Below are 57,671 nucleotides of genomic sequence, written 5' to 3' on the forward strand. Positions count from 1 at the left end.
GTTCCGTGGTCATGGTGAGAAGCGTCGTTTCACCGTTCGCAAGATCTCTGGCGAAGTAGGTGTAGAACGTATCTTCCCTTACGATAGCCCCTTCATCGAAAACATCACAGTAGAAAAGCATGGTAAGGTGCGTCGTGCTAAGTTGTACTACCTCCGTGATCGTATGGGTCGCGCAGCACGTATCAAAGAACGCCGCAAACTTTCTGCCAGCGTTAAGTAAAGACTCTCTCCCCCAGCTAAGGGAAAGAAGACTTTTCGGAGCCGCCTAAGGAGCAATCCTTGGGCGGTTTCTTTTTATCCGAAGGGGATGTCGGGATAGAGAAAGCCCCCTGCGCTCACAAGGTCGGAGGGCAGAGGGCTTATTCGTTTAGCTCAAGGAGCCGTCTTAGGGTAGTAGGATGAGTTGGCTATTCTTGCCAACACTCAGGAGGTAAACGCCGCTGGGTAGCTGTGCCGTATCTATTGGGTTGCTACCTGCTTGTAGAGATCCTTGCAGAAGCATTTCCCCATCTGTAGAGAAGATCGAGAATGAAGAGCTTTGTGATGTGTGGAGCTGCAAGGTGCGTCCTTCGAGGCTAATTTGGAAGAAATCCGAGGCAGGAGATGAGAGAGCCGTAGAGGCTTTGATGTCGAAGTGCTTCCAAGGCTCAGCCGCTTTGTAGGCTTCTACTGAGCTCTCGGGAACGAATAGTTCGCAGCGAGAGTAGTCCATGGTTTTACCAAAAACATCTTCTCCAAGTTTTATGTCAGAGGGATTTACAACATCTAGGGTCAGCTGATAAAGCGATGTATTCTCAAATGCCATGAGTTTAATCTCACGGATGGAAGCCGGAAGATGTGCCTTAGATACGCCTTTGCAGTCGGCAAAAGCAGCTCCATTGATGGTCTCTATGCCATTGGGAATTACCACTTCGCCCCTGAAAGTATTGGGTACGTAGTAGATCGTTTTCCCATCTTTGCTGAGGAGCATCTCGTCCTTTACTTCAAAGAGAGAGCCCTCGGGAAGGGTGAATTTAATAGCTGTGCTACGGAAGACCCCATTGGCAATCTTCTTAACCTTTTGGGGTATTGTAAGAGTCTTTAGTGCCGTACATCCTTGGAACGAAAAAGCCCCGATCGTCTCCAGATTATTGGGTAGTGTCACGCTCTTGAGGGCATAGTCTCCGAGGAATGTCCCATAGTCTACTTCGGAGATTCCATTGCCGAGGGTGGCCGTCTGGAGGGCCGTGCAACCTTGGAACGCAAACATGCCAAGGGTCTCTACGGCATCGGGGAGCTCAATTTGCGTTAGTGCAGAGCAGTTCTCAAAGGCACTCATGCCGATAGAGGTAACGCTATCGGGGATGGTTATAGAGGAGAGCGATTTACAATCTTTGAATAGCGAGTCTCCAAGTTCTTCTATCTCACTGGGAAGTGTAATGGTAGCGAGAGAACTGCAGCCTTCGAAGGTAGAAGCTCCAAGATCTGTGATGCCACCATGTAGGGTAAGGGTCTGAAGGGACGTGCAGTTCTTAAAGTTACTGCCGTTAAACTCGGTAAGAGCTTCTGGGAGTACTACTTGACTTAGACGAGCACAACCTTCGAAGCAATTAGCACCTAGAGAGCTAATCTCTCCCGTTGCTTTGAAGGAGGATAGTGTAACATTCCCCTTGAAGCTTTCGGCAGGTATTTCGTTTTCGGGATATTTTTTGACTCCTGCGATAGGACCGCCATCCCCTCGATAGGCTTCGATCTTTACCTCTTCGAGAGTCAGTTTGTTGAGTTTGGAGAGCTGGCGGAGGGCGGCAAAGTCACGAGCATCGAGAGATCCTTTTAGTGTGAGTTTGCTCACCGATTGCTTATGTTCTTCGGAGAGTTGCGAGGCGAGTGTGCCTGCTGTTGTTACATTCAAGGTGAGAGCCGTGGGGTCAATTGGCTGTGCCTCGGTAAGTTGGATAGGGGTATTTAGGATACAACGAACGGAGTAGCCCATAAACTTATCTTCGAAGAAGAAGTTTGCCACCTTCTGATCCCAGAATAGTCTGAAGAACTCGCCCTTGGTGGCTTCATAGTCACTCTGTGTACAACTCCAGAGGTAGGCCTGAAGCCCCTTGCCCGAATAGCCGTTGAAATACTTACTCGTAGAGGTGCTACCGAAGGGCTTAATGTCGAGTTGAGATAGGTTGTTCCCCACCAAGACATCCTCTGGTTTGCCTGTGGGAGAGTGGGTCCAGCCCTCCTTGCTCTTGAGCATCTCTCCGGCGGTTAGAGAGAGGATTGAGGGATTGTCGTACTCATCGGGCATAAATCCGTTGGGATCAAGGTATTTGACAACAGCCCTCCAATCATCGGCGGAGGGGACCTGCCAGCTCTTAGGCGCGAGTGGCGTTGTAGTCTCAGTTACGGCATACCAGTTATAGAGTGCGCCCATTGCTGCGCGGTTAGAGGCGTCGCCATCGTAGTAAGTTACGGCAGGAGCCTTTGTGGCTTCCCAGTCTTTTTTGTCAAGGCCGGTCTTGATGGGAGTACCATCTTGGAATAGGGCGGTGCGTAGGTTTTCGCGCATCCATATTTTATTCCCGAGCTTTACCACAGCATAGGTCTCCGTCTCTTCTCCACGTTTATCCTCTAGTATATAGGGGAGTAGAGTTGCATCTTTTGCATCGGGTATGGGAGTATAACCGCATTGACCATCTTTGGAAATAAAGAACCCGTCTCGCCCCGTTTGATCAAAAAGGACGGCGGTGACAGTTCCATCTTCCAAAAATTTAATTATCCCAACTTCGCCTAGTACAATATAGGCTTGAGAGAAGTCTATTGTACGATCTGCTTTGGGGAGGTAAACGAGTTGCATAATCTCTGCTTTCCCATTGAGTACAACACACTCTCTAGAGAGTAGGGCAACCTCTTTGTTGCCGTCAAGCACGAGTTGAAGATTGCTCTGTGCGAAGGCGTTTTCGTCCAAGGGCGTGAGTTTGATCTGTGCCAAGGAGTGTTGGCTACTACAGAGAACTGTAATAAAACTCACGAGGAGTAAAAGGATTTTTTTGTTACTCATAATAAGGGGGATATGGGTTGATTATTTCTTAGATGTTGGGTCGTCTAGATGGGGTTTTAGCGCGGGGATACTCCAGTGGAAGTGCGCTGCAAGGATTCGCAAGATCATTACGGTGAGGGCTGTTGCCGCTTGGGCAACAGGGGCAGACCAACCCAAGTATAGTATGCCAAGGTAGACAAAAGAGCCTATCACGCAAGCCATGGCGTAGAAGTCGTTACGGAAGATCAGGGGGACTTCGTTGATAAGAATGTCTCGTAATATCCCGCCAAAAGAGCCTGTTACGGTACCCATTACAGGGGCAATCCACCAAGGTAGTCCGGCATGCAAACTCTTGGCAACGCCTACGGCCGTGAAGAGCCCCAAGCCGATAGCATCGAAGATAAATACGGTGTTATTGATCCGCACGAGCCAATGGCGGAGCACTATGGTAACAAACAGCGCTAGGGTGGCAATGAGTATATAAGAGGGCTCTATCATCCAAAAGACGGGGAGGTCGAGCATAACATCGCGGATAGTACCTCCACCAACGGCCGTTACAAGTCCGATAACAAACGCGCCAAACCAATCGAATCTGTGGGCGGCAGCCAGACGGGTTCCACTGATGGCAAAGGCAAAGGTGCCGAGGTAATCTGCCCAGCGGACAAATTCTGTAATACTATGCTCGGAGATGGAAATGCTCATAACCAAAAGCGAATTTAGGGTGTATTAGATAGTTCTTCTTGGGGCAAATGGACCTCTTTCCCAAGTAAAGTTGCACTTGTGGCATCGTGTATTTCTACGACTACGAATTGCCCAATACGAGCCTGCTCTTTGGGGAATACTACCACTTTATTCTGTGATGTACGCCCGAAAAGCTCTTCTCGAGATCGCTTACTCGTGCCCTCCACGAGTACCTCAAATTGCTTCCCAATATCACGTTTGTTGGAGGCGAGACTGAGTTCGTTTTGTAATGCAATCATCTCATTGAGACGACGTATCTTGGTCTCCTCGGGCACGTCGTCTTGGAGGTGTTTGGCTGCGAATGTGCCGGGGCGTTCGCTATACTTAAACATGAAAGCACTATCGAAAGCAACCTCCCGCATCAGTCGTAACGTCTCTTGGAAGTCCTCTTCGCTCTCGCCACAAAATCCGCAAAACATGTCGGTGCCGATGCTGCACTCGGGCATGGCCTCTCGGATAGCTCGCACGCGGTCGAGGTACCACTCTCGGGTATAGCCGCGTTTCATCTGCTTGAGGATATGGTTGCTCCCGCTCTGTACGGGCAGGTGTATTTGCTTGCAGATATTGGGATAGCGAGCCATCACAGCAATGGTTTTGTCGCTCATGTCTTTGGGGTGGGGGCTCGTAAATCGGATGCGCATCTTGGGGGCTCGCTCTGCTACGGCTTGCAGCAAATCGGCAAAGTCGAAAGGGGGAGCATCGGGTGTTGCAGCCTCTCTTCGGTATGAATTCACGTTCTGCCCAAGGAGGGTTACTTCCCGGTAGCCCAGCTCTACCATGTGATCAATCTCTCGCAAAATGCTCTCTACCTCACGGCTTCGCTCGTGTCCGCGAGTGTAGGGAACGATGCAATAGGTGCAGTAATTGTCGCATCCACGCATGATGGACACAAAGCCGGTAATATGTAGCCCTGCGAGCTTGAGCGGAATTACATCTCGGTAAGTCTCTGTGCGAGATAGATCTATGTTTATTGCTTTCTCCCCTGTTTCTACGGCAGCGAAGAGGTTGGGGAGATCGTTGTACGCATCGGGACCTGCCACAATGTCGGCTCCGTGCTTCTCTATCAGTTCTTGCCGTACACGCTCTGCCATACAGCCCAGCACTCCTATTATAGAGGGTTTGCCATGTTTACGACGGAGTTGATTGTAATGCTCAAGTCGGTTGAGAACTTTTTTTTCGGCATTCTCTCTTACGCTACAAGTATTAATGAGAATCGCATCTGCATCATCGGGAGAGTCGCTCATTTCATAACCCGCAGTTTCCATGATTGCGGCAACGACTTCGGAGTCTGCCACGTTCATTTGGCAACCATAGGTCTCTATATGGATCTTCTTTGTAGTCTGGAGAGATTCGTCTTTTTGCATTTTGAAAGACAGCTTATGGATAGTGTTATTATTATTTTATGAAAGGATTCTTTTTCAGAGAAAATCCGTTGCTGGTTTATAGAAAGTTATTACCTTTGCAGTGGAAAAGTAAGATTTTTCATAGTTAAGGTTTTGGTTATGTCGAAAGGGTGAGCTGGGAAGTTCGCCCTTTTGATCGCTATACGAAAGAACCTTTGGATGTCTTTTCGAGATAGAAAACCCCACGAAAATAAATCAAAATGCCACATTTTACCCCTTTGATAGGGCTCAAAGAGAAAATAATTGGCCTTGGATAGAGAGCCTTTGCTGAATACTATGTATCTTTGAATGCTCATACTCGGCTACAAAAGTACGAAAGAGAGCGCATAGAAATAGAATATTGCTACTAAGAGAGTGGCTAAAGAAAAAGTCTTCCCACAGGGAGGCATATAGGAAAGTATCAGACTATGGAGAAAAAAAAGATGACTGCCCAAGAAGCGGCAGCATTCGTTCAAGATGGTTTTAATGTGGGCTTTGGCGGTTTTACCCCTGCCGGATGCCCCAAGGTAGTGCCCACAGCAATTGCAGAACGTGCTGAGGCAGAGCATAAAGCGGGTCGCCCCTTTTCGATCGGAGTATTTACGGGAGCTTCTACAGGAGATCGCCTAGATGGGATGCTTGCACGTGCCAAGGCGGTGCGTTTTCGTGCCCCGTATCAATCAAATAAAGACCTTAGGACTCTAATCAATTCTGGAGAAACAGATTATACAGACTTGCATTTGTCTTCCCTTGCGCAAGACCTGCGTTATGGGTTTTATGGGGATATAGACGTGGCCATTATAGAGGCTGCTGAGGTTACACCTGAGGGGGAAATTGTCCCTACTTCCGGTGTGGGTATTTTGCCTACTATATGCCGCTTGGCAAAGAAAATTATCGTAGAGCTCAACGATCGTCATCCGGCGGAAATTCGTGGTATGCATGATATTGCAGAGCCTCTTGATCCCCCCTATCGCAAAGAATTGCCCATCTACAAACCTAGTGATCGGGTAGGGCAACCTTTTATTAAGGTAGATCCCGATAAAATAGTGGCTATTGTGGAGACGAGAGAACCCAATGACGAAGGGAGCTTCACCCCTCTCGATGATGTAACCAAGGCCATTGGCGAAAATGTTGCTCGCTTTTTGCATGACGAATTAGTAGCCGGGCGCATTCCCAAAGAGTTCCTCCCAATCCAAAGTGGTGTGGGCAATGTGGCAAATGCCGTGCTTGGCTCTTTGGGCGATAATGAGGGTATTCCTACTTTTGATGTTTACACAGAAGTGATACAAGACTCGGTAATCGAGTTGATGAAAAAGGGGCGCGTTCGCTTTGCCAGTGGTTGCTCTCTATCGGTAAGTCGCTCTGTAATCCAAGAAATATACAGCAATCTCGACTTCTTCAAAGACAAGTTGTTGCTTCGCCCTGTAGAGTATTCTAATAATCCCGAGATCGTGCGCCGTCTTGGTGTTATCACGATCAATACCGCCCTCGAAGCCGACATCTTTGGGAATATTAACTCTACCCACGTAAATGGAACCCGTATGATGAACGGGATTGGTGGCTCGGGTGACTTTACGCGCAATGCCTACCTTTCCATCTTCACAACGCCCTCCACGGCAAAAGATGGTAGGATCAGTGCCTTCGTGCCCATGGTGTCGCATCTCGACCACAGTGAGCACTCTGTGAAGGTAATCATAACAGAATATGGGATTGCCGACTTACGAGGTTTGTCTCCTCGCAAGCGTGCTCGTTGTATCATAGATAACTGTGTACATCCCGATTATCGACCCTTACTTAACGAATATCTAGAGCGTACGAAAAACGGACAGACCCCACACGACCTCAAGGCTTGCTTCGCCTTCCACCATGCTATTGCCGAAAAGGGCGATATGCATTTGGCTGACTTCGACAAATAAAACAATTCTCAATTTATAAAAATCAGATTATGAGTAAAATAGATCTTAGCAAGTACAATATCCTCGATCCCGTAGAAGTATTGTATAATCCCTCCTATGACACGCTTTTTGCCGAGGAGATGAAACCCGAGCTTACGGGCTATGAAAAGGGACAACTTACCGAGTTAGGAGCTGTTAATGTGATGACCGGTGTCTACACAGGGCGCTCTCCCAAGGACAAATTCTTTGTGCTGGATGATACAACTCGCGATACTATTTGGTGGACGAGTGATGAGTACAAGAATGATAATAAGCCTATCTCTCCCGAGACCTGGACGGAACTCAAAAAGATTGCTACCAAAGAGCTTTCTAATAAACGGCTCTTTGTTGTAGATGCTTTCTGCGGTGCTAATGAGAATACACGCCTCAAACTCCGTTTCATTATGGAGGTAGCTTGGCAAGCTCACTTTGTGACGAATATGTTCATTCGCCCCACAGCTGAGGAGCTAGCCAACTTTGGCGAACCCGACTTTGTGATCTTGACTGCCTCCAAAGCTAAGGTGGATAATTACAAGGAGCTTGGCTTGAATAGCGAAACGGCTGTAGTGTTTAACCTCACCGAAAAGATGCAGATCATTCTCAATACTTGGTATGGGGGGGAAATGAAGAAGGGTATGTTCAGCTACATGAATTACCTCAATCCGCTAAGTGGACGTGCTTCTATGCACTGCTCTGCCAATACGAGCCAAGATGGCAAAGAGACGGCTATCTTTTTTGGTCTCTCGGGCACGGGTAAGACAACGCTCTCTACAGATCCCAAGCGCAAGCTCATTGGCGACGACGAACACGGCTGGGATGATGATGGCGTTTTCAACTACGAAGGTGGTTGCTATGCCAAGGTAATTAACCTGAGCAAGGAGAGCGAACCCGATATTTACAATGCGATTCGTCGTGATGCTTTGCTCGAGAATGTAACCGTAGATGCCAACGGAAAGATCGACTTTAGCGATAAGAGCGTAACAGAGAATACTCGCGTTTCTTACCCGATCTACCATATTGAGAATATCGTTAAGCCTGTTTCAAAGGCAGGGCACGCGACCAAGGTAATTTTCCTCTCGGCAGATGCATTTGGGGTATTGCCTCCGGTTTCGATCCTTACTCCCGAGCAGACGCAATACTATTTCCTCTCCGGATTTACGGCAAAGCTCGCAGGTACAGAGCGTGGAGTAACGGAGCCTACGCCTACTTTCTCCGCCTGCTTCGGAGCTGCTTTCCTCTCCCTCCATCCTACAAAGTACGGGCAGGAGCTTGTAAAGCGTATGAACGCTGTTGGGGCTAAAGCGTATCTTGTAAATACGGGCTGGAACGGAACAGGCAAGCGTATCTCTATCAAGGATACGCGTGGTATCATAGATGCGATTCTCGATGGCTCTATAGATAAGGCTCCCACCAAGGAGATCCCCTACTTCCGTTTTGCCGTTCCCACAGAGCTTCCCGGGGTAGATTCTAAAATCCTCGACCCCCGCGATACATATGCGGATGCCTCTGAGTGGGATGCTAAGGCACGCGACTTGAGCGAACGTTTCATCAAGAACTTTACCAAGTTTACCGGTAATGAAGCCGGTAAGGCGCTTGTAGAAGCCGGTCCAAAGCTGGACTAAAGGTTTCTCTTATATCCTCTTAGGATTCTCCCCAATTACCCTTTTTGCTAAGGATGATTGGGGATTTCTATTTTCTTTATCGGGGCTTTAGTAGGCTCAAAAAGAGGAGGTTTCTCGTCTTTTCTGCTCTGTAGAGGGGGTACTCCACTTTCTTTTTTTTATCTTTGCAGCAGTTTTACTGATAAGAACAAGAATAAAATGATGAAGAAATTATCTGTTTTAGGAGTAAGCGCAGTGGCTTTGTTGCTCTCTGCTTGCAATGCAATCTCTAGTATTGTAGGTGTCCCCACGGATACAAAAGAGACATGGGAAAAAGTGCAAGGAATCATCGAAGAAAAGGTGGATGCTAGCAAATTTAAGCTTGTTAGTCTAGATCTCGGTAGAGATTCTCGTCCGGGCAAGGAGTTGGACAACGATCTTCACTCTTGTGCGGTAGTGATGGTGGATAAGGATGGCGCTGCATGGCATCAAGTTTTCTTTGTAGATGGATCTGCAAGCAACCTTTCTGCATATACAACATATGCAGAGGAACCCAATTTTTCTGAGATCTCCGCACTTGATGTAAAGGGCATCTCTCCGGAAGCGTATGCAAAGCAGATCGAGGATGCCAAAAAAATAATTGAAGCAGAAGGCCTCAAGTTCCACTGTGTAGACTCTTATTCGATTGATAATATAACGGAAAAGGGTAGATGTCGCTTCGTTTTGCATGTTACTGAGAAAGAAGCGAAGACCGTAAGTAATGCCGGACGCACATCCATTGAATATTACGAAATTCCTTTCCTCGTTTCGGAACAGGGAGAGGTTTCAATTGATGAGGATAGGGTATTGATCTAAATTCTAGATTAAGAATTAGATTTTCTTTTCCCCCTCCTCGTCCTATAACGAGAGGGGATAAGGGGAGTCTTTCCGGAGACGTGCAAAGTGGCTCTTGTGGAGCTACGACTTTGCCGACGGAGAGACTCCCTTTTTTTATCCCTAGGAGAGGGAGGATACATAGTTTGGGGGCGAATAGATACGGGGGATCCTCATTGTGAGTCGCTGGCTGGAGGGAAATTTTTTCTTGCCCAAAAAGTCGTTCCCTTTTTGCCTAAGAATAAAAAAGATTTAGCCTGAGAAATCTGAGGATTTCAGCCTAAAATGCCCCAACATTTAGGGCAGTAATTTTTTTATTTCTACCCAATGGAAAAAGTGCCCTTGGGGATGAAGAGCTCCTTCTCAGACGGTTTTTTACCCTTTTTCTCCCTCTTCTCTCGGAGAAAACATCTGAGAAACGAAGAGGATTGAATGGAATAAGCTAACTTTGTCCCATAAGAACGAGATTCGTATGGAAGATATAGAGCTTTACGGAAGGGTATTTGCACCTTATATTACTTATCGCGAGATTGATGCTGCCATCCAACGTATGGCAGAAGAGATACGGGTAGATATGGAAGGCAAAGATCCTCTCTATGTAGTGATCATGAATGGTGCCTTTATGTTTGCCTCTGAGTTGCTGAGTTACATCGGCACAGAGCACGAGGTCGCGTTTGCTCGCTATTCGTCATATCAAGGGACGCAGTCTACCTTCAGCCTTAAGGAGGTAATGCCCGTTAGTGCTCCCCTCAAGGGACGTCATGTTGTGATCTTGGAGGATCTTATCGACTCCGGTTACACGATGCAAAATGTAAAGGCTCTATACCTTGATGAGGGAGCCGTAGAGGTGCGTATTGCTGCCATGCTCACAAAGCCCAAGGCGCTAATGTGCGATATAAAAGCGGACTATGTAGGGCTTGAGATCGACAACGATTTTATTGTAGGGCACGGCTTAGACTACGATGACAGAGGGCGTATGCTCCGAGATATTTACAAACTCAAAGAGTGATGATAAACCTAATCTTATTTGGAGCCCCGGGGTCGGGCAAGGGTACTCAGAGTGCCAATTTGGTACAGCGTTATCAGTTAATGCATGTATCGACCGGAGATATTCTCCGTGCAGAGATTAAGGCAGAGACAGAACTGGGTCTGAAAGCTAAGACTTTGATAGAGGCCGGTCACTTAGTCCCCGACGAAGTTATCATTGGAATGATGGAAGACCTTGTAGCTTCGCATCCCGACGTAAAAGGTTTTGTCTTCGATGGCTTCCCTCGTACGGTGGCTCAAGCCCAAGCCCTCGATCTTTTGCTACAGCGTCACCAGACCAAGGTGAGTGCCATGCTAGAGCTTTCTGTGCCCGATGAGATGGTGATAGAGCGTTTGCTCCTTCGCAAAGAGAAGGAAGGACGTAGCGACGACAATATAGAAACCATTAACCATAGGCTTAAGGTTTATCGTACGCAGACGGCTCCTGTCTCCGAGTATTATGCTCAGCAAGGCAATCTCCATTTGGTAGATGGTACAGGTAGAGTAGAGGAGATCTCCGAGCGTCTCTACCAGATTATTGATAAGCTCGCTTAGGAGACTGCTGAGGGTAGATGGCAGAGAGCAATTTTGTAGACTATGTGAAGATCTACTGCCGCTCGGGTAAGGGCGGTAGAGGTTCGGCACACTTCCGCCGCGAAAAATATATCCCCAAAGGAGGTCCCGATGGGGGAGATGGAGGTAATGGCGGGAGTATTTACATTCGTGCCAATCGCAACTATTGGACGCTTCTTCACTTGCGTTTCAATCGGCATATATATGCTCCGAGTGGCGAGAGTGGTGCCGGTGCTCTTAAAACCGGCTCTTCGGGTAGCGATGTGATAATAGAGGTACCCCTCGGCACCTCCGTATATGATGCCACAACGGGGGAGTTTATCCTCGATGTTACGCGCCACGAAGAGCAGAAGCTCCTCCTCAAAGGGGGGCGTGGAGGGAAGGGAAATTCCTTCTTCAAAAATGCTACCAATCAGGCTCCCCGCTTTGCACAACCCGGCGAACCGGCACAGGAGCGTGAGATCATCTTGCAGCTCAAGACCCTCGCCGATGTAGGGTTGGTTGGCTTGCCCAATGCCGGTAAGTCTACGCTATTGAGTGCCATAACAGCGGCTAAACCCAAGATTGCCGATTATCCTTTTACCACCCTTGTTCCTAACCTCGGTATTGTTAGTTATAGAGACAATCGCTCCTTTGTAATGGCAGACATCCCCGGTATCATCGAGGGTGCTGCAGAGGGAAAAGGGTTAGGACTCCGCTTCCTTCGCCATATCGAACGCAATTCTATACTCCTCTTTATGATCCCTATTGATACGGAGCATATCTATCGGGAGTATGAAGTCTTGCTTGCCGAGTTGCTCAAGTACAATCCGGGGTTGGGTTCTAAGCGTCGTCTCCTGGCGATTACCAAATGCGACTTGGCCGACGACGAATTGATCGAGATGGTTCGTGAAGAAATTCCTCAAGAGCTACCTCATGTTTTCATCTCGGCAGTGGCACAACGTGGGCTTACAGAGCTAAAAGACCTGCTCTGGCAAGAGCTCAATCGTGAGATGCCTTACGACAATACTGAACTGGTACGCGAGGCCATGCAGCTTGAGACCCTCCATGACGATGATGCTCTCTACAATAAAGAGGGAGCTATTGAGTGGCTAGAAGACGACGAGGACGACGAAGACGAATTGCTTGATATTGAGTGGGATGATGAGGTGAAAGATGAGCTAGGGCTCAACGATTAACCCTCTCTCCACAAGTCTAATCGTTACGCAAAGTAGCACATATCCATAGCTGCAACCCTATTTTGGGTTGGCTACGACTTTTACCTAAACTTTTATGAGACACCATGTATCTATAGCTCCTGATTTTGCTCGGCTTTGTCCCCATTTTTCCATGGCAATAATTGAGGCAAAGGTCTCTAATATGCCTACAGACCTCCTGCTCAAAATGGAGATGGATAGGCTCATGGCACAAGTGGTTCTCACCACACAACTGGATAAGATAAAGGAGATGCCTGCCATCCATCATACGAGAGCAGCTTATAAACTCTGTGGCAAAGATCCCAATCGCTACCGACCGGCTGCCGAGCAGTTGCGCCGCCGTATTGTCAAAGACTTGGGGTTGTATTGGGTCAATCAGCTTGTCGATTTGGGCAATATCGTCTCCATAGCTACGGGGTATTCACTTGGTGTCTTCGATGCCGATACCCTACAAGGGGATATAACATTGCGTATTGGCTCTGCCGATGACCACTTTGAGGGGATTGGTCGTGGCGTGCTTAACGTGGAGGGATTGCCCATTTACGAAGATGCTCTAGGTACTTTTGCAACCCCTACAAGCGACTCAGAGCGCAGCAAAGTAGAACTATCTACTCGCAACGCTCTGATCTTTATCAATAATTATGTTCCCCAAGAGGAGGGAGGAGACGCCCTTCTGCAAGAGGCAAAAGAGCAGACTATCGAGCTACTCCGGCGGTTTGTACAAGCAACGGATATCGACTCTACAACTGTTGCTAGCCGCTCGGTGTAGAGAAATAAATTGCCGGACTAGAGACGGTAGGCAATCCTTATCGATAGTTCCGGAATAGATGCAGGGCTTAGTAGAGTGTAGTAGGTTATTCCCCAGTCTCCTCCTAAGGCTGGACGATCTCCTCCGTCACCAAAGGGAATGGCTAGCTTGATCCCGCAATCGGCACCTAGGTACCAACGTCCGGTTTTCCCCATAGGAAGTAAAAATCCGAATCCTACTCCCCCGCCTGCGTAATAGGGCGCATCGAATACTGTAGCACCGAAGAAGTAACCCGCCACAGCCTTTACTCGAGCGTAAATCCCCGTGCCTACAGTACCCGTGAAATAGTATTTTGCCATGGGAGAGATGGCTATGTTAGGCATTTCTAAAAGCCATAGGTGCGTTGTGAGATCGGCACCGAGAGAAAATTTGGGAGTGAGGGAGCGTTCGATCCCAAGGTCAATTCCAAAAAGAAGGTGCTGAGGTGCGGTACTTACAAGGGTCTCGGGGACGCCGCTTTTTGTGTCACTTTTTTCTTGTGCAAGGCTAGGTGCGATAGAGGCCAAAAGGGCGGCTCCGCAAAGGATTGCGTGGTAGAGCCAATGGCATTTTCTATTCATTATTACTTTGATAATTAGTATATTGTTGGTGTTTTTTTATTGTAGAGCTAAGACTAGGCAAGGGTGTAGTATAGCAACGAATATCAGCTATGCAATGGCAGCTTATCGCTCGGTATCTAGAACTAAATTGCTGGACTAGAGACGGCAGGCAATCCTAATAGATAGTTCCGGAATGGATGCTGGGCTTAGTAGAGTATAGTAGGGCAACCCCCATTGTGGTCTTACGGCTGGCCGGTTTTTATCGACCCCAAAGGGAATGGCTAGTTTGACCCCTCCATCAACGCCAAAGTGCCAACGTCCGGTTTTCCCTACGGGGAGTAAAAATCCGAAGCCTACTCCCAGGCCTGCATAATAGGGAGCGTCTAATGCTGTAGTGCCAAAGAAGTAGCCCGTCACAGCCTTTGCCCGAGCGTAAATCCCCGAGCCTACAGTGCCCGTGAAGTAGTATTTAGCCATGGGAGAGATCGCTATGTTGGGCATTTCCAAAAGCCATAGGTGCGTCGTGAGATCGGCAGCGAGGGAAAGTTTGGGAGAGAGGGAGCGTTCGATCCCTAGGTCAATCCCAAAAAGAAGGTGCTGAGGTGCCGTACTTACAAGGACTAGAGGTCCATCGCCTTTTGTGCCACTTTTTTCTTGTGCAAGGCTGGGAGCGATAGCGGCCAAAAGGGCAGCTCCGCAAAGGATTGCGTGGTAGAACCAATGGTGTTTTTTCTTCATCATTGCTTTGTTAATTAGAGTCTTGTTGGTGTTATTTTATTGTAGAGTCAAGACTAAGCGAGGGCGTAGTAAAGCAACCATCCTGCACCTCCTGCAAGTAAGATGAGGAGGATCGGGTGTACCCATCGCCTGAGTGCGGCTACAAAGGTAACAGCAAATAGTAAAAGACTACGCAAATCGGGGAAATTGTCTCGCACTACAATCGCCTCTCCATTCCCATGGCTTATCCATTGCCAAACGGCCTCTGCGTGAATAGAGAGAAGCAGAGCCGCCGAAGCAATAAGCCCAACAGAAGCGGGGCGGATACCCACAAAAGCCGCTTCCACCCATCGGTTTTGTCGGAAACGTGAGAACACCATGGAGATAAGCATCACCAAAATAAAGGAGGGGAGTGAGACAGCCAATGTGGCAACAATAGCCCCGAGGATAGAACCCGTAGCCGTGTAGCCAATATAGGTGGCACTATTGATGCCGATGGGACCCGGTGTAACTTGGCTCAGCGCCACTATATCGGTGAATTGCTGTTCCGTGATCCAGCCTTGTTTTACCACTACTTCGTCTTGTACAAGAGAGAGCATGGCGTAGCCCCCTCCGAAGCCGAAGAGTCCAATTTTGGTATAAGTCCAAAAAAGCTGTAGGTAGAGAAGTAGGGTAGTCATACTCTTTTGCTAGGCTCAACCTTACTTCTGTTGCTTTAGTTTGCGCTTGATCCCCTCTCGATAAAGTATCCCCAACCCTCCCGATACTAGGATAATTAAGATAGGAGAAACTCCCAAAAACCAAACCAAGAGAGCCGTAAGAATAGGCACGATAAGCCACCTGTTGGATAGGCGCATGGTACGCCATGTAGTATAAACCGGTACGGCAATAAGGGCGACAACCGCAGGGCGAATCCCTTGCATTATAGCCGCAATATGGGGATTGCTCTTGGCACTCTCGAAGGTAAAAGCAAGTAGTAGGATAATGACAAAAGAGGGGAGAATCGTCCCGAGAGCGGCAATGGTGCCACCTCGCTTCCCTGCAAGGCGGTAGCCCACAAAGATGGATATATTGACTGCAAACACCCCGGGGAGCGATTGGGCAACGGCAAATAGGTCGATGAACTCTTCGTGAGAGAGCCATTTGTGCCGCTCCACTACATCCCTCTCAATGAGGGGCAACATAGCATACCCTCCCCCAAAGGTGAAGCTACCTATACGCAAAAAGGTAGTGAAGAGGGAGAGGAGAAGAGAACGCATAGGGGGCGAGGCTAGAAGCGTCCTCGCGCACTCCGCTTGCTGCTGCTCGTTGCCTTAGCCGGTTTTGCTGCTTTGGCAGCCTTTGGAGCCTTGGGTGCTTTCTCCTTGCTTTTTTGGCGGCGAGCTCGTGCCGTATTGTCTTGTACTGCAGTGGTTTGAGCGTTGTCTTTCCCCTCTGTTGTTACCTCTTCGGGAGCATCAGTTTGGGGCGTTTGCATCCAAAGACTTACTTCAAAACTTTTTAGTTCTTGTTCAATGCGTTGCTGCTCGCTGCGGAGAGAGTCCGGCGTGGGGCAGTATTGAGCGAGAGCCTTACCAAGCCTGTTTTGTGTCTTGTAGATACCTCCGTTGTATAGCCTCATGCGGAAGTAATTGTCGAGTGTAGAGGTGGTGGCATTATTGATATCGCTTAGCATTACGGGTTGCATGGCCAGATAGGGGCGAATGCTTTCGTAGGTAACCCAAAAGAGGGGATACTTGAGCGGCTCTTCGGCGTCACCTGTATCGTGCATTACAGGGCAGAGGGCAATTACTTTGGTATCGATGGTGCTTCGGATGGGATCGAAGTAATATTCTTCTTTCAAAAAGTAGCTTTTTACAAGTTCGGAGGGTATATCGGCTTCGGCTACCACGTAGCGCGCATTCCCTTCACGGCTGGCATCTTCTTCGAATAGGATACCAAAGCGATCTAGAAAGTCGGAGAAGTTGAGTTTGTGTTTAGCATCAAAGGCTTCGTATCCGTCCGTATAATCGAAAACTTCGATAGCTCCTTTGTTGACCAATCTAAAGAGCGTAGAGAAGAGGTTCTGCTCAGTCTCGGTGGGGCGAGGAGGGTAGTAGAGAGCAGCGTTCTCGGCACTATCGAGGTTGACTTCCCGGTAGATAACCCGCTTCCAAGGGGCGTTGCTGCTATTCTTCTCTAGCCGTTGGTTTAGTTCAGAGGCACGTGCACTCAGGCCATCTTGCTGAGCCTCTTGTTTCTCTTGTTGGGAGCGACGAGAAGTGGTGCTTTTGCGCACAGGGGCGGCTTGTATGGAGTCGTTTTGAGCCCAACTATAGGTGAGGCTCAAAGAGAGGGCTAATAGAGCTGCGGAGAGGTGGCAGGCTATATGATTATAGAACTTCATGCTTATCTACTTAACTATTACTTCAATGGGCGGGATTTTGCGCTCTACACCGTCGGGGCCACGGGCTATTACTTCGCTGATGTAGAAGCGTTTGCCACGGGAGAGGGAGCGTATGCGAGAGAGTTGTCGCTCGGAGAATCGATCCCCTTGCCCCACCTCGGGCATGGCATTTCCCATCTGGTCGAAGAAGGTGAGCTGGAAGCGAACTACCGAGTAGGATACCTCCAGTATGTCGTCGTCAATGGCAGCTTTGATTCCTCCGGCTGCTAGAAGATCGCGTTTGGCGAGGCTCCCTCCACGGAAGCGTTTGGCTACTCCGTTGGCATCCTTATACTCAATGTAGGGTAGAGGGTCGGGTAGAGAACGAACTCTCAATCGCTGTTCGGCTACTTTCTTTACACTACCATCCATCCCTCGTGCTGATACACTTATGACGGCTTCTGTGCCTACTTTGGCAGGGCGAGCTACCCACTGATTCCCTCGTTTGGTGAGACTTCCATTGCTCATCGTTGCCGATATCGCTTCGCCGGCAACGCCGGGAACAGCTATGTTGATGGGGTTGTCTATCCCTGCGTATAGTACGTTCATCAAGGTAGGAGCAATGGAGGCCATGGGAGCTGTGACCGTATATTCGGAGTTAAACTCATGCTTCTCGAGCGTGCCATCTCCGCGCCGCATTTCGATGAATCCCTTGATGGGGAAAGTGCCCGAAGTGCCTGTTGGTACGCTATATACCCCACGACTAGATGCAGGTAGCTCCTTGCCGTTGACTACGATACGGGGCTGCTGGGTAGAGTCTACACTGCTCAGTACAATTTGGGCGCGGTAGGTTCCCCCACTCATTACGATCTGACTTTCCGGCACTACTTGTGCCTCTATTTTATTGACACGGAAGTCACCAATATCAATGCTTCGGATAAGTTCGCTCAAAACTTCGCCCTCCACGTTGCGTAGATCCGTCTGAATCTGTGTGAGAAGAGTCACAGCAGCAATGGTAGGCATCCCCTCAAAAAGAGAGTTCTCCCAGGGTTGAATCCCCTTGGATTGGGTGGAAAGAATATTTTCCATAGCGCGACGCTTACCACTGTCGAGCATCATACTCCCGGCCAATTGGCGGAAGTGCTCAATACGAGAACGCAACTGTGCCCCCTTGGGATCTAGCGGATTGAGCATAATGGCAGCGGAGGCATTCATATCATCCTTGCGGTCGATATTATTTACATCTCCATCCTTTCCATCCGTTTTTACAACGATAAGTTGTTTGAGTTCGTCTATAAATTGGTAAAGCGAGTCGGCCGCACTTTGTATCTGTTTGCCCCGAGCAAAAGCTGTGGCTGCCTTGTCCGGATTGTGGTTGTAGGCTAGCTGTAGCTCCATACCGGTGCGATCGTTTCGCTCGGTAGTCGTAGCAAGCATTTGGGCGAGGCCTTCCCCCACTTTGTCAAAGCCTGCCAGTACATCCGAAGACACATTGAGGGCTACCATGGCAATGAAGACGAGATACATTAGATTGATCATCTTCTGCCGATTGCGATTGCCCGAAGATCCTCCCGAAGCCATATTGAACTAAGGATTTATTGTTGGGTTTGACGGTGGTTGGGGTACTGCTCTTCTCGTGAGGGCGGATAGGCATCATACGATGGAGTATAGCCCTGACGATAAGGGTCCGGATAGGCATTGCGAGACATCATGGAGCCTCCCATATTGATGGTCATGGCATCCAACAAGCGTGCATATATGCGGTTTAAGTCTTGCAATTGGCGAGCCATGTGGGCATTCTCCATACGGAATGCGTTGCTGTCTCCGAGGCTCCCCTCATACATCTCGCGCATACGATCGAGACCGGCATTGATCCCTTCGATGGCTGCAATTTGCTGATTTACATCACGCAACTGCGCCTCGTAGGCGGCGTTGAGCCCCGTAATGTTCTTGCCGAGGGCTGCTATCTGTTCGTTATATTGTGCCGTATGTTCGTTGAGCGTCTGTAGGTTGATGCTCTGCCACTGCTGGGTCATCCCGCTGGTGACTTCCCCGAGTCGGGAGAGTTGGTCAATAGCTCCGCTTAGTCTCTGTATGCTGCCACGAAGGTGATCAAGCTCCTCTTGGGAGAGTACCCCGGCGAGTGAAACCTCGGGGGCTGCGGCTCCGAGGTGTGAAGGAGAGGAGGGCTCGAAACTCTCTGCACGCTGCCGTGCTGCTTCTGCTCTCTGGGAGAGATAGTCGCGCTGCTGCTCTATGTCTTGTGGGCTTCTTCCCTCTAGACCTGCATTGAGTTCGGGGAATACTTGCTCCCATTTGTAGGTTTCTTCGGGTTGCTCAAAGCCTGAGATGAAGAATACAAGGAACTCTGTCATCATCCCAACGAAGAGCATTTGATCCCCAAAAGACCAGTGTAAGAGCTTAAAAAGAGCCCCTACAATTACTACGGCTGCCCCCCAACTGTAAGCCACGTTGAGGATCTTTTTTCCACGGCGGCTCGCCAAAAAAAGACTGAGTTTGCCGGCTTTTTTATTTGTTTCCATAGGACTCTTTTGCTATTTTTTCTTGTTGCTTCTTTTTTGAGGAGTAAAGCTGATGGCTCTGCGCACACAGCGGAAGCCAATGTACGAGCGAGCTTTGCCTTGAGATTCGTAGCTGCGGGTGGCGGATTGTATAAAGCGTACGACATCTTTCCACGAACCCCCACGCACCACTTTGCGGCGGAGTATCTCGGGGTCGCGTAGATCGGCATGATAGTCTAGCTCCGGGTTTATGTCGTCTACATCTTTGTAGCTAGAGGCTGAGTAGGCGGACTCGGTCCACTCGGCAACGTTACCTGCCATGTCGTACAATCCAAAGTCGTTGGGCGAGAACGATCCCACCTGACTGGTGATAAGGTGCCCGTCTGCGGTGTAATCGCCTTCCCCGGGTTTGAAGTTGCCTAGGTAGCAACCCTTGTCGCTTTGTAGGTCTTGAGCGCTCCATGGGTAGCGTCGGTTGCTATCGCCCACTCGTGCGGCGTACTCCCATTCAGCCTCGGTGGGCAGACGGAAATCTTCGAGGATCATCCCTTCGGGGATGTTGAGCCCTTGACGGAAAGAGGCTGAGCGCCAGGCGCAGAAGGCTTGAGCTTGCTCCCAAGATACCCCTACGACGGGATAATTATCGTAGCCCGGGTGATTGAAATAGAGGTGTGCATACTCGGCATTGGTCGAGTTGGGGAAGTCTCGTACCCAGCAGGCCTCGTCCGGGTAAATGGGCACTATATACGTATTAAGGAAGTCGTATTCGCTAGCAAGTCGGCGCGTAATGGTCTGGCGCATAACGCGGCCGTTATCGTCAATATAGGCTGTGTCTTTGGCAATGGTCGGTAGCTGTAGAGCCTCGATCTCCGCAGGGGTGATGGAGGGATTGCGCAAGGCGAGCATCTGTGTACGATACAGGGCTGCGGCGTGATAGTCGTAGCGTTCGTAGCGATAGACCATTTGAGAAGGATCCAGCCCCCGTTCGTGGGTTACGGGATTGGTGTAATAAACACTATTGATGGCGTTGAGTTCTTCCTCTGTGGCACGCTTTTGATTGGGGATGGGTCGAGACCAATCGAGGTGCGGCTCAATGGGATTGTCGTACTTATCGGTAGTGATTTTGTAGTCGGGGTTCCCTCCATAGGCAGGATCGGCTAGGCGTTCTCTTATGATAGAGTCCCGCACAAAATAGACAAACTGACGGTACTGCGCATTGGTAATTTCCGTCCGATCCATCCAGAAGGCATCTACCGATATTGCTTTCGATTCTGCGGGGAAGCCCCAAAGGCTATCAGCTTGAGTATGCCCAAGCACAATCGAACCGCGGGGGATAAGTACCATGCCATAGGGCGAAGGTTCTTGCCACGAAGCAAGTGAAGCTCCTACCAATTCGCCACCTGATGTTGAGCGAGGGCGCGAGGCACAAGCTGCGAGGAGCACCAGGGTTACCAAACCAACAAAAGGCGGTGCAAGGAGGTGATATCTTTTTGTCATCTGCTATTCTTCTTATTCGCATTCTGTCTCAGCCCTTTTGGTGAGGGTAACCTCCTTTGAGGGGAGAGACGTCCTGCTAGCTTAACGCACAAAGTGTATGCTTTAGTATAGACTTTCTAATTTTCTGCCTACGCAATGCTGTAGCCAAGGACGCGGAATAGTTGCTCTTCTTCTGGGAGAATGCCTAGCAACTGATAGGCAGGAGCCTCACGGGGGTAGTTGTAATGTACCCTGAGGGATTCGAATTGGTCGGGAGTTTGGCGTAGAGCTTGCTCTATTTGAGAGAGGGTTTTCATGGTATGTGCAAGGACCCACTCCGGGCGCAATGAGCCTATCGAACTGAGGTTTATTGTGGCGTTTTCGGGCGTGGAGAGGCTTATCCGGTCAAAGGGAATGAGAGCGGGATTGAGCCCGAAATGCTCCAACGTAGTCTCTACTGCCATGCGCGTGCCTCGGGCTTTGCCATCGGCAGAAAAACCTGCGATATGAGGGGTCGCACGCTCTGCTCGTGCTAAAACATCGAGTCGGATGTTAGGCTCTCCCTCCCAACAATCGAGATAAAACCCCTCTATCCTTCCGGAGTTTAGGGCTTGGAGGAGAGCATCGCTATCAGCAATGGCTCCTCGGGCTGCATTCAATATAAGAGGCTTTTTGCGGCATTGACGGAGAAAATCCTCTCCCAAAAGATGATAGGTGGGGTGCTTCCCCTCTTTGGTGAGGGGAGTATGAAAGGTAATAATCGTGGCTTCGTGGGCTGCTTCTTCTAGGGAAGAGAAGCCTTGCTGTCCCTCTTGCTCTGCCCTTGGGGGATCCACTAGAAGTGTTTTGACGCCTAGTGCCTCAGCCATTTGTTGTACATTGCTTCCCACATGACCTACCCCTATAATAGCGAGGGTTTCTTGCGCTAGAGGTCTCTTGAGGCGTAGGGCGCGCTCGGCAAGTACCCCCATTACCCAGTGAGCTACGGATCGGGCATTGCACCCAGGGGAGTTGCGCCATAGGATACCATGAGAGGAGCAGTAGTCTCTATCAATATGGTCAAATCCTGCTGTAGCGGTCGCTATGGAGCGAATCATAGTACCCTCAAGGAGATTTTGGTTGCAATGCGTGACACTGCGGACAAGAAGCCCCTCGGTTTTTTCTTCGATAAGCCGCTCGCGGGAGATCTCTTGGGACGGAAGGTAAGTAACATCGGCCACCGCATCAAGTAATCCTGCGAGGTAGGGGAGGGATTGGTCGGCTACAAGACGAGGGCGATAATCTGAGGACATAGAGCAATATAGTTCGTTTTTTATGCCCTCAAAGGTACAAATTCTCTCCCCGTTACCCCCTCCCTTTTCTCTTCTAGGCTAATTGCGAAAAAAGTTCTTGCCCTAGAGTAAAAGAAAAACCAGCCGGAAGTGCATCCACTTTCTGCCTAAGAAATATTTCTTTTTAGGGCAGGAACGAAAAAAGTTTTAGGCATGGATTTTTTGTGCCACGCTGAGACTCACTATCCTAGATAAAGAAACAGAGTCTCCTACCCGGGGGTAGAAGACTCTGTCTTTTATGCTATGATTTTATGTAAGTGTCTATCAACGAATGATACCCTTACCTATCGCTCCATTGCACTCTACAATGAAAACTCCATGCAGATTCTCTAAACCATCGAAGAGAATAGAGTTGTCATTAGTGACTCCGGAGACGATGAGATTACCATTTTCATCGAAGATGTTGACTTTCTTCTGGTAGCCCTGAGGGAGGTTATTCACTTTAATGCTATTCTTCTCAACACTGATGAGAAGTACTCCCTTAGGTTGCTTTTCTATCTCTTTTAATCCGGTGTCAATCCCGGTGTAGTCATAAAAATCGCCATAGGTGTTGCGTGCTACTACCTCCCATTTCTTTTTCAATGCTATTCCCACAGCCTCTTTGGAAACTTTGTTGAGGTCTTCGGGAGTCTTCTCTAAGAATACGCCCCATACACCAATTTCGTCTGTATTAGGTAGGTCGGAGAGGTTATTTGCGATTTCCTTGGTTGCATCAAATCCTAGTTTGTTGCCGGCAATGATAAGGATTCTCAACTTAGGATTCTTAGATATGTCGAGAGTCGTAAAAGATTGGCAATCTTCGATGGAGAGTTGGTTGAGCAGCGGATTTTTTGAGAGATCTAGGCTCTTAAGAGCACTCTTAGAGGCTGTTAGTATCTCAAGTGAAGGACACTTTGTAAGATCCAATTCTGAGATTTTCGTGGTATCTATGCTTAAGCTTACAAGTTGGGGACACTTGCTAACGTCCAAGGTTGTCATCTCTGTATTGCTCCCAACAGCTAAAGATCGTAGTGCAGGCATCTCTTCTGTATGGATTGTTTTAATGGCATTCTTTGAGATGTCAAGAACCTGAATTTTGTCAGTTTTCCCAAACTTGAGATTCTTTACCTTGCTGTTTTTTATGGAGATATTCTCCAAAAGGTCGGTCTGAGATAGATCAAGATCTGGGAGATTACAGTCCCAAGCCTCGAAGACCACTAGCTCTTTGTTGGCCGCTAGGTCCACACTTGAGATAAGGGGGTTGCTTGAGATATTGATGCGGTAGAGATTTGGATTTTTGCTGAAGTCAACAGACTTGATTTGAGGATTCTCGTCTATGTAGATAGTCTCCAGCCGTGGAAGCCCCGATAGATCTACACTTGTCAATTTGTTAGAGGATAGGTATAGCTGTTTGAGCGTGGCGGGGAGCTTGCTGAAATCTAGGGATTGCATTCCGCAACTTATAAAGCTGACATTCTCTAGCGCTTTGTTGGCAGAGAGATCCAAGCCCTGGGGAAAGTCGTTGAGCATAAGAGAGAGTTGCTTGATGCATTGGTTCTCTGCAAATTCTATGTTTTTGACCCGATCCATAGGCGCTACAAACCCTTGGCAGGTACCGTAGATCTTAACAATGTTCCCCTTGAGAGGTATTTTGCCATCTTTGTTCACCTCATTGGCAGGTTTCTTGCCGTAGCCTGCGTCAATTAGGAGGCCCTTGAAGTCCTCTTCAGATCCTGAAAGAGAGAAAGAAATAGACCCCTCATAATTTTCAGCGTCTATAGTGGTCATGGTAATGAGGGGAGTTTGAGCATTTACACAAGTGACACCAGCAAATAATAGCAGTAGGGTGTAAATGAGGGGGAGGAAATGTCGTTTCATCTTTGATTTTTCAATTTAGTTATGCTTTTAGTTGTTTTGCTTCCGCGAAGATAACCAATGATTTTGATTTACTGTCTTGAGTTCGATATTTTCTTTCTATGCTTGTATGTTCCCTCGCTATAAAAGGCAGAGACGATGACAGAGATCGTTTGTCTTCCTTTTATTGGATTGTGGATTTTCTCTCATTCTATCGTCGAAAAGCCCCTCTTGCTCTATTCAGTCCCTTTTGTCCTATTTGCATTATATCAGAAACTATTTGTATCTTTACTCCTAGAGAGGTGGGGCTCACGAAAGAGTTGGTGGCCTCAACTTTCGGTTTGTTAGCACAAAGTGTAAGTATCACCTTATTAATTGGAGAATTGAAGTTATGAAGAGTGAAGTAAAGTTTGGATTAGGTATTGCTATTGGTGTAGCCTTGGGTGCTGCAATAGCTTATTTCTCTGACAAAGAAAAGCGCAATAGCTTTGTCGATGATGTGATGACAACAGCAGACAAGGCTCGTGATAGTGTGGTAGAAGGGTATTACGAAGCAAAGGCAAAGTATAACCAGTACCGCAATAAACTGAAAAAAGAGATCCAAGAAGTAGAAGAGAATATCGACCTCTCTGCCGGAGATCTTGACTAATATAGGGCTATAGCCGGAGCACTCCCCTCTTAGGCATCTAGGTCTTGAGGGAAGTGCTTCTCATAGCTTAGCAGGGTTACTCGGGGTGCATTTTTGAGAATCTTTTTTGAAGGATGTAGCTTCGTGTGTGCTGTTTCTTTCTTTTCTTCTCTTGGAGGAGACGGAGTGTCTCAAAGGGAGGGAACGGGGGAGGTATGGATGGCTTCTGCTTAATTTGATTGATGGAATCGACTTTTAGTTTACGCTCATTTGTTCGCCACTTGATGGTGTACGCAATGGCTCTCTTGCGAAAGTCCGTATTGGATAGTGCCGAGGGGGCTTCGCTGCTCGTTGCCAAGTTGGTAGCTCTACTTATTATATTGCTTATAGTACCTGTCTGTATGGTACTTGTAGCGTTCCTTATTGCCTATCTGATAAGCGACCTACTTGGGGGCAACATTACCCTAGGAGTATTACTTACCCTGTTGCTGTTGATCGGTATAATTGTAGTGGTAAAGGTGTGGTATAAGCCTCTTACTCGTCCTATACGAGACCGAGTAAAAGCTCTTTTTATTGATGCAGCAAATCATTGTAAGTCCTCCAATTTTGAAGATGAGTTGGGGAAAGATTGGGATGAATTAGATCCCTTAGAAGATTCTTTTGATGGCGATGAAGAAGCGTAGTGTAGACGAAGAACTCAAGATGCTACAAGCTGAGGCGGCGCGCGACCTCTCCGTCTCTCGCGCTCGCGTGCAGAGTGAGTGGCGTTGGATCAGCAGCCCGGAAGGAAAAGATGCCATTTGGGAGAGTGTCCGTCGTGATGTGCTACCCCAAGGTTCGTTGGCTCAGTGGATTTTTAGGGTATTTTCCAAAGATAAGGGTCAGCGCGGTAGGCATGCAGCAGGTCATGGTCTAGTCTCCGCGAATATTTTCTCTAGTAGTCTTCTTGGTAAGATGTTACCTGCCTCATGGGCAAAGTACACGCCTCTGGCAATAGAATTGTTTGAGCTTGCTCGCCCCATGCTCGTGACTTCGGCTCTCGCCTTAGGGCGCAGTGTGTTGAGAAAAAGCTTCTCTCGGTTGAATCCCTTCCGAAGAAAAAAGAAATCCAAATAGCTCTTTCCCTTTTTATATCATAAATAAAAACCCCCATCAAACTAAGCTTGACGGGGGTTATTTGTATCTGTGGTAACGTGGGTACTTATGCCAATCCCAAAACTCTCTATCAAGTGGGAGAGTAAGGGATTATTGCTGTCTCTCTTGTTGCTGCGATAGGTACTTCTCGAGTAGTTCGTCTGCAAGATTTACGGTGTCGTTGCAGGGGATGTGTAGCTCAGCCTTTAGGGAGTGGCATTGGGTGGCTCCGAGGCGTGATCTAAACTCTTCGAGTAGAGCTTTAGCTTCGGGGGAGTCCGCTCCGAGTATTTGTGTGGCACTATAGAGAGCACCGCATAGTCCTCCTTCGGCTTTTCCACCGCCCTTTGAGCGGAGAGTTGCCTCTATATCGTCGTCTGTTGCCCGGGTGATTCCTTGATAGGCTTTAGCAATAGTTTGGGCACAATTCCAGTTATTGGGCTTGGCGTGGAAAAAGTCCAAAGCAGATTTGTTCTCTTCGTTTTTCTTCATTTCCTTTAGGTTCATTTGGTTGATCGTTTTCTCTAAACAAAGATAACGAATATGTTCGATTATTGGTCTGATTTATCCAGAAGTCGTTGGGAGCTTCCCTATCATGAATAATGATTTTGTAGTTGTAGTAACTTTCGTCTGTATTCATGATATTACGCATTGTGATGAGCGATTGTACCACTAATAGGATGATGATCACCCAGCGATCGTACAGGTTCCCTTTTTCGTAGAGGTTGGATATGAGTATCGGAAGGAAGAAAAAGGGAAAGTACATAAAGCGATCGGCAACCTGGAAAAACACGAAGGTATTTGTAATGATAGTAGCGAAGAAAAAGGTATTGATGTAGGGGAGAAGATTGCGATCTAGATCGAGTAAATCTTTTTGTCTCCATAGTAAATAGAAGGCTATCAGTGTATTGAAGTAGTACATGATACCCGACCCCAGTCCCTCTTGTGTGTCGTACATTTGCTCAATGTACATGGTATCGAATGGTAAATAGGGGATGGAGAATTGCAGTATAGCTTTGGTAATGATAGGTAGCAGGGTGAGTGAGAGTGCAAACAGAATGCCCATAAATATCCTATTGAAGCGGACAAAGAATAGAGGCACAAGCACGAACATTATTATGGCAGAGGAGTGGGTGAGGTAGGCGAGTAGCAGTACAATAAGCGTCTCTAGGTAGCGTCTATCTCTAAAAAGAGGGATCGAGAAGAGGCATATAGCCTGAGCCATACATTGGCGTACGGTATTGAAGGATTCGAAATAGAGCTTCCAGACCAGTATAAATGTAAGTGCAGCTATGGCAAAGCGATAGCTCTGTTTTTTGTATCCCCAGAGAGTTAGGGGGATGAATAGTGCTGCCACGCCTAGGGTCCATACCGAGAAGTCGAGATGCAAGAAGCGAAGAACTTCGTTGTAAGTCTTCCAAATTTTGGACATATGCTGGGAGTGAGAGGAAAAAACATTCTCAAAAGCATCTTTGTAGATGGGGTAGTCTCTTCCTACCTCAAAGCGCAACCCTAGGAAAAGGATGAGCAGTACCCCTAGGGCAACTATGGGTATTTGCGAGGCATATTTGTCCCTATCGATCGTCCAAATCAAGAAGAATGCGAGCAGGAAGAATAGGGCAAAGAATAGGGCTGAATAGGGCGGCATAGCCTAGGATTATGAGTTTGATTCGGCAAGGAGAGATTGGTAGATCAGATGGTACTCTTCGCTCATGCGAGGGGCAGAGTAGTAACGAATAAATCGTTGCAGGTCACTCTCGGTGTACTGCATTTTGGCAGCGTAGGCGATACTTTGGGCGCACCGCTCAATGCTGTTAGGGGGGAAGAGTGTTTTTTCGAGAGCCGGGAAAGTGCGAGCAAACTCACGAAAAGAGGCAATATCCGAGAGAGCCATCGGGCATTGAGCCAGTGCGGCTTCTACCACGGTAAGCCCGAATCCCTCAGATTGAGAGGCCGACACGTAAACGGTTGCAGCCTGCATATAGGGGACAACGTCCGGCACATTACCCCAAAAAATAGCGTTAATACCGAGCGATTGTGCCAGCGTTTGGTAGTCTTTTTGCTCTTCCCCCTCTCCCAAAAATAGGACAGAGGCTTTTTGCCAGTACTCTTCTTTTGAGGCAAGTTGGGCTAGTGCACGTAGTAGTAGCCCGTGGTTTTTGAGAGGAGATTGCAGCCCAATGGCGAGGATTAAAGGGGCTTCCGGGGCTACTGGTAGAGCCAATTCTTTGCGAAGGGATGCCTTGTCTTCGCACTTTGCTAGCTCTCTGCCCTCTAGGTCAATACCGTTGGCTATACTTGTTGCCAGCCTCGGGAGGGAAAGATTTTCGTTGTAATAGTCGGTAGTGGCGTTGGAGATCCCTATAAGATGATCGAAGTGAACGAGGGCGCGCTTTAGCCTCCACCACATATAACCTCCGACTAGAGCGCCCTTATTAGAGGAGAAGTCTTCTTGGGCACGATTGTGTAGGGTACTTAGCTTGATGAACCTCTCAGGAAGCCGTGCTACCACTAAATCGGGGTGGTAAGTATGGCTGTGAACCAAACGAATTTGCTCTTTGTCGAGGAGATTTTGTAGCTCCTTTGCCACTCGGCAGGTACCCAATTCGAGACGCCAAAGACTCGCATGGAGGGAGACAACTTTGCACCCCCACGATACAAATTTTTGGCGCAATTCATCCCCCTTTCTTGTGGGGGACTGAAGTTCAACTATGAGGGGGCGGTATACATCTCTAGGCAGGTAATGCACTAGAGCTGCAACCACTTTGAGAGGACCTTTGTCTACAATAGAGCTAACAACAATGGCTAGAGGTGTAGGCATATTCTACTATCGGATAACTTTTTTCACTCCTTCGCGCACCTTTAGTAATAACCATCCTAGGTATCCCCAGGGGCGAGTGCTTTGGAGTTTGTAGATACATTTATTTAGAGTACTCTGCGGAAGGCTAGAGAGGAGGCGGTCATACTCAGGGTGGATGCTACGTACTATGGAGTAGTCACGCACGTGTATGCGGTTGAATAGCATCATCTTAATATTGATGTAGGCTCTACCTATGCAGGGGGCAAAATCCTCCTCCTTCTGCTCCTCCAGTAGGTAGTGGGATAGATATTCGAGTACAGCCTCCAAATCTCTCTTTTGCTTCATGTTTATTTTGTGTGTGAGCGAACTTGAGTTCTGCTGTACGTAATGCACAGTGGGAGTATGTAGGTAACCTATCTTATCTACATGGTAAAGAAAGGGGATAAGGGCACGATAATCTTCGAGAAGTGCCAACCCTTCTACAAAACCTCCATTCCACTCTTCCCATTCCTTGCGGCGGATGAGTTTATTCCAGAGGAAGGCGGGTTGTCTCCCCGATAGTATGGCTTGTATGTATTCTCGCCCGGTCTTTATTTCTAAAACTGATTGATGTATTTTTTGTTTGGGGTAGTCTACAACGTAATCACTAATTACTATGGGGCTATCCGTTTGTAGGGCGGTGGCTACCCAATGGCTTACTACTGAGTCGTTATCCCAGTAGTCGTCACTATCGAGAAAAAGTAGGTATTCTCCTGTTGCCAGACCGAGGGCAGTGGCTCGTGTTGCAGCAATGCCTCTATTATGCTCGTGGTGCACGATCTGTACTTTATACCGCTGCGAGTTTTCTTTGGCAATAACCTCTTCTGCTAGAGCGATACTGCGATCGGTGGAGCAGTCGTTGACCAAAATAACCTCCATATTAGGGTAATCTTGCCGGAGTACCGAGTGGAGACACTTCTTTATAAACGCCTCTACGTTGTAGACGGGGATGAGTACGGATACCGAGGGGGTCATGTGTGTTTGCGATGTATTTTAGAGATGAGCATAGAGAACCCTTGCCTAAAGTCGGGATGCAAAAGATAGAGCAGGATGCTGGAGATGAGGGCAAATAGACAAGTGCCCGAGAGTGCCGTCTTGAGCCATCCGAGCCAAGAGGGAGTGGATGCAAAGGAGGTGAGACTCGGCAAGAAATAGGAGAGAGCCCACCCTGCGCCCACTACGAGGAAAAGCTCCGCTCCTTGGCGTAGGTGATACCCCCAGACCGACTTTTTGAAGGCTCGGGAGTAGAGAAAGTAGGGTTTCCAGCCGTAAATCACGACAATGAGGCTTATGTTGATGCCGAGTAGAATACCCGTAATCCCCCACATAGAGCCGAGGAGGATAGACAGCCCAAGATTGAGAATGGCCTCAATCATAGGGGCATAAATATCCTGATACATACCATAGGCGTAGATGAATTGATCGGGAAGACGAGAGAGTTGCAGCAGCATATAAAGCACAAAGAGAAGCAAATCAATCTGCTGAAAGCTGCGCCCCCCTCCAATCCATAGCTCCATGAATCCTTGAGAATACCACAGCATCCCTCCTGCAATTACGAGTGCCATCCAGAGACGGAGGGCATAAAGTTTGCGGAAAACGACCTCTACGCGATTGTTGTCGCCCTCTGTGATAAGGTTCCCGACACTGGCCGTAAGGCCATTGAATATAGCGTAGATTACCCCGCTAATACCCGCGTAGATAACGAGATAGTTCTGGTAAATCGTAACGACGGCAAGCCCTTGGGCACTCGCAAATACGGAAAATATTACGATAGGGGTACTCTGCTGCAGTACAAAGGTGGCTATCTTGTGATAGAAAAGTTGCTTCGTACGGCGTATGATTTCGGGGTAATTACTCCGAACGCAATTCCCCTGTTTGGCATTGGCTTTGAGCCAAGGGTAATCTCGATGGATGAGCCATTCAATAAAAAGAGCTCCCACTACACCGAATAGGAACTCGATGCCGAGCCACCATATATAGGGGGCTGGGAGATAGAGAATCGCCAAGATTTGCAATACCTGCTTGAGTACTCTGGGAAGCTGTATGGCAAGTGTCATCTTGTACTCCTGCTGGTCGCTAGAGAAAATGATTTGCCGGAAATTGAAAAGATATCCCCACAAAGCATTGAATAGCAGCACTACATACGTGGCGTAGGCATACCAAAGGGGGATGCCTTTATCCTTAAAAATAAGGGGGAAGAAGAGGAGTAAGATGCCCGACGCAACGAGCACAATACGAGCTACCCAGCGGTAAAACCACGCTTGTATGGATATAATCTCGCTGACTTGTTGCCGGTCGTTTTGTGCTAGGGGTTGGTAGAGAGCAAAGGCTACTGCCGAAGATAATCCCAGTTCTGCGATATTGAGGAAGCCTAAAATACTCACCAAGGTGGAGTTTAACCCGAGAAGTTCATCCCCCAATACCTGAATAAAATAGCGACGGAAGAAGAAGGCGGCAACGAGTCCGACCATGTAAAACAAAGTAGCATAGCGGGCATTGCGCAGACTATTGGAGGCTCTATCGGTTGCAGACACGAGGTGATCGAAGATTCCTTTCTAGCTTAAACGTACCGCAAAGATACTCTATTGTGCGGTGTTGGCAAGGAAAGTGCGGTATTCGCTCTCGGCGAGCACAACGCATTTTTCTATTGTAAAGCTTATGAGTAATTCGATGATTTCCAATTACGAATCCGTCGAAAGCTCATTACCAATCTAACAGAAGTGTATTAAGATTTTCGGAAAAGTGTATTAAGAATTAGACGAAAGCTCATTACGAATACGCCGATTGGTAATGAGTAACTTGATAATTGCTCACTACCAATCTAGCGAAAGCTCATAAGCTTTCGCTCTAAAGAAAAATGATTTTGGGGTAGAAGGTCCCTTGTTTTCTCCCTAACTTCTCTCCATATTTAGCCCTCAGGAGAGAAGGCTCCGTCTCACGCCTAACCAGCACGATACCTCCCCCTTTGACTCAATATGGTAAATATAGGGGGAGCATACCTGTGGTTCCGGATGTTTTTTGAGGTTACATATCGGGAATTTTTCTAGGGATCGCAAGCTTGGGATTCTTACGGAATGTCCAAGAAATTAGAAGCCAAGGGCGTAAACTTGCACTCCCGTAGAATGTCTGTTGGTGGCTGGTATAAGAGCCCTGCTTTATGTCGGTTATGTCACTTTTCGTGCCCCAAAAGTAGGGAAGTCCGAGGGATAGATAGAGCCGATTGGTCGCCTGCCAAGCAATTTGTATATGGGCTTCTAGCGGATTTTTATAGATGGTTTGGCTGATGGCTGTGTAGTTGCGATTGCGCCATGATAGAGAAGAATAGATGAAGAAGTCGCCAAAATCCCAACGAAAATACCCTTTTACTCCAAACGAACCTTTGGGAGATTGTCCATTAAAGACCTCTGATGTGTAGTAGGTTGTAGCGGAAATTTGAAAGTTTTCACCCGAGTAGTTAGCTCCTATTCCTCCTTCTGTACTTGTATAGGTGCCGTTGTTGCGATACGATTTTATTTGATATTGTCCTTCTTGGCGTACATAGGGCTCTATCATTTTGTTATAGCGATTGTGATCGCCAAAGAGCCAAATACGAAAATCCTCAAAAGTGCAATCATATCCTAAATTGAACTGATGAATTTGCATCGGTACAAGGAACGGGTTCCCCTCCTCCTTAAACCAAGGATTGGTTGATAGATTAAAGGAGACAAGATTGCGGCTTTCGGGAAGGACGTTGGTGAGGTAGTAACTCCCTCGTAGTGATTGATAGTGTGGCAATTTAAGGGTTAGACTTACAGCAGCACGTGGTCTCCAATAGGAGTGATTCTTATCAGCTGCCTTCACAGCTAAGCCCTGTAGCCCGAGAGAGGCCATGTAGTATAATTTCCCCCACTGATTGCTATAGGTTGCGTGAGTGTAGTTGCTCCAAAGCCCTACGTGGGCTGTTAGAGCGGGCGATATGCCTTGGTTTGTTACCTTGTCTTGGGTGTATTCTAGGTTATTCCCAATAGCCAAGGAGCCAAACGATTGCTTTCCCGATTCGTAGTCGATAGAGAGCGCATACTGTTTGCGTAGCGTTGCAAGGTCTACAAGGTAGGAGGATTGGTCTTTGTCGTAGCTCTCTTGATAGTTTTGATATTGGTCATAGAATCCATGGTTGTACTTGAAAAATGTGGAGAGTGTACTCTGGTTCTGAAATGTATGCTCGTGGAAAAGAGAAGCTAGTATCCCCCCATCCAATACACTATTGTTGTCTGTAGTTTTGAGAGAAGATGCTTTTCCCAATGTTGTATATGTACCCTCTTGCTTCCCCTCTGTGCGCTTTCTTGATGTTTTAGCCTTGATGAGTGCTGAGAAATAATCAGAAGGAGAGGGGACCCATTTGAGCAATAAATGCCCATCTATTCCTCTTGATTTTGCACTTGAGAAGCCCGATAGGCTTTTCTCTTCTTGCCCCATCTGCTCTTTACTTACGTAGCGAATACGATCGTTGGTAAGGTAGTCTACAAAAGCCCCTCCTGCTACAGCAAAGGTCTTCTTTCCAAGTTCAAAGTTAGCTCCTGCGAAGCCCTCTCTCGGAGGGATGTCGTGCCTTGTGCGAAGATCTACATACGAGTAAAAAGGAATATCCTTGCGGAGACGAATGTTCACAATTTTGGTAACACCCATCTGCAGGTAACGAGCACTTACCACTTCGGAGACCTCTACGGTTTCGATAGTCTCGGGATGTATCGGTTGTATCCCAGAGTTTACAAGATGACCGTCTACCAATATTAGAGGGGACTCGCCGGTGCGCATCTTGACACTCTGAGAGCTGATGTCAACTTGTAGTAAGGGTATTTCTGAGAGAGCTCTAAAAGGATCTCCTGATGCTTTTGCCTTTTTCGATAGTTTGAATATCTCTCCTGTGGCAGTTACTTTGGGACTTACTTTCCCCGTAATTACCACCTCTCCCAATGCTACCGCAGGTTTGTCCAAAAAGATGTTGAGTGTGCTGTCCGTAGAGAAGAACCGCTCCATTTCGAATGTTTCGTAGCTAGAGCTTGCTAGTTGGACGCTATAAAGTCCGGCTTTGGGGAGTATGAGGTCGGTCGTTTGTGCCTTGATTATCGAAAAGTGTACCACAGAATCGCCTTCTTGTACAAGTAACTCGCCGCTCTCTAGTGGGTGATGATCCCAGGTTTTTATGTCAAGATGCAATTTGATTTGCCCGAAAAGAGCAGAGCTCTCCAACAGAAAAAGGAGAGTTAGGAGAATGATTCGCTTAAAATTCCCTGCAGTTGTCATAGGTCGAATATAATTAGAGGGTATGTCCTAATTCGGTTTGTTTGCTTTGTAGATGAGGATGATCCCCTTTATGGTGAGGAGGATTGGCACGAGGACTGTCACTAAAAGGAACCAGATTGGTATCCTCTCCATCGAAAATAGAGAAAACCCAATAATCAATAAGAAGAGGAGTAAAATGAATATCCTTAGCTCGTTGAGAAGGCGGAAGGTTGCTCGGAGGACAAGCTCGCGATTCTCTTCTCGAATCTCGAATGGGTAATTGTAAAATCGAGGATTTATTTTACCCACAAAGTAGAGTATAAGCTGGAGTGAGACGAGAATACCATAAAGCTCCCACAGAAATGCTTTGGGAGAGAGGGCATCCACTTTCCCATTCAAGCCGTAGTGGCTGGGCACCTCCGTGGGGATAGAGGGGTAGTACCAGCCGAGGGCAACGGCAGCCAAAAGAAGTATCATTAGGATGGAGGAATCAGTTTTATTCCAAGCTCTCATGCCAAAATAACGTTCTATTCAGTTTGCTGATTTTGCAGTCTTTCTGCTCATCTCTTAACTGAGTTGCAGCGCAAATATACTATAAATATCGATAACATTTTGGAGGAAACGTTTCCTCAGTATAGGCATAATGCTTCACTCATTTTCATCAGGTGCTTCAAATTTGAAGCCGTGAGTGGCACTCACGAGTTCAACACCTTCTTGCTTTAACTTACAGAAAATCGCAGCAAGCGAGGGGGCTTACTGCGATTTGTCGTGTGTGAGATGCCAAGAGGATTTACTTCAACCTCTTCAGAACAAATCCATACTGATTTACAGCGTATTGCAATTACATGGTACAAATATGATTTCTGAAATCGATTACAAACATTCGGTTATATTGTCTTCATTGCTCTGCTTTTTCAAGTTCTATTCGAGCTGTGAGTTCTTCTTGGTATGTGGTCATAAACTTGTTTAAGTCCATAAAAGCATACCCAACCAAACGATAGAACAGATTCTTGTATTCTATCTTTTCTGTTGCAGTGAATAGAGTTTTACCACCTTCCATCGGTTCAAATGTAGCTTGCCAGTTTCCTATGAACATTTTACTATCCATCTCAAAACTGTAGAAAGAGTGTAGTCTCTTCTCAAGTGTCTTGAATCGGATAGTTGCGCCATTGGCAGTCTCTTCCCATTCTTCAATATCCCCTTGGGTACGGATGATATCCAAATCATCCAAAGATCTTCTGTAATGCCATTCTTGATTGTTGGTCACGATAGCAAAAACGACATCAACAGGGGCATTCAAAATGCACTGTTTTGTCTTCGTTCTGATTCTCGGAAGGAGTGCTCCTGCGAGCACGACATCCAATACAAGCAATAAAAGACCGCTCAATATTATGTACAATACCTTCTTCACATTCTATTTGAGTATTATCCACTTTCCAGCCTTTGTAGAGCCTTCGTGCTTGATGAGTCCTTGCTTAGTCATATTCTTAATCTGATATTTAATGCCATCAAGAGTGATGCCGATAGATTGAGCTAACTCCTTTTGAGTAATTTCAGGCTTTGCCTGAATAGCTGCTAAAATTCTTTCTTGGGTAGTTTCTTGGGTAGTTTCTTGGGTAGTTTCTCCTCCAAAGCCTTCTTCAAAATACTTTTGAGTGGCGTTCTCAACTACTCGAAAAGCTGTGATCAATGAAAAATCAAAAGAGGCTTGCCCATTACCGTTTTCTTCCAATTCCTTCTGAACTCGGTAGACTCCACGGCTGAATCGGTTTACATAGCCCAGGACTTTCATTGCTTCGGCAATAAAGGGGTTGCGATAATCGCTCACATTTGGGAAATTGTCGGGACTAACCTTGCCATATAATCCGCCAGGGTTTTGGATCTCGATGCGGTCGTCGTACTCATAAAACTGAATAGGAGCGTTACCCTCGTAATCCCTGTGCATAATGGCATTCATCAACAACTCTCGAGTAGCCCAATATGGGTACTTGGAAACTGTTTCTTCCCGAAGTACACTTACGGGAATGGGACGCTTTTGTGAGATACTTGTCTCGACAAAAGCATCAATCTTAGGCAATACACGGCAAAGATTACCGCTAAACTTATATTCGTTAAGAATATCACCCGCACGATCCTTACCCTTGAAGCGAACATATTGAATATACGCCCCATGTACGTGTCGCTCAGGATTCTTTCCGAACAGGGCAATTGCCCCATTAGTCGGACAGTTATAACGCAAGTCATATAAGCCAAGGGAGGCGAGTTGATCCGTAATATCTCGTTTGTCCTCAGCGAGAATATCCTCTGCCACAGCCTTGGGCAAAAACTCCTTACGAATGAGGGCTACATCCAAATCGTCAATGCTCGTTCCCAAACGAGGCATTGCGTCAAAGGTATGAACGTTGGAAAGCCGCCTTTCTGTGAGTATCTTTTCTTCTGCCACTGTTGCAGTGCTCTTCCGAGGACCGACACGCACCCAAACACGACCACGATAACGTACAGGAGGAAATTCAGAAGGCTGAACTTCAGCCACCAATACATCCCCTTCATCAAAATGGAACTTCTCTACGGTCATGGTGGGCTGAGGGAGAATGTTGCCATCCGTCCGAATATTGGCAATCTGCAATAAAAGTTTATCATCGACCTGCAAGCCTGATAACTCTCCATTATCCTTGGCTCCGATAATCAGATAACCATTCTTGACACTCCCCGACATATCATTTGAAAAAGCACATATTGCCTGACAAAACTTATCCATATTGCCAGTCGACTCTGTCCTCTCAATATTGTAGCTCTCAGTGTCCGAGAGCATTTGTAGAAGTTCCTTCTTAGTGACCATGTTGCTTATTGAATTATTTCATATTCGAGATAAATTTGTCGACCTCTGCTTCATCTTGCATTAAATTAATTAGGATATCTCTAACTGATAACTTAGATTGTTTGCCACACATATCTTGACGTATTGTCAGCATGAAGGACAAAAAGGCTCCTATTACTTCTTTCTGATTACTTGGAGCCTTTGAAGATTTAGTGAGGAATGAATTAAAAGCATAGAAAACAGCATCTGAGCCATACATGAATATATCCTTTTTGGAGTCAATCATTTTATCCATTATGGACTTGTTGGCAACTCGTTTATCATTCTTTGTATCTTTCAATATACCAAAGAATACAGAAACAACATCAGCATAAGCCTTGTATTTTTTATCTGACAGCTGATTCTCCATTATTTTTATCCGTTCAGTTTTTCTGTAAATTATCCATCCCAATATCGTACAGATTATAGGAAGTAAGGCAGATAAAATTTTATAAACCCAATCGTTCATAATCACAACCCTTTCGGAACTAGACCTAAATTATTGATAGACTCATTTACAAACTGAAGAGACTCGTGTATTCTTAACACTTCCTCATAATCCCAAAATCGAACTTCATCCTTTATGGGTAAGGCTGCTATCTCCCTTTTTATTCTTTCGATTTGCTTTTGGTCTGTTACGGCGACTATTCCCTGAACAGCCTTATTGTTTTTAGATTTCATCAGATTGAGGATAAGACTATCAATAGAACCTGCAGTTTGAACTTCAAAAACATAGATGACACGCCCCATATTACCAATGGTAACTTCCCAAACAGCATCCACAACCGCTCCATCTGCAACTTTCTTCTCTACTTCGGCTTTAAAACCCAGGCATCTGCCAATTTCTGCAACTTTGTCCCTAATATCATTATGTATAAAAGTTGCTTCTTTCGTAGAAGTCGGTAATAGCTCCTTGTCTTCCTGCTTTGATGTTGCTGCAGATTCTTTTGTTTCTTCCTGTAACTCCTGCCAAATAAAAGAATTAAGCGTAAGCATATCCGTCACGATCGTATTCTCTGGGCACTTGATCTCGCTGATAATCTGCCTCCCGATTTTACATAATTTGGAATATTCATGCCCGTTCAATCGGGCTTCAAATCTCGGCAAATTAGCAACTTCAAGCGCAGAGAATCCATTGTAGGTTTTCTTGTTCCACAGAAGAAACAAGTCAGGATATGTTTTGCAGAGTAATTCGCTCATAATTGCAGGACCAATCCCTTTAACTTTGGAACGAAATTCATCCCACCGCTTTTCAATAGGAGACGTGCCATAAACCAAATTGGCAAACTGCTTGCGGAGTAAGTCCATTCCATTAGCTTCTATGATATTATCTATCTGATAATGTTTGTTGCCCCACATAGCCATCGCCCAAAGAGGAGCGATATAATCATAGAGCTGCTCCTCCGACATACCTAATAGCACGTCCCTCGTGAAATTGCGAGTATGGAAAGCAAGTTCTTCACGTTCTCTATGTTCAAGCATAGCCTGCGTTTTGTTCTCAGCGGACCATTTTTGGTATTCTGTCAATGCTTTAAGTAGAATCTGTTTGTTCATTATCTTTGGGTATGGTATTTATAAATGGATGAGTTAACCTTTTTATCTATCAGCATATTTTTTTAGATCATACAAACATAGAAGACGCCTATTTTTTGTCTCTAGTTTCTCCTTTACTGGTAGACTTTTCAAGTATGTTTCAACGCCTTCTAGGGAAATTTGTCCGTTGTTTACAGAATTCATTATCGCCTGATGCTTATATGACTCTGCAATAGTATCATCATTTATTATTGCTTCAATAGAAGTGTGTCCGTTTTGACGGTCTCTACATTTTCTTTCGATATACTCCTCAATATTCCTCTTTTGATTCCTTTTTTTTGCATCAACCTCATCAATATCATGACAAACTGTAGAAAATCCGCAAAAAGGGAAATACTGAGAGGATAAAATCTTCTGTTTATTTATTTGGGATATCAATGCTTCGTTCGCTTCTTCTATGATATTGAAATAACTTTGAATCATTTCGTTTGCCGTAAAAAACTGATACTGTATGGTCTTGGATGTTCCTATTGCCAAGATTTTGTCACTATTCCTCATCTCGTCTAAGTTTTCCGTTATCATAACTTTGATTCCCCCTCCTTCTGTACTCCCATAGTATATATCCTTGACTACAGATTGAACTTTCCGTATATCCATCGCAGAAATAGGCAAGGAAATATTAGCTAAAGCCCGATATAGAGCAGAATAGTCGTCTGTTTTTAGTTTGTTTATCCGAATATTCCCTTTCTTGGTTTCTATATCATGTTGAGTAACTTCTCTATTAATAGAATTAGCATCATATTCAACTAATAAAAAATTTCTTCTTACTTTTTCAGCTTCTTCCGTGTTCAGTGTTACATAGGAGAAAATTGTTTCGAGAACTTTTTTTATATTATCATCTCCAATAGCGTATCCTATAAAAATTACAGGATTGTGAATAAAAATAGAGAGCATTTGTGCCCGGATCAACTCATACCGCTCTTCAAACATTTTGTAATCATTCTCCGTAATGATAATCTTACTAATGTCATTAATGCATCCGTGAATCTTATAGACAGAACCATATGGATTGCTCAGTAAAATATCATTTCCAACTAAAGGATTAAACTCAAAAAGCTCTTCAATTAACGAATCATAATTCGTTGTGATTACAGATCCTATATTTTTTCTTGTCTTTTTTAATTCACCTAATTCCCCTTCTTTTTCTATTTTTTTATTTCCTGATTTTAATAACTCTGCAATGTATATCTTAAAACGACTTAGACATACATTTTCTCGCATTTTTTCGTAGAATAGATCATTTATCTCCCTAAAATTCCCGTTTCTATCTTGTTCGAGAGCTTTGTTGAATTCTTCTTCAAGCAAAGTAGCAACCTTGGGGAAGGAACAGATATTTTGAGCATCTGTACATCTAGCCTTTATGTCTAAATATCTCTCATCACTCCTCCATAAATCTACAGCGATCCTACGTAATAATTCATCCCACGTGTAAGAGCTTTCAAGATATCTACGAGAGATTCCTGTTCCGACAAACAAAACTGGATAATTCTTATATTGACTAACAAAATCATTAATATTCATACTCCTAAGATTAGTTATTATCATTTAATTCAAAAAGCAACTCTTTAACCTCCACATCCAATATCTCCGCAATCTGGAAGAGGGTTTCGAGGCTGGGTTGGCGGCGATTGCAGACGTAGGAATTGACAATGCTGAAGCTTTTGCCGAGTTTTTCGGCAAGCCAGGTTTGCTTGATGCCCTTCTCCTCAAGCACTTCTTTTATTCGATTCATGGGTTTATCCATCGCGTTCAATGTTCTTTTGATAGCGCAAAGATATGAAATGAAATAGCATAGAAAAAGGGAATGAGGATTTATTTTTCTCATTCCCTTGAGTCTTTTTGAACTTCAACTTACAGGAAATCGCAGCAAGCGAGGGGGGCTTACTGCGATTTGTCGTGTGTGAGATGCCAAGAGCGGATTTACTTCACCTCCTCAAGGTAAATTCCTTTATTCTTTTGTCTTTTAAGTGTGATACGACAGATGGGGCTTAGTGTATAAAAGAGCCAGCAGGCTTATTCCCCTTGCAGCTTTCTCCAGTCTTCTAATGTGAGTTTCGTGAAATGTTCTGTGCGAAATTCATTCAATAATGGAACAGCTTTGTCGTGCTCTGTGTGGCTGTAAGTAAATCCGCATTTCTCTTGTGCACGCCTTGATTTTTCATTTCCGTCAAAATAACCACACCAAACGGCAGTCTGCTTTAGATCATCAAAAGCATATCGAAGTAGCTCATTTACAGCTTCGGGTATCAAACCCTGTCCCCAAAATGGCTCTCCAATCCAGAAGCCTATTTCGCACTCGGTATCTGCCATATTTGCAGAGTGAATTTCACTTCTTGAGGTCATTATTCCAATACTGCCGACCGCCTCGCCCGTTTCTTTTAATACAACGGCATAGCTTTCGGGAGCCGAGAGTATCGACTTTATTACCTCAAGGCTATCCTCAACACTCGTGTGTGGAGGCCAGCCTGCTATGGAGCCGATATTCGGATTCTGGGCATACTTATAGAGAGCTTCGGCATCACTTTCTTGCCATGGTCTTAAAATCAGACGTTCTGTTTGTAACTCCATACCTTATTCATATTAAACTTCAACTTACAGAAAATCGCAGCAAGCGAGGGGGCTTACTGCGATTCGTTGTGCACGAGATGTCAAGAGCGGATTTACTTCACCTCTTCAAAGTCGGCATCGGTCACATCTTGAGCATTGCTTCCATTGTCTTGCGATGGGTTGCCTCCATCGGCACCGGCTTGTGGCCCTTCGGGGTTACCGCCGGTTGCACGGTACATTTCTTCGCTCGCTGCATGGAATGCCGTGTTGAGGGCTTCCATAGCCTTGTCGATAGCAGGGAGATCTTCGGCCTTGTGTGCCTTCTTGAGGTCTTCGAGGGCGGCTTCGATCGGAGCTTTCTTGTCGGCGGGGAGTTTATCTCCTAGCTCTTTTAGTTGCTTCTCGGTCGTGAAGATCATCGTATCGGCTTGATTTATCTTTTCGATACGCTCCTTATTCTGACGGTCGGCATCGGCATTGGCCTGAGCATCTGCCTTCATACGGTTGATTTCTTCTTCGCTAAGACCGCTAGAGGCTTCGATACGAATCTTCTGTTCCTTGCCCGTAGCCTTGTCTACTGCCGATACGTTGAGGATACCATTTGCGTCGATGTCGAATGTAACTTCGATCTGAGGTACCCCACGAGGAGCAGGCGTAATGCCATCGAGATTGAAGCGGCCAATGCTCTTGTTGTCCTTAGCCATGGAGCGTTCGCCCTGCAATACGTGGATCTCTACAGAGGGCTGATTGTCTGCGGCTGTGGAGAAAATTTGGCTCTTGCGAGTTGGAATGGTTGTATTGGCTTCGATAAGATGTGTCATTACACCGCCTAGGGTTTCGAGACCCAAAGAGAGGGGAGTAACGTCGAGGAGCAATACATCCTTTACTTCTCCGGTGAGCACACCACCTTGGATGGCAGCACCTACGGCTACTACTTCGTCCGGATTCACTCCCTTGGAAGGAGCCTTACCAAAGATCTTTTGTACCTTTTCTTGGATGGCCGGGATACGAGTAGAACCTCCTACAAGGATTACTTCGTCGATCTGCGAGGGGCTGAGGTTGGCATCTTTGAGCGCCTGCAAGCAGGGAGCTTCACATGCTTGGATCAGCTTGTCGCTGAGCTGCTCGAACTTAGCACGAGAGAGGGTACGAACAAGGTGCTTGGGGATACCATTTACGGGCATTATGTAAGGAAGGTTGATGTCCGTAGAGGTGCTTGACGAAAGTTCTATCTTCGCTTTTTCGGCGGCTTCTTTGAGGCGTTGGAGAGCCATAGGGTCTTGACGTAGGTCGATACCTTCGTCGGCCTTAAACTCCTCTGCGAGCCAGTCGATGATAACGTGGTCGAAGTCGTCTCCACCAAGGTGTGTATCCCCATTGGTAGACTTAACCTCAAATACTCCATCGCCTAGTTCGAGGATAGAAATATCGAACGTACCCCCACCCAAGTCGAAGACGGCAATCTTCATATCCTTGTTGGCTTTGTCGAGGCCGTAAGCAAGCGATGCTGCTGTAGGTTCGTTTACGATACGACGTACTTTGAGCCCGGCAATTTCCCCGGCTTCTTTGGTCGCTTGGCGTTGCGCATCGTTGAAGTAGGCAGGTACGGTGATCACCGCTTCGGTCACTTCTTGCCCGAGATAGTCCTCAGCTGTCTTCTTCATCTTCTGCAAGATCATAGCCGAGATTTCTTGAGGCGTATAGAGGCGGCCGTCGATGTCTACACGAGGCGTATTGTTGTCTCCCTTCACAACTTTGAAGGGGACGCGGTCAATTTCTTTTTGGGCTTGCTCAAAAGTCTCGCCCATAAAGCGCTTGATCGAATAGATTGTTTTGGTAGGGTTGGTGATAGCTTGACGCTTGGCAGGATCGCCCACTTTGCGCTCTCCACCATCTACAAAAGCAACGATAGAGGGAGTGGTGCGCTTGCCTTCGCTGTTGGCAATAACGACGGGTTCGTTCCCTTCGAGTACAGAGACGCACGAATTAGTGGTCCCAAGGTCAATTCCGATAATCTTAGACATAGTATATATCCTTTTCTTTTGTTTTCTCTTTCTTTGGTCGGCTCTCACATTGTGTGAAAGCGCACACCCCCATTCATACAACTACCGTGCCACTCCTTTTTTGCTCCCCTCTATTTCGGTTTATTTTTGGTCTGTTGCGTGTTCGGTTTGCCCTGAGATGGGACAAAATGTCTTCTGATTAGGAAAAGAGGACGGGCGAGTGCTGCTATGCCATCTCGCTATTGGATTTCTGCCCCTCGGGTGAGAGATCGAAATTTCCCTGCCCAAAACGGAAAAGTTTTTAGGGTAGAATATTTTTATTTTTCAGCCTATTATGGGGCGCATTTCTGGGTGATTTCGGAAATTTTTTCACCCGGAGCATCTGTCGAATTCTATCCTATTTCTTTTTTCTTTAACTTTGTAGGGGTAAGTTGATCTCGTTCGTAGAGAATTTTTTGGAGAGCGACATTGTCGGACATCTACCGGGGAACTCCACCCCAAAAAAGATATGGAGCAACGGAATATTCACATAAAAACGGAAGAAAATGAGACGACATTTACTCATTGTTTTCTCGCTGTTGTTGGCCTTGTCTTGGCAGGCCTCGGCGCAGAAAGAAGAACTCAAGTTTAATGTAAACGGAGGCTCTACCCAACTAAAGATGCTCTATCGTCTAGCGAATGTGGGCGATAAAGCAGAGGTTACTCTAGGTAATGGGCAGACGCTGACGCTAGAGCAAAAGAAAGAGGGAAAAGAGCTGGAGACTTGTGTGCTAGAGCTCACTCCTAAGGCGGAAGACTACGATCTGACCATAGAAGCCGACAAACTGGTGACCCTACGCATTACTGCGAGTAAATGTGTGAATGGGGTAAAAAGTTTGCAATCGAAGTCGCTCGTTCGCCTGAATCTGGACGAAACGAAACTAACAGAAACTCCCAAATTGGACTTTTCCAACTGCCCCAATATCGAGGAAATTACCCTTGGCGGAGCAGGTGTTACGGACGTAATTCTTCCTAATAATCCTAAGCTAAAAACCTTTATTGCCAGCCCGGCTTATTTTGGAGACAAGGCTCTACGACGCTTGGATTTGAGTGGGTGCACTCAACTCGAAACACTTGATTTGAAGGGAGTAGCTTTGCCCATTATTGATGTGCGTGCATGTCGTAAAACACTCAAGCATTTGACGATCGAAGGGGCGAATGAAAGAGAATTCCCAGAACGCCTTCTCGGAGGGAAAAGGCTTAAAAAGCTATCCTCAGTCAATATATCCTATTGCTCTATTGGTATGGATGAGTTGCCTGATCTAAATAAAACGCCCCTTGATAACTTCAAAATTGGTGGAATGTATTGGCACTATGTTGGAGCTGGACGTGCCAGTGGGCTATCAGTAAATTTCAAAAACATCAAAAGAGTGAAAGGGATCTCTGCAATTCCTGTGGAAACTAAATTTACTTGGTACCAAAAAGTAAATGACAATTGGGAAGAACTCCCCCTAGACAATACCAAGGTGACAGAGAAGGATGGGGTATTTACATTTGCCCCCTCTATTCTCAGGAATGGTACAGCCCTCGTACGCTGTAAAATTGAAAGTGCTGCTTATCCTGATCTTGCTGGAGATGAGGAGATGGGGCTTTTCACCTACAATATGGTTCTCTCAAATCTTATTATCAAACTTGAACATCCCCAACTCCTTGCCGAGCTAACTGTTACTGAAGAGTCAATTGGCAAAGATGAAAACAACGAAGAGTTGACAGACTTCAACATGATGATGCAGATTAAAGGAACCCTTAATAGCAATATTGGGATTGACTGGGACAATGGAAGCCTAGAAGAACTCACCATAACCTCCACAGAGACGCAGCGGGTGAGTTCTACAGTTGCACTGGGGAGTGTGGTGCGTATCTACGTCTATGGGAGTGGAGCTATTACCCTTCTAGATGCTTCGAATTCTCATCTTGTGGAGGCAAATTTAGGGGTAAGGGCACAGAATCTTAAAACGTTACGTCTAGCCCAGAATAAGATTGAGTCCATTAATCTGGAGAAAGCTTCGAACTCTAGAGAAGTGCTTCTTAACAATAATCTCCTTTCCTCCATTGGATTGGGAGGTACAGAAGCCCACAATCTACATGCTCTAGATTTGAGTAAAAATAAACTTGATGCTTGTGCTATCAATGATTGTTTAATGCTACTGCCTACAGCTCTAACAGAAGAGAATCCTGGCCCCAATAATGTTGTAAAGTTGGCAGGTAATCCCGGCTCTACTACGTACGATAAGGTTCTTCTCCCTGTGGCAAATGGGGATGGAGGTCTTACTTGGAAGACGGACGTAGAGGGCGATGGCACAGGGTGTGCTACCGCCAAAGTGTTCGATCTCTCCAATAGAGAAAATGGTGCAGCCAAGCTCTTCGTCTCGGGTAGTGAAGTGGCATTTGAGACCCCTATTGCCAAGAATAGCCCTCTAGTGGCTGTGCTTACTCCCAAGCAAGGATACAAGGTGGCGAGTCTCCGTTTTAATGGAAAAGAGGAGAGTGCAAGTAGTAGCAATCCGAATGAGTTCTCCCTCAAACTTGAGCATAATAGTCGCCTCTTCTACACCTTCGCAGAGGATACGGCTCTTGATGAAGTTTTTGCGAACCCCTTCTCAGTGGCTCGTGTAGCGGAAGGGTATCAATTGGGCAATTTACCTACGGGTGCTACCTACTCGCTCTACTCGGTAGAGGGAGCTTTGTTGGCACAGGGTACTATCACCAATGGTACACTTATACTCTCACTTGATAGAGGCAACTACCTTCTCTCAATCAATGGCTCTACGCTAAAGCTTGCCTTCTAGTCCGGCAACGGATTTTGACAAATAGGGTAGTACTTTGTTTTACAGCCTACAGTATCCACCTCACTTCTCTCTAAGAAGTGGGGTGGTTTTATTTGAGTAAATGGGGGCGATCTCCCCTATAATCTATACCTTTGCAGAGGTACGATAGCAACATCAATATAAGTAACTAAATAGAGAGTATTTATGTCTCCCATTGTATCCCCTTCGCTACTGAGTGCAGACTTCTTGCACCTTGAGGAATCCGTGAAGATGATTAACCAAAGTAATGCCGATTGGCTGCATATAGACGTGATGGATGGGGTCTTTGTTCCTAATCTTTCGTTTGGTTTTCCTATCCTTGAGGCTATTAGCCCGATATGCCGGAAGCCGCTAGATGTCCACCTTATGATTGTGGATCCCTTGAAGTTCATCGAGCCGCTTGCCAAGGTGGGGACGCATATCATGAATATTCACTACGAGGTGAGTCCGCACCTTCATCGCTCGCTCACGGCCATTCGTGCCGCAGGGATGAAGTCGGGGGTTACCCTCAATCCCCATACTCCTGTAGAGGTACTAGAGGATGTGCTTGAGGAGTGCGACCTAGTACTCCTTATGAGTGTCAATCCCGGTTTTGGAGGGCAAAAATTCATCCATCGCACGTTGGAGAAGACACGCCGCCTACGTCGCATGATCGACGAGAGGGGGCTCGAGACCATCCTTGAGGTGGATGGGGGAGTAAACGCTACCACGGCACCGCTCCTTGTGGAGGCAGGGGCTGATGCACTCGTTGCCGGGAGTTATGTTTTCGGTCATGCCCATCCCTTCGAAGCGATAGATGGACTAAAAGCCCTATGCCGCTGAGGAACGAAATCCTCCAACGGATTATTTTTAGGCGACATCCTGCCCTATTGCAAGCGGTTTTCCTTGTGATAGGGCTTTTGTGTGGCTATCGTTATCCCACATTCTATTCCCCTGTCTTCATTCTCTTAGGGGCTATCTCTCTTTTCCTTCTAACCTATCTCTCCTCTCTCGCCTTTCGGAGGGTTACACCTCTACTAAGGCATATTGCGCTAGGATGCACTACGTTCGCTTTGGGTTTTATCCTTGCTCAAGTCGATTATAGTCAATTGGATAGAACTCCAACACCTAGGAAAAATGTTTGTACTATTGCTCACGGCACACCCCGACGAACTGACCGAGGCTATTGGCGTGTAGGGGTCACTCCTCTCCATGAGGGGGCGGAGAGGAATTTACTCGTCTATCTCCCTCCCTCGGAGGCAGCACCTATCGTCTCTTACGGGGATACTCTCTATCTCTATCCTACAGAGGGGCACATCTTGTCGTCTACTCCCCTCAGAGCCATCGAAAACCTATCGTACCGACATTATCTCGTGGCGCGTGGTGCCTATGCTACCCTCTATCCACGTAGCTATCAAGTGGTACCACGCTCTCGGCACACCGGCCTAAGGGAGTGGGCAGAAGACCTACGTATAACCCTTGTGCGAACCTTTGAGCAGCTCCATCTCTCGCCCGAGGAGGCAGATTTGATACGCACTATTAGCCTGGGGATGCGAGATGGGTCGAGTGGGGTAGATGCCTCTTTTCGTCACGCCGGAGCCGCTCATTTGCTTTCGGTAAGTGGCTTCCATTTGGTGGTGGTCGTAGGGTTGTTTGCTCTCCTTATCCCGCCCACTCGCCATCGGAGGGGGCGAATTGCTCGTGGGCTCTTCCTCATTGTGATGGCATGGCTTTTTGCTTTTCTTACGGGGCTCTCAGCCCCCACGGTGCGAGCAGCCACTATGTACACGCTCTATAGTGTGGGCGTTTTGCTTCTCCTCCCTCAAAACAAACTCAATACATTAGCCCTTAGTGCCATCGTTTTATTGCTCTATCATCCGGGGTATATTTTTGATGTTGGCTTTCAGCTCAGTTACGCAGCACTCCTCTCCATTCTACTCTATGAGCCATTTTTTGCACTCTATGCTCAGCGTCTTTCACATCCATTAGCTCGCTATATTTACCTCTCTTTGTCGGTTTGCCTTTCGGCTCAAATACTCACGCTCCCCCTTGTCCTCTATCACTTTGGTAGCTCCTCTGCGCTTTTCCTTTGGAGCAATCTTCCTCTCATGTTGCTAGCAACTTTGCTTATCCCACTGGCTCTGTTGTACGCCATTCTGGCGAGTTTGGGAGTTGCCTTTCCGCTCCTTTCTCAGGGGGTTGAGGCACTTACGCATGGGCTCTATCAGGCAGCTTCGCTTTTCGACTCGGTGGAGGGTGGAGTATTCTCTCTGCGCCTTAGTGGAGCCGAAGCCCTCGGGCTTACAGCCTTTTTGCTGGGGATGTACGGCATCCTTACCTACATTGTGGCTCGCTATAAGAGTGTGCGCCTAGCGGCAGGATACACCGGTACGGATCCTTTTGAGGAGGCAAAAAAGAAAGCAAAAAGCTCCATGAATGGATAAAAATAGGCTACTTCTGAATATAGTTGTAAGTCTTTTATTTCCAGTAGTATAGCTTCTATACTGGTCGCCCTTTCTTTGCCTTAAATGAATATTTAGTCTGCTTATTTGTAAAACAAATAGGTGCTGTAAATAATTTACATAGCACATTTTGATAGTGCTATTGTTGTAATTCTATACTTTTGGTAGCAGGATGGTTGAGCGCTAGTTCAAGTGACTTTATCTCACCTCCGTAGCTGATAAGTAATAACATTATAATAGAGTAGCACTATGCAGATCAGTAAAAACGCACAACATTACATCGATCTAGAGCACCGGTTTGGGGCGCATAATTACCATCCTCTAGAGGTGGTATTGTCACGTGGTGAAGGCCCATTTGTTTGGGACGTAGATGGTAAAAAGTACTTTGATTTTCTCTCATCGTACAGTGCCGTTAATCAGGGGCATTGTCACCCTAAGATAGTAAAGGCACTTACTGATCAAGCGGCAAAAATATGCCTTACTTCGCGTGCTTTCTACAACGATTGCCTCGGGGAATACGAGGAGTTTATGCACCATTATTTTGGTTATGACAAGGTTCTGCCCATGAATACGGGGGCAGAGGCCGTAGAGACCGCCCTCAAGTTAGCACGCCGCTGGGGTTATCGGGTAAAGGGAGTACCCGAAGACGAATCTATTGTAGTGGTTTGTAATGGCAACTTCCACGGACGCACCATTAGTATTATATCTATGAGTAGCGACCCCTCCAGCTATACCGACTATGGCCCTTTTACGCCCGGGTTTGCTAAGATAGAGTACAATAATATAGAGCAACTGAGGGAGGTTTTGGAGTGCGAGGGGCACCGTGTTGCCGCTTTCTTGCTCGAGCCGATACAGGGCGAGGCTGGTGTAATGGTGCCGGATGAGGGTTATCTGAAGGCTTGTTACGACCTCTGCCACAAGCATCGTGTACTCTTTGTGGCCGATGAAGTGCAGACGGGAATTGCCCGTACGGGTCGCCTCTTGGCTTGTGATCATGAGGGCGTACGTCCCGATATTCTCGTCTTGGGGAAAGCCATCTCGGGGGGTGTATTGCCCGTGAGTGCTGTGCTTGCCGATGATGAGGTAATGCTTACGATTGGCCCGGGTGAGCACGGTTCTACCTTTGGCGGTTTCCCCCTAGCTTGTAAGGTCGCTATAGCGGCTCTCGAGGTGGTAAGAGACGAGCATCTTGCAGAGCATGCCGAGGAGTTGGGGCAGCTTTTCCGTTCAGAACTTGCCAAGATCGATAGTCCGTTTATCGAATTGATTCGAGGGAAGGGATTGCTCAATGCCATCGTGATTAAACCTCGAAATGGGATAGAAGCATGGAATGTATGCGAGCAATTTGCCCAAAATGGACTCCTTGCCAAGCCTACCCATCGTCATATCATCCGTTTGGCTCCGCCGCTCCCCATTACTCGAGAGCAGCTCATGGAGGCCGTTGCCATTATCCGTCGTTCTCTCGAAGAGCTTGCCTAGAGAGAAGCCTGAAGAAATAGATAATCCTCCAACGAAAATAGGACTATGGAGAGACGGCAAGCAACGAACAAAGTACTGATGGTGCGCCCTGCGTCTTTTGGGTTTAATAGCGAGACTGCGGCAAATAATTACTTCCAAAAGGCTGAGGCTCAGAGTAATGACACCGCCGTGCGTGCCCGACGCGAATTTGATGACTATGTGGATCTTTTGCGGCGCAATGGGGTGGATGTGTGGGTAATACAGGATACGCCCCAACCCTATACCCCCGATTCAATTTTTCCCAATAATTGGTTTAGTACCCATATCACGGGCGAGCTTATTCTCTATCCCATGTTTGCTCCCAACAGACAAAAGGAGAGAAAATTATCCGCTCTTGCTACGGTGGGGATGCTGGAGGGGGTGACCAAGATTGTGAATCTCTCTGGTTTCGAAAAGGAACACCTCTATCTCGAGGGTACCGGGAGCATGTGTCTCGACCGCGTTCATAAGAAGGTTTACTACTGCGCCAGTGAGCGATCAAGTGAAAAGGTGGTAGAGGAGTATTGCAGCGAATTGGACTATACAAGTCTTTTCTTTCACTCCTACGATAGCCAAGGGCAGCCCATCTATCATACCAATGTTATGATGACGATTGCCACGGAGTACGCTGTGGTTTGTCTCGAAAGTATTCGAGACGGAGAGGAGCGGCAGCGTGTGGTGGAGAGCTTGGAGGCGAGTGGGCACGAGATTGTGCCCATTACGCTGGAGCAAGTGTACCACTTTGCCGGCAATATGCTGGAGGTGCTCGACGATAAAGGGAAGTCCCTACTGCTGATGTCTGCTGCTGCCAAAGCCTCCCTCACTCCCGATCAACTACGCACATTACAACGCTATAGCCGCATCTTAGCGCCCGACCTCACCACTATAGAAACAATAGGAGGGGGGAGTGCTCGCTGCATGGTAGCCGAAATATTCATCTAGTAAAATCCCAAGAATACATATGAACAACTCTGTATATCTCTTCGAGAAACCCAAAAACGAACCCGTATATAGTTATGCCCCCGGTACGCCTGAGCGAGAAGCCCTCAAAGCCGCATTGGATCGCCAAGCCGCCCAAGAGGTGGAGATCCCGATAATCATAGGAGGGAAAGAGTATTGCACGGGAGATATTGGCAACGTGGTGATGCCCCACGATCACAAGCACCGCCTTGGTACTTATCATAAGGCAGCGGAGAAAGAGGTGCAGCTCGCCATCGATACCGCCCTCAAGGCACGGCACGACTGGAGTCGCCTGCCATGGACGGAGAGAGCCTCCATTATGATGCGTATTGCACGCCTTATCGCCACAAAGTATCGTTACGAACTTAATGCCTCCCTCATGCTGGGGCAAAGCAAAAACCCGATGCAGGCGGAGATCGATGCCCCCTGTGAGCTTATCGACTTCCTTACCTTTAGTGCCTACTATGCAGGGCAAATCTATAGTGAGCAGCCTCTGAGCGATGCTACTATGCTTAACCGGATGGAGTATAGAGGGTTGGAGGGGTTTGTCTTTGCCGTAACGCCATTCAACTTCACAAGTATTGCCTCTAATCTCAACCTCGCTCCTGCTATGATGGGGAATACAACGGTGTGGAAGCCCTCTTCTACATCGCTCTATAGCAATTACCTTCTCATGAAGATCTTTAAGGAAGCCGGGTTACCCGATGGGGTTGTGAACTTTGTTCCCGGCCAAGGGAGCACCATTGGTAAGGTGGTAACTGCGAGTGAATCGCTTGCCGGATTCCACTTCACAGGCTCTACGGCTACATTCAATTCTATTTGGAAGAGCATTGCCTCGGGCATAGATCGCTACCGCACCTATCCGCGTATTGTGGGTGAGACCGGAGGAAAAAACTTTGTTATGGTACACCCTTCTGCCGACGCTCAAGAGGTGGCTGTGGCTCTATTGCGTGGAGCTTTTGAGTACCAAGGGCAGAAGTGCTCAGCAGCAAGTAGGGCCTATATCCCTCGGAGCATGTGGGAGGATGTGAAGAGTCGCCTCGGCGATATGCTTGCGACGGTAAAAATGGGTGATGTGCGCGAGTTTGACAACTTTGTCAATGCGGTGATTGACGAAGCCTCTTTCGATAACCTAGCTGCCTATATCCATAGAGCAAAGCAGAGCAACGATGCAGAGATCGTGTTCGGAGGAGCGTGTGATAAGAGTGTGGGTTACTATGTGCAACCCACTGTAATACTCGCCAAAACGCCCAATTACGAAACTATGTGCGACGAGCTTTTTGGCCCTGTTCTTACCATCTATGTTTATCCAGATGGCGAGTATGCTGAGACGTTGCAGCTGGTAGATCGCACGGCTAAGTATGGCCTTACAGGCTCTATCTTCTCCTACGATCGGTACGCCACGGAGCTAGCACTACAAACATTGGAGCATGCTGCCGGCAACTTCTACATCAATGACAAACCTACCGGTGCCGTTGTTGGGCAGCAGCCTTTCGGCGGATCGAGAGCATCGGGAACCAACGACAAGGCCGGAGGCCCGATCAATCTTCTAAAGTGGTGCAGCCCTCGTTGCATCAAAGAGACCTATACTCCGCCCACGGACTATACCTATCCTTTCCTTAAGTAGAGGATACCTTCTCTGTACAATAAGAGAGCTTGACATTCGCCGTTATTTAGCTCTCTAAACCTTTGAGAAAGGGAGAGAAGCGAACTAAAGTGTTTCCTCTTTTGGGGAGGGCTTGGGTCGCTTTTTTATACCGAGATGCGTGTAAAAAAGAATGCTCCCAACCGATGGATTGGGAGCATCTTTGTATGGAGAGGATGGCTAGAGAGGGGGCGATACCTCGATAGTCTTTCTCTTAGAATGTATAGCCGATAGTAGTGAAGGCACTTCTGTGGTAGAGCTTGACTGTTTCGTTGTTGCTCTGGTTGAGGATGCTATGGTCGAAGGTAAACGAGAGGTTGTAGTGATTGCCAAACTCAAAGTCCCAAGAAACACGCGTCCCGAGGTCAAAACGCTTAAGAGCGGGGAGTACTTTGCCATTATTGAATCCATCAAAAGAGATACCTCCCGAAGGAAGACTCTTATCTCCATTGAATAGATCTGTCTCGTAGACTTCTACATTTCCCCCTTCTTTGCTTACTTTCATGATGGCTGAGCCGGCGATAGCGTAACCGGCATAGAAACCACAACTGAATCGGAGCCTAAAATCATTGCTGCCCAAGCCGGTGCCCAAAAGGAGGTTCCCGGAAAGCGTGTGTATAGGGGTACGTACCATTGTTACTCCCACACCGGGAGTTTGAAACACAAAGCGCATACCGCGTTGGTTGTAGCTAAGACCAGGAGTGAGGAATAAGGCTACATCATTGATCGGGATGCGAACATTGATGCCCACCGTGGGGCTTAGGAGGTTGCTTTCTGACTCTACCCTGAGACCCTGGGTGAGGAGTTTTACATTAGAAGTGCCTAGACCTGCATACAAGTGTACACGTGTAGGGCGATTTCTTCGGCTCTTAGTAGAGAAGTGTCTTTCGTTGTGTGTGACAGAGTGTTTTTTTTCGTTCTGAACATGTTTTTGTCCAAAAGCCGGAGCGATGCCCATCGCGAGGATAACGGCTGTAAGGAGAATTTGTTTCATCGTACAACTATTTTATCATTTAGTTTCTGATTGGGAACTAAAGCCTCTTCCTCGTTCCGGAGAGAAAGCTCTTCATTCCTTTCTTTGCAGAGCAAAGATACTATATTTTTAGTGTTTAGGCAACTAATATGTGATTTTTTTTTAAAGTGTCGGACAGACCCTCTATGCCTTTCTTCTGCGAGAAAGGGGGAGAGACGGAGCGTATTTCTCCGAGTCCTACTCCCAAAACAAGAAGATACGCCAAAGTAAAAACTCTGACGTATCTTCTTAATTGCATGGTAAGAGCCGTTGCCCTCGCAAACAGCCTCTGCTGGTTGTAGTCTCGTCCTTCTAGATCTTAGTGGAAGATTACTTTGTAGCTCTTATTGCCTATGGCTACGAAGTAAGTGCCTGCAGGATATCCTTCTGTGGGGATATTGACTTCGTTAGATCTGAGGGAGTTGTATCTCTGTAGCATCTCTCCACTCGTATTGAAGAGGTATACATGGGTGTTTGCATTAAGCCCCTGTATCTGTACTCCTGTAGCTGTTTGGGAGATTTTTACTCCATTCTCATCAATAGGAGAGCAGATCCCTGTAGGGGTAGATCCTGCATATTCTACGGCATTGGTCATAAAGCCTTGGGGATCTGCTGTTCCATTGACATCATATGGTGTCCATCCCTTTTTCTTTAGCTCTGCAACTTGTAGGGTATTGCAGACGTTGCTCGTAGGAGAGGGAGTGTTTACGATATAGCAGTGCCCCCAGAGGTCTGCCTTTTCTTCTTCTCCGTCTTCGTTGAACTCCTTGCATTGAGGAATCTTGGATACGATCTTACCCATTGCTTCTTCCGATATGTTATTGTCGGAGAGCGTGATTAGGTGAAGATTGGGGAGCATGGATAGATCTAGATCAGAGATATTGTTGATGTGCATGGTCAGCTCTTTGAGTTCCTTATTCTTGCTAACATCAACAGTCTTGAGGTTATTTTGCTCCAGTTCTAGTATTTCTAGATTGGGGAGTATGCTGACATCTATCGTTGTAAGTTCGTTGTCGAAGAGGCTCAGATTGGTGAGTTTAGGGGTCTTACTGAGGTCTATGTTCTTCAGATAATTACCACCAAGAGAGAGGAGTTGTAGATTGGGAGAGAGAGAGAGGTCTATGTTTTGATGCTGAGTCATGCATAGGTAGAGGCCTGTGAGAGCCGGTACCTTGCTGAGATCTATCTGAGAGACCTTGGTAAAGGAGCAGTCTAGATCAAACATCTTGGGGCATTCAGCTAGCTTAACACTCTCTAGTTGCTTGTTGAAAGAGGCTACCAGTACGAGTAGATTTTTAAAGCTGGAGAGGTCTAAGGTCTTGAGAGGAGTGTATTGTATGGATAGTACCTCGCAGCAGTCATTCTTTTCGAGAGGAGGGATTATCTTCTCTAGATCCATACATTCGTACAATTTGAAGTACCGTAAAGCAGTGCATTGAGATAGATCTACAGATTTAGGAGAAGTATGGGTCTCTGAGTTGATAAACCGTAGAGCTTCGATCTTTCCATAGATGTGTAGCGTCTGGACGCCCTCCACTAGTTCGAAAATTTCTGTCTTAGGTCCATCGTAGAAGACATCTGTGTAGTCTTCCGGACGTTCGGTATTTCTTCCGATACGTTCTTTTATTTGGCACTCACCATCCTCGTTGAGGTCGATCCAGGCATCATTGTCGGGAGAGAAAAGCCCTGCGTAGAGTACCTTGTCTTTGGTTTGGGAGAGTTGTATCGTGACGTATTCGCCTGTTGTAGGGGCGTCAGATATTTGCGCTTTCAGAGCTGTGCTTGTCATAGACAAGAGTAGCGCCGCAGCGAGTGTAACGTGAGTAGTAAATCGTTTCATAATGATTTAGTTATAGATTGATGGTTGTAAGATTTCGGAGGATTGTTAGCGAGTAGGGGGGAATAAAAACATCTGGTAGACATACTTATCTTGTCCGAGGCGAACTAAGGAAATCCGGCAGAGTGCTCCCTCTTTATTATTGACTGTTAGGATGGCGTCTCCTGATACCTTGTAGTTCTGATCGAAGCCATTTGCCTTGAGGTAGTCCTGTAGGGCCTTAGATCGTAAGTCTCGCTCACTCGACACACAGAGCAACTCCGTGATAATGAAGCCGAGGGACCCAACTTTTGTAGGTGCGATGTAGAAGACAAACTCTAGATTGGTCTCTTGTACCTTACTTTCTGTTGTGCGGTAGAAGAGGTGTGTAGGGAGTGGAGACTCTCCGGAGCGGAAGGTGCGTAGCCCAAGTCCTTCTTCAAAGGCATTGATCTGGGAGGGATCTTTCGTCGCTAATTTCTCTAGTGAGGGGAAATCTTGGACATTGGGTAGGATAGCATGCTTTGTGTCTATGATTGTATTCTCCGGTTGTCTCTTAGCGAACTCTATGAACATGGTGGTACCCAGCTTCTCATTCGGCATATCCATTAGGGCGACCGTAATGTTGGGATTGGAGTCGTGAATAGCACGTAGCCCCATGAATTCATCGCCTAGATAGTTGCTTACCTTCGCTTTCTCTATGTGAGAGAAGCCTAGTTGGTTTAGCATTGCTCGGGTACGCTCACAGTCTGCTACTGATTCTTTGCCATAGGCGAGGATGAGGTCGGCATCGCCATCTACAGGAATGCCATAGACAACAGCAGGGATGGTCGTTAGTCCCTTGCCTAAGAAGCCGGATGGGCGATAGTCTACTTCTTGCTGCGTGCGTCCCAGTTTTGCCTCATAGGCTATTACCTCTTGATCTTCGATCTGCTCACTATCGTTGCGTGGTATGGCAAACTTGAGCATCGGCATCTCTTGGACTACTTGGATAGGAGCTTCCTCCACTTGTACGGGAACAAGAGCCGTTGTATCTCCTACTTGAACCCGTATGGTGGTCTCTCCGACGGCGACCCCGGTCACGAGCCCTTGCTCACTGACAGTTGCTATGGCTGGGGACTGGCTCTGGAAGACGGGCTTCAACTGGCTCTCTTGTGGAGAGATTTGCACGGATAGTTGCTGAGTCTCTCCGACATGTAGAGAAACTTTGGTGGGAGATACCGTGATGGTGGTTTTTTGTTGAGGTTTAGGAGTGGACCTGTCGCAGGCTGTCCACAGGGTCATCGTAAGCGCGATGAGCAGTAGTAGGGTAGATTGTTTTGCTTTCATATGGCTTGTATTTGTGAGAAAAATTATTTTTCTGCCCTAAGGTACTACTTTATTTTGATTTGTCAAGCTTTTTGTGCAGATTCTAGTATCAAGTGTAATGATATGGCAAAAGTATTAACGAGAGGCCTGTCTACATTGACCGCAAAGAGCTTTTTGGAAATTCGAGAAGGCCCCTACTATTGGAGCTCATCAACGAGAATATTTTTATTCCGGTCGAGAGAAAGATGGACTGTACTATTAACAAAAAAGTAGCACACCCTAGGGTGTGCTACCATTGTTGAGGAGGATACTACAGCAGTTATTTACACTTTATTCTATCATAGAGGCTTTTCCTCTCTGATTATACGCTGCTATGGCATACCTCATTGTACGAAAGTGCTTTCGCGCGAATAGCTACCTATTGTACGAGTACAGGACGCGATACGCTATTGCCATCTTTGTCTGTAATGCGAGCCATGTAGGTGCCTGCGGGCAATTGACTTACAGCGATTGATGTTGTACCGCTTATAGCTTTGGAGACAGCTACACGCGCACCATCAAGAGTGAAGAGCTCTATCGTGCTACCTTCGCGAGTTTGTACTGTAATAAATTCCTTTGCAGGATTGGGATAGAGGACAGTCTCTACATTGAGTGTAGGTGTATCTACAGCGGTCGATCCATCCATTGTTACCCTTAGTTGGTCTACTTGGATAGCACTAACCCCATTGACTACGGGTACGAGGGAGAGGAGGATTGTCTTACCCTTATATGCAGAGAGATCTGCTGAGATTAGAGTCCAGCCACTGCCTTCTGCCGACTGTGGTGCCAAAAGTTCTACAGCGGTTCCATTAAGCTCTGCAACCATAACCTTGAGCTTATCCGGATTATTGGCCCTGAAGAGCGTCGTGATATAGCAAGAGAATGTAGGAGCCTTAGCATCTGCAGGGATGACGAGCGGTGCAGAAAGGAGTTCGTTCTTCGCATTAATATTATCTCCGGAGAAGTTACCATTGTTGAACTTCGTAGGATAGAATTTACCGAAAGAGATCAGGCAGTCTTCGCTATTCTCTGCACCTACTTTGGTATTAGGATCTTTGAAAGAAAGTCCAAGACGAGCCATGAGGCCTTTACCCATGTACGAATCAAATCCGAGTCCATCTCCATCCAGGTCTAACGATCTCCATCCCTTGTCGAGCTTATCTTTGGTATCCATAGGACAGGAGAAGGGGAAAGTCGAGATAGGAGCAGAGACTGTAACTGTGATAGATTCCTTTGCATCACCATTCTTATTGGTTACTGTAGCAGAAATCTCATAGGAGCCTAGCGTCTCGGCTGTTACCTTATACTCTG

At 46.9% G+C, this 57,671-nt stretch carries 49 protein-coding genes (2 of these 49 running past the window's edge); 17 read left to right on the top strand and 32 right to left on the bottom strand.

Annotated elements, in window-relative coordinates; genetic code table 11:
* Window positions 1-220: the 3' portion of a 50S ribosomal protein L19 gene (gene rplS / locus POREN0001_RS00630; RefSeq protein ID WP_004332247.1), read on the top strand. 146 nt of this gene lie to the left of the window's left edge; the window shows 220 of its 366 coding nt (coding positions 147-366); its start codon lies off the left edge, out of view; it ends in the stop codon at window positions 218-220.
* A 165-nt stretch (window positions 221-385) separates the two neighbouring features.
* Here rplS and POREN0001_RS08930 read toward each other — a convergent pair whose 3' ends face one another.
* Genes POREN0001_RS08930 through miaB form a run of 3 tightly spaced genes read right to left on the bottom strand, consistent with a single transcriptional unit; the run spans window position 386 to window position 5,121 of the window.
* Window positions 386-3,037 carry a leucine-rich repeat protein gene (locus POREN0001_RS08930; RefSeq protein WP_004332024.1) on the bottom strand — a complete coding sequence of 884 codons (2,652 nt, stop codon included), beginning with the start codon at window positions 3,035-3,037 and terminating at the stop codon, window positions 386-388.
* Window positions 3,038-3,058: 21 nt separating this feature from the next.
* Window positions 3,059-3,718 (bottom strand): trimeric intracellular cation channel family protein, encoded by a 660-nt coding sequence (locus POREN0001_RS00640; protein ID WP_004332262.1) that lies wholly within the window; start codon window positions 3,716-3,718, stop codon window positions 3,059-3,061.
* A gap of 14 nt (window positions 3,719-3,732) precedes the next feature.
* Window positions 3,733-5,121, bottom strand: coding sequence for a tRNA (N6-isopentenyl adenosine(37)-C2)-methylthiotransferase MiaB (gene miaB / locus POREN0001_RS00645; protein ID WP_004332208.1), 1,389 nt, complete (start codon window positions 5,119-5,121; stop codon window positions 3,733-3,735).
* A 446-nt stretch (window positions 5,122-5,567) separates the two neighbouring features.
* On the opposite strand from miaB, the gene POREN0001_RS00650 reads away from it, so the two are divergent.
* The 7 genes from POREN0001_RS00650 to POREN0001_RS00680 all read left to right on the top strand — a co-directional run bounded on the left by POREN0001_RS00650 (window position 5,568) and on the right by POREN0001_RS00680 (window position 13,111).
* Window positions 5,568-7,055, top strand: coding sequence for a butyryl-CoA:acetate CoA transferase (locus POREN0001_RS00650; RefSeq protein WP_004332103.1), 1,488 nt, complete (start codon window positions 5,568-5,570; stop codon window positions 7,053-7,055).
* Between the two features lie 29 nt (window positions 7,056-7,084).
* Window positions 7,085-8,695 carry a phosphoenolpyruvate carboxykinase (ATP) gene (gene pckA / locus POREN0001_RS00655; RefSeq protein ID WP_004332229.1) on the top strand — a complete coding sequence of 537 codons (1,611 nt, stop codon included), beginning with the start codon at window positions 7,085-7,087 and terminating at the stop codon, window positions 8,693-8,695.
* Window positions 8,696-8,893: 198 nt separating this feature from the next.
* Entirely contained in the window at window positions 8,894-9,529 is a 636-nt protein-coding gene (locus POREN0001_RS00660) for a hypothetical protein (RefSeq protein WP_147286664.1), read from the top strand.
* A gap of 490 nt (window positions 9,530-10,019) precedes the next feature.
* Window positions 10,020-10,556 (top strand): phosphoribosyltransferase, encoded by a 537-nt coding sequence (locus POREN0001_RS00665; protein WP_004332268.1) that lies wholly within the window; start codon window positions 10,020-10,022, stop codon window positions 10,554-10,556.
* Window positions 10,556-11,128 (top strand): adenylate kinase, encoded by a 573-nt coding sequence (locus POREN0001_RS00670; RefSeq protein WP_004332243.1) that lies wholly within the window; start codon window positions 10,556-10,558, stop codon window positions 11,126-11,128. Before POREN0001_RS00665 ends, POREN0001_RS00670 begins: the two co-directional genes overlap by 1 nt.
* A 17-nt stretch (window positions 11,129-11,145) precedes the next feature.
* Window positions 11,146-12,324 (top strand): GTPase ObgE, encoded by a 1,179-nt coding sequence (obgE, locus tag POREN0001_RS00675; protein ID WP_004332080.1) that lies wholly within the window; start codon window positions 11,146-11,148, stop codon window positions 12,322-12,324.
* Window positions 12,325-12,418: 94 nt separating this feature from the next.
* Complete coding sequence (locus tag POREN0001_RS00680) at window positions 12,419-13,111, top strand: B3/B4 domain-containing protein (RefSeq protein WP_040579895.1); 693 nt, start codon at window positions 12,419-12,421, stop codon at window positions 13,109-13,111.
* 17 nt (window positions 13,112-13,128) lie between these two features.
* On the opposite strand, the gene POREN0001_RS00685 is transcribed toward POREN0001_RS00680, so the two are convergent.
* The 10 genes from POREN0001_RS00685 to POREN0001_RS00730 all read right to left on the bottom strand — a co-directional run bounded on the left by POREN0001_RS00685 (window position 13,129) and on the right by POREN0001_RS00730 (window position 23,957).
* On the bottom strand, window positions 13,129-13,710 hold the full coding sequence (locus POREN0001_RS00685) for a hypothetical protein (protein WP_004332038.1): 582 nt from the start codon (window positions 13,708-13,710) through the stop codon (window positions 13,129-13,131).
* Window positions 13,711-13,845: 135 nt separating this feature from the next.
* Complete coding sequence (locus POREN0001_RS00690) at window positions 13,846-14,430, bottom strand: hypothetical protein (protein WP_004332012.1); 585 nt, start codon at window positions 14,428-14,430, stop codon at window positions 13,846-13,848.
* Between the two features lie 50 nt (window positions 14,431-14,480).
* Entirely contained in the window at window positions 14,481-15,086 is a 606-nt protein-coding gene (locus tag POREN0001_RS00695) for a chromate transporter (protein WP_004332241.1), read from the bottom strand.
* A gap of 21 nt (window positions 15,087-15,107) precedes the next feature.
* Window positions 15,108-15,665 (bottom strand): chromate transporter, encoded by a 558-nt coding sequence (locus POREN0001_RS00700; RefSeq protein ID WP_004332108.1) that lies wholly within the window; start codon window positions 15,663-15,665, stop codon window positions 15,108-15,110.
* Between the two features lie 11 nt (window positions 15,666-15,676).
* A complete protein-coding gene (gene porN, locus POREN0001_RS00705) occupies window positions 15,677-16,792 on the bottom strand; it encodes a type IX secretion system ring subunit PorN/GldN (RefSeq protein WP_004332041.1) in 1,116 nt (371 codons plus the stop codon).
* Between the two features lie 6 nt (window positions 16,793-16,798).
* Window positions 16,799-18,352, bottom strand: a complete 1,554-nt coding sequence (porM, locus tag POREN0001_RS00710; RefSeq protein WP_004332122.1) for a type IX secretion system motor protein PorM/GldM — start codon at window positions 18,350-18,352, stop codon at window positions 16,799-16,801.
* Between the two features lie 14 nt (window positions 18,353-18,366).
* Window positions 18,367-19,314, bottom strand: a complete 948-nt coding sequence (gene porL, locus POREN0001_RS00715; protein ID WP_004332165.1) for a type IX secretion system motor protein PorL/GldL — start codon at window positions 19,312-19,314, stop codon at window positions 18,367-18,369.
* A gap of 12 nt (window positions 19,315-19,326) precedes the next feature.
* On the bottom strand, window positions 19,327-20,790 hold the full coding sequence (gene porK, locus POREN0001_RS00720) for a T9SS ring complex lipoprotein PorK/GldK (RefSeq protein WP_004332212.1): 1,464 nt from the start codon (window positions 20,788-20,790) through the stop codon (window positions 19,327-19,329).
* A gap of 128 nt (window positions 20,791-20,918) precedes the next feature.
* Window positions 20,919-22,061 (bottom strand): 4-phosphoerythronate dehydrogenase, encoded by a 1,143-nt coding sequence (locus POREN0001_RS00725; protein WP_004332126.1) that lies wholly within the window; start codon window positions 22,059-22,061, stop codon window positions 20,919-20,921.
* A gap of 303 nt (window positions 22,062-22,364) precedes the next feature.
* Window positions 22,365-23,957 (bottom strand): leucine-rich repeat domain-containing protein, encoded by a 1,593-nt coding sequence (locus POREN0001_RS00730; RefSeq protein ID WP_004332061.1) that lies wholly within the window; start codon window positions 23,955-23,957, stop codon window positions 22,365-22,367.
* A 367-nt stretch (window positions 23,958-24,324) separates the two neighbouring features.
* Here POREN0001_RS00730 and POREN0001_RS00740 point away from each other — a divergent pair, with 367 nt between their 5' ends.
* The 3 genes from POREN0001_RS00740 to POREN0001_RS00750 all read left to right on the top strand — a co-directional run bounded on the left by POREN0001_RS00740 (window position 24,325) and on the right by POREN0001_RS00750 (window position 25,677).
* Window positions 24,325-24,582, top strand: coding sequence for a YtxH domain-containing protein (locus tag POREN0001_RS00740; protein ID WP_004332155.1), 258 nt, complete (start codon window positions 24,325-24,327; stop codon window positions 24,580-24,582).
* Between the two features lie 221 nt (window positions 24,583-24,803).
* On the top strand, window positions 24,804-25,244 hold the full coding sequence (locus POREN0001_RS00745) for a hypothetical protein (RefSeq protein WP_147286663.1): 441 nt from the start codon (window positions 24,804-24,806) through the stop codon (window positions 25,242-25,244).
* Complete coding sequence (locus tag POREN0001_RS00750) at window positions 25,225-25,677, top strand: hypothetical protein (protein WP_004332183.1); 453 nt, start codon at window positions 25,225-25,227, stop codon at window positions 25,675-25,677. The genes POREN0001_RS00745 and POREN0001_RS00750 overlap by 20 nt, the downstream gene beginning before the upstream one ends.
* 129 nt (window positions 25,678-25,806) lie before the next feature.
* On the opposite strand, the gene POREN0001_RS00755 is transcribed toward POREN0001_RS00750, so the two are convergent.
* From POREN0001_RS00755 to dnaK, 15 genes are all read right to left on the bottom strand, one after another.
* Window positions 25,807-26,187, bottom strand: a complete 381-nt coding sequence (locus tag POREN0001_RS00755) for a C-GCAxxG-C-C family (seleno)protein (protein ID WP_115321280.1) — start codon at window positions 26,185-26,187, stop codon at window positions 25,807-25,809.
* On the bottom strand, window positions 26,129-27,343 hold the full coding sequence (locus tag POREN0001_RS00760) for an EpsG family protein (protein ID WP_004332047.1): 1,215 nt from the start codon (window positions 27,341-27,343) through the stop codon (window positions 26,129-26,131). Before POREN0001_RS00760 ends, POREN0001_RS00755 begins: the two co-directional genes overlap by 59 nt.
* A 9-nt stretch (window positions 27,344-27,352) precedes the next feature.
* Window positions 27,353-28,516, bottom strand: coding sequence for a glycosyltransferase (locus POREN0001_RS00765; protein ID WP_004332246.1), 1,164 nt, complete (start codon window positions 28,514-28,516; stop codon window positions 27,353-27,355).
* A 6-nt stretch (window positions 28,517-28,522) separates the two neighbouring features.
* Window positions 28,523-29,509: a glycosyltransferase family 2 protein gene (locus POREN0001_RS00770; protein ID WP_004332222.1), complete on the bottom strand. Its 987-nt coding sequence runs from the start codon at window positions 29,507-29,509 to the stop codon at window positions 28,523-28,525.
* The gene (locus POREN0001_RS00775; protein ID WP_004332016.1) at window positions 29,506-31,068 is read right to left on the bottom strand and encodes a lipopolysaccharide biosynthesis protein; all 1,563 of its coding nucleotides are present in this window, start codon (window positions 31,066-31,068) and stop codon (window positions 29,506-29,508) included. The genes POREN0001_RS00770 and POREN0001_RS00775 overlap by 4 nt, the downstream gene beginning before the upstream one ends.
* A gap of 490 nt (window positions 31,069-31,558) precedes the next feature.
* The gene (locus POREN0001_RS00780) at window positions 31,559-33,817 is read right to left on the bottom strand and encodes a TonB-dependent receptor (protein WP_004332090.1); all 2,259 of its coding nucleotides are present in this window, start codon (window positions 33,815-33,817) and stop codon (window positions 31,559-31,561) included.
* Between the two features lie 27 nt (window positions 33,818-33,844).
* Entirely contained in the window at window positions 33,845-34,309 is a 465-nt protein-coding gene (locus POREN0001_RS00785; protein WP_004332171.1) for a DUF1648 domain-containing protein, read from the bottom strand.
* Window positions 34,310-34,694: 385 nt separating this feature from the next.
* On the bottom strand, window positions 34,695-35,207 hold the full coding sequence (locus POREN0001_RS00790) for an SRPBCC family protein (protein WP_224208866.1): 513 nt from the start codon (window positions 35,205-35,207) through the stop codon (window positions 34,695-34,697).
* Window positions 35,208-35,210: 3 nt separating this feature from the next.
* The gene (locus tag POREN0001_RS00795; protein ID WP_004332066.1) at window positions 35,211-36,635 is read right to left on the bottom strand and encodes an RNA-binding domain-containing protein; all 1,425 of its coding nucleotides are present in this window, start codon (window positions 36,633-36,635) and stop codon (window positions 35,211-35,213) included.
* A gap of 13 nt (window positions 36,636-36,648) precedes the next feature.
* Window positions 36,649-37,122: a hypothetical protein gene (locus tag POREN0001_RS00800; protein ID WP_040579908.1), complete on the bottom strand. Its 474-nt coding sequence runs from the start codon at window positions 37,120-37,122 to the stop codon at window positions 36,649-36,651.
* Window positions 37,123-37,124: 2 nt separating this feature from the next.
* Window positions 37,125-38,207: a hypothetical protein gene (locus tag POREN0001_RS00805; protein WP_004332010.1), complete on the bottom strand. Its 1,083-nt coding sequence runs from the start codon at window positions 38,205-38,207 to the stop codon at window positions 37,125-37,127.
* Between the two features lie 42 nt (window positions 38,208-38,249).
* A complete protein-coding gene (locus POREN0001_RS00810; RefSeq protein WP_004332295.1) occupies window positions 38,250-39,767 on the bottom strand; it encodes an SIR2 family protein in 1,518 nt (505 codons plus the stop codon).
* 10 nt (window positions 39,768-39,777) lie between these two features.
* A complete protein-coding gene (locus POREN0001_RS00815) occupies window positions 39,778-39,990 on the bottom strand; it encodes a helix-turn-helix domain-containing protein (protein ID WP_004332174.1) in 213 nt (70 codons plus the stop codon).
* A gap of 269 nt (window positions 39,991-40,259) precedes the next feature.
* Window positions 40,260-40,814, bottom strand: a complete 555-nt coding sequence (locus POREN0001_RS00820; RefSeq protein WP_004332027.1) for a GNAT family N-acetyltransferase — start codon at window positions 40,812-40,814, stop codon at window positions 40,260-40,262.
* 92 nt (window positions 40,815-40,906) lie between these two features.
* Entirely contained in the window at window positions 40,907-42,817 is a 1,911-nt protein-coding gene (gene dnaK / locus POREN0001_RS00825) for a molecular chaperone DnaK (RefSeq protein WP_004332098.1), read from the bottom strand.
* Between the two features lie 524 nt (window positions 42,818-43,341).
* Between dnaK and POREN0001_RS00835 the strand changes: the two genes are divergently transcribed.
* From POREN0001_RS00835 to pruA, 6 genes are all read left to right on the top strand, one after another.
* The gene (locus POREN0001_RS00835; RefSeq protein ID WP_040579912.1) at window positions 43,342-45,624 is read left to right on the top strand and encodes a leucine-rich repeat domain-containing protein; all 2,283 of its coding nucleotides are present in this window, start codon (window positions 43,342-43,344) and stop codon (window positions 45,622-45,624) included.
* Window positions 45,625-45,807: 183 nt separating this feature from the next.
* Entirely contained in the window at window positions 45,808-46,464 is a 657-nt protein-coding gene (gene rpe, locus POREN0001_RS00840) for a ribulose-phosphate 3-epimerase (protein ID WP_004332244.1), read from the top strand.
* Window positions 46,455-48,065, top strand: a complete 1,611-nt coding sequence (locus tag POREN0001_RS08935) for a ComEC/Rec2 family competence protein (RefSeq protein ID WP_004332275.1) — start codon at window positions 46,455-46,457, stop codon at window positions 48,063-48,065. Before rpe ends, POREN0001_RS08935 begins: the two co-directional genes overlap by 10 nt.
* A 267-nt stretch (window positions 48,066-48,332) precedes the next feature.
* Complete coding sequence (gene rocD, locus POREN0001_RS00850) at window positions 48,333-49,562, top strand: ornithine--oxo-acid transaminase (protein ID WP_004332163.1); 1,230 nt, start codon at window positions 48,333-48,335, stop codon at window positions 49,560-49,562.
* A gap of 45 nt (window positions 49,563-49,607) precedes the next feature.
* Window positions 49,608-50,522: a citrulline utilization hydrolase CtlX gene (gene ctlX / locus POREN0001_RS00855; protein WP_004332227.1), complete on the top strand. Its 915-nt coding sequence runs from the start codon at window positions 49,608-49,610 to the stop codon at window positions 50,520-50,522.
* 19 nt (window positions 50,523-50,541) lie between these two features.
* The gene (pruA, locus tag POREN0001_RS00860) at window positions 50,542-52,167 is read left to right on the top strand and encodes an L-glutamate gamma-semialdehyde dehydrogenase (RefSeq protein WP_004332030.1); all 1,626 of its coding nucleotides are present in this window, start codon (window positions 50,542-50,544) and stop codon (window positions 52,165-52,167) included.
* Between the two features lie 232 nt (window positions 52,168-52,399).
* Here pruA and POREN0001_RS00865 read toward each other — a convergent pair whose 3' ends face one another.
* The 4 genes from POREN0001_RS00865 to POREN0001_RS00880 all read right to left on the bottom strand — a co-directional run.
* A complete protein-coding gene (locus POREN0001_RS00865; protein ID WP_004332067.1) occupies window positions 52,400-53,179 on the bottom strand; it encodes an outer membrane beta-barrel protein in 780 nt (259 codons plus the stop codon).
* 337 nt (window positions 53,180-53,516) lie between these two features.
* Complete coding sequence (locus POREN0001_RS00870; protein WP_004332185.1) at window positions 53,517-55,037, bottom strand: leucine-rich repeat domain-containing protein; 1,521 nt, start codon at window positions 55,035-55,037, stop codon at window positions 53,517-53,519.
* 45 nt (window positions 55,038-55,082) lie between these two features.
* Entirely contained in the window at window positions 55,083-56,342 is a 1,260-nt protein-coding gene (locus tag POREN0001_RS00875) for an Ig-like domain-containing protein (RefSeq protein WP_004332250.1), read from the bottom strand.
* A gap of 397 nt (window positions 56,343-56,739) precedes the next feature.
* Window positions 56,740-57,671: the 3' portion of a T9SS type A sorting domain-containing protein gene (locus POREN0001_RS00880; protein WP_004332207.1), read on the bottom strand. 787 nt of this gene lie beyond the right edge of the window; 932 of the gene's 1,719 nt are visible here — the last part of the coding sequence; its start codon lies beyond the right edge, outside the window — the gene reads right to left on this strand; the stop codon is at window positions 56,740-56,742.

The organism is Porphyromonas endodontalis ATCC 35406 (assembly GCF_000174815.1).
Classification (GTDB): domain Bacteria; phylum Bacteroidota; class Bacteroidia; order Bacteroidales; family Porphyromonadaceae; genus Porphyromonas; species Porphyromonas endodontalis.

Coding starts and splice junctions, on each gene's coding strand:
- POREN0001_RS08930 (WP_004332024.1), bottom strand. CDS start 3,037: ATGAGTAACAAAAAAATCCTTTTACTCCTCGTGAGTTTTATTACAGTT.
- POREN0001_RS00640 (WP_004332262.1), bottom strand. CDS start 3,718: ATGAGCATTTCCATCTCCGAGCATAGTATTACAGAATTTGTCCGCTGG.
- miaB (WP_004332208.1), bottom strand. CDS start 5,121: ATGCAAAAAGACGAATCTCTCCAGACTACAAAGAAGATCCATATAGAG.
- POREN0001_RS00650 (WP_004332103.1), top strand. CDS start 5,568: ATGGAGAAAAAAAAGATGACTGCCCAAGAAGCGGCAGCATTCGTTCAA.
- pckA (WP_004332229.1), top strand. CDS start 7,085: ATGAGTAAAATAGATCTTAGCAAGTACAATATCCTCGATCCCGTAGAA.
- POREN0001_RS00660 (WP_147286664.1), top strand. CDS start 8,894: ATGATGAAGAAATTATCTGTTTTAGGAGTAAGCGCAGTGGCTTTGTTG.
- POREN0001_RS00665 (WP_004332268.1), top strand. CDS start 10,020: ATGGAAGATATAGAGCTTTACGGAAGGGTATTTGCACCTTATATTACT.
- POREN0001_RS00670 (WP_004332243.1), top strand. CDS start 10,556: ATGATAAACCTAATCTTATTTGGAGCCCCGGGGTCGGGCAAGGGTACT.
- obgE (WP_004332080.1), top strand. CDS start 11,146: ATGGCAGAGAGCAATTTTGTAGACTATGTGAAGATCTACTGCCGCTCG.
- POREN0001_RS00680 (WP_040579895.1), top strand. CDS start 12,419: ATGAGACACCATGTATCTATAGCTCCTGATTTTGCTCGGCTTTGTCCC.
- POREN0001_RS00685 (WP_004332038.1), bottom strand. CDS start 13,710: ATGAATAGAAAATGCCATTGGCTCTACCACGCAATCCTTTGCGGAGCC.
- POREN0001_RS00690 (WP_004332012.1), bottom strand. CDS start 14,430: ATGATGAAGAAAAAACACCATTGGTTCTACCACGCAATCCTTTGCGGA.
- POREN0001_RS00695 (WP_004332241.1), bottom strand. CDS start 15,086: ATGACTACCCTACTTCTCTACCTACAGCTTTTTTGGACTTATACCAAA.
- POREN0001_RS00700 (WP_004332108.1), bottom strand. CDS start 15,665: ATGCGTTCTCTTCTCCTCTCCCTCTTCACTACCTTTTTGCGTATAGGT.
- porN (WP_004332041.1), bottom strand. CDS start 16,792: ATGAAGTTCTATAATCATATAGCCTGCCACCTCTCCGCAGCTCTATTA.
- porM (WP_004332122.1), bottom strand. CDS start 18,352: ATGGCTTCGGGAGGATCTTCGGGCAATCGCAATCGGCAGAAGATGATC.
- porL (WP_004332165.1), bottom strand. CDS start 19,314: ATGGAAACAAATAAAAAAGCCGGCAAACTCAGTCTTTTTTTGGCGAGC.
- porK (WP_004332212.1), bottom strand. CDS start 20,790: ATGACAAAAAGATATCACCTCCTTGCACCGCCTTTTGTTGGTTTGGTA.
- POREN0001_RS00725 (WP_004332126.1), bottom strand. CDS start 22,061: ATGTCCTCAGATTATCGCCCTCGTCTTGTAGCCGACCAATCCCTCCCC.
- POREN0001_RS00730 (WP_004332061.1), bottom strand. CDS start 23,957: ATGAAACGACATTTCCTCCCCCTCATTTACACCCTACTGCTATTATTT.
- POREN0001_RS00740 (WP_004332155.1), top strand. CDS start 24,325: ATGAAGAGTGAAGTAAAGTTTGGATTAGGTATTGCTATTGGTGTAGCC.
- POREN0001_RS00745 (WP_147286663.1), top strand. CDS start 24,804: ATGGAATCGACTTTTAGTTTACGCTCATTTGTTCGCCACTTGATGGTG.
- POREN0001_RS00750 (WP_004332183.1), top strand. CDS start 25,225: ATGGCGATGAAGAAGCGTAGTGTAGACGAAGAACTCAAGATGCTACAA.
- POREN0001_RS00755 (WP_115321280.1), bottom strand. CDS start 26,187: ATGAAGAAAAACGAAGAGAACAAATCTGCTTTGGACTTTTTCCACGCC.
- POREN0001_RS00760 (WP_004332047.1), bottom strand. CDS start 27,343: ATGCCGCCCTATTCAGCCCTATTCTTTGCCCTATTCTTCCTGCTCGCA.
- POREN0001_RS00765 (WP_004332246.1), bottom strand. CDS start 28,516: ATGCCTACACCTCTAGCCATTGTTGTTAGCTCTATTGTAGACAAAGGT.
- POREN0001_RS00770 (WP_004332222.1), bottom strand. CDS start 29,509: ATGACCCCCTCGGTATCCGTACTCATCCCCGTCTACAACGTAGAGGCG.
- POREN0001_RS00780 (WP_004332090.1), bottom strand. CDS start 33,817: ATGACAACTGCAGGGAATTTTAAGCGAATCATTCTCCTAACTCTCCTT.
- POREN0001_RS00785 (WP_004332171.1), bottom strand. CDS start 34,309: ATGAGAGCTTGGAATAAAACTGATTCCTCCATCCTAATGATACTTCTT.
- POREN0001_RS00795 (WP_004332066.1), bottom strand. CDS start 36,635: ATGGTCACTAAGAAGGAACTTCTACAAATGCTCTCGGACACTGAGAGC.
- POREN0001_RS00800 (WP_040579908.1), bottom strand. CDS start 37,122: ATGAACGATTGGGTTTATAAAATTTTATCTGCCTTACTTCCTATAATC.
- POREN0001_RS00805 (WP_004332010.1), bottom strand. CDS start 38,207: ATGAACAAACAGATTCTACTTAAAGCATTGACAGAATACCAAAAATGG.
- POREN0001_RS00810 (WP_004332295.1), bottom strand. CDS start 39,767: ATGAATATTAATGATTTTGTTAGTCAATATAAGAATTATCCAGTTTTG.
- POREN0001_RS00815 (WP_004332174.1), bottom strand. CDS start 39,990: ATGGATAAACCCATGAATCGAATAAAAGAAGTGCTTGAGGAGAAGGGC.
- POREN0001_RS00820 (WP_004332027.1), bottom strand. CDS start 40,814: ATGGAGTTACAAACAGAACGTCTGATTTTAAGACCATGGCAAGAAAGT.
- dnaK (WP_004332098.1), bottom strand. CDS start 42,817: ATGTCTAAGATTATCGGAATTGACCTTGGGACCACTAATTCGTGCGTC.
- POREN0001_RS00835 (WP_040579912.1), top strand. CDS start 43,342: ATGAGACGACATTTACTCATTGTTTTCTCGCTGTTGTTGGCCTTGTCT.
- rpe (WP_004332244.1), top strand. CDS start 45,808: ATGTCTCCCATTGTATCCCCTTCGCTACTGAGTGCAGACTTCTTGCAC.
- POREN0001_RS08935 (WP_004332275.1), top strand. CDS start 46,455: ATGCCGCTGAGGAACGAAATCCTCCAACGGATTATTTTTAGGCGACAT.
- rocD (WP_004332163.1), top strand. CDS start 48,333: ATGCAGATCAGTAAAAACGCACAACATTACATCGATCTAGAGCACCGG.
- ctlX (WP_004332227.1), top strand. CDS start 49,608: ATGGAGAGACGGCAAGCAACGAACAAAGTACTGATGGTGCGCCCTGCG.
- pruA (WP_004332030.1), top strand. CDS start 50,542: ATGAACAACTCTGTATATCTCTTCGAGAAACCCAAAAACGAACCCGTA.
- POREN0001_RS00865 (WP_004332067.1), bottom strand. CDS start 53,179: ATGAAACAAATTCTCCTTACAGCCGTTATCCTCGCGATGGGCATCGCT.
- POREN0001_RS00870 (WP_004332185.1), bottom strand. CDS start 55,037: ATGAAACGATTTACTACTCACGTTACACTCGCTGCGGCGCTACTCTTG.
- POREN0001_RS00875 (WP_004332250.1), bottom strand. CDS start 56,342: ATGAAAGCAAAACAATCTACCCTACTACTGCTCATCGCGCTTACGATG.